The organism is Alteromonas sp. DY56-G5 (assembly GCF_041414725.1).
In the GTDB taxonomy this organism is placed as follows: domain Bacteria; phylum Pseudomonadota; class Gammaproteobacteria; order Enterobacterales; family Alteromonadaceae; genus Alteromonas; species Alteromonas macleodii.
Genome location: NZ_JANHZQ010000025.1, coordinates 1 through 57,671, shown reverse-complemented (window position 1 = coordinate 57,671; position 57,671 = coordinate 1). Strand labels below are relative to the sequence as shown.

At 44.5% G+C, this 57,671-nt stretch carries 54 protein-coding genes (1 of these 54 running past the window's edge); 25 read left to right on the top strand and 29 right to left on the bottom strand.

Features of this window, described 5'->3' with window-relative positions; translation table 11 throughout:
* A protein-coding gene (locus tag NO989_RS13190; RefSeq protein WP_371342699.1) for a general secretion pathway protein GspB crosses the window boundary here: on the top strand, positions 1-487 show its final stretch. 797 nt of this gene lie to the left of the window's left edge; the window shows 487 of its 1,284 coding nt (coding positions 798-1,284); the start codon falls outside the window, past its left edge; the stop codon is at positions 485-487.
* An 88-nt stretch (positions 488-575) separates the two neighbouring features.
* Here NO989_RS13190 and NO989_RS13185 read toward each other — a convergent pair whose 3' ends face one another.
* From NO989_RS13185 to mutS, 9 genes are all read right to left on the bottom strand, one after another.
* The gene (locus tag NO989_RS13185) at positions 576-1,772 is read right to left on the bottom strand and encodes an HD-GYP domain-containing protein (RefSeq protein ID WP_371342698.1); all 1,197 of its coding nucleotides are present in this window, start codon (positions 1,770-1,772) and stop codon (positions 576-578) included.
* A 346-nt stretch (positions 1,773-2,118) separates the two neighbouring features.
* Entirely contained in the window at positions 2,119-2,724 is a 606-nt protein-coding gene (leuD, locus tag NO989_RS13180; protein WP_014948483.1) for a 3-isopropylmalate dehydratase small subunit, read from the bottom strand.
* A gap of 3 nt (positions 2,725-2,727) precedes the next feature.
* Entirely contained in the window at positions 2,728-4,128 is a 1,401-nt protein-coding gene (leuC, locus tag NO989_RS13175) for a 3-isopropylmalate dehydratase large subunit (RefSeq protein WP_061094370.1), read from the bottom strand.
* Positions 4,129-4,137: 9 nt separating this feature from the next.
* Positions 4,138-5,235 (bottom strand): 3-isopropylmalate dehydrogenase, encoded by a 1,098-nt coding sequence (gene leuB, locus NO989_RS13170; RefSeq protein ID WP_061484939.1) that lies wholly within the window; start codon positions 5,233-5,235, stop codon positions 4,138-4,140.
* Entirely contained in the window at positions 5,236-6,795 is a 1,560-nt protein-coding gene (gene leuA / locus NO989_RS13165; protein WP_061484942.1) for a 2-isopropylmalate synthase, read from the bottom strand.
* 430 nt (positions 6,796-7,225) lie between these two features.
* Positions 7,226-7,978 carry a hypothetical protein gene (locus NO989_RS13160; RefSeq protein ID WP_061484944.1) on the bottom strand — a complete coding sequence of 251 codons (753 nt, stop codon included), beginning with the start codon at positions 7,976-7,978 and terminating at the stop codon, positions 7,226-7,228.
* A 147-nt stretch (positions 7,979-8,125) separates the two neighbouring features.
* Positions 8,126-9,418: a phosphopyruvate hydratase gene (eno, locus tag NO989_RS13155; protein ID WP_039230614.1), complete on the bottom strand. Its 1,293-nt coding sequence runs from the start codon at positions 9,416-9,418 to the stop codon at positions 8,126-8,128.
* Positions 9,419-9,477: 59 nt separating this feature from the next.
* Complete coding sequence (locus NO989_RS13150) at positions 9,478-11,109, bottom strand: CTP synthase (RefSeq protein WP_061094373.1); 1,632 nt, start codon at positions 11,107-11,109, stop codon at positions 9,478-9,480.
* A 156-nt stretch (positions 11,110-11,265) separates the two neighbouring features.
* Entirely contained in the window at positions 11,266-13,887 is a 2,622-nt protein-coding gene (mutS, locus tag NO989_RS13145) for a DNA mismatch repair protein MutS (RefSeq protein ID WP_156087316.1), read from the bottom strand.
* Positions 13,888-14,030: 143 nt separating this feature from the next.
* Between mutS and NO989_RS13140 the strand changes: the two genes are divergently transcribed.
* The 4 genes from NO989_RS13140 to NO989_RS13125 all read left to right on the top strand — a co-directional run bounded on the left by NO989_RS13140 (position 14,031) and on the right by NO989_RS13125 (position 18,056).
* Positions 14,031-14,570 carry a CinA family protein gene (locus tag NO989_RS13140; RefSeq protein ID WP_156086020.1) on the top strand — a complete coding sequence of 180 codons (540 nt, stop codon included), beginning with the start codon at positions 14,031-14,033 and terminating at the stop codon, positions 14,568-14,570.
* A 120-nt stretch (positions 14,571-14,690) separates the two neighbouring features.
* Positions 14,691-15,737, top strand: a complete 1,047-nt coding sequence (gene recA, locus NO989_RS13135; protein WP_014948506.1) for a recombinase RecA — start codon at positions 14,691-14,693, stop codon at positions 15,735-15,737.
* A 317-nt stretch (positions 15,738-16,054) separates the two neighbouring features.
* Positions 16,055-16,876 (top strand): ABC transporter ATP-binding protein, encoded by an 822-nt coding sequence (locus NO989_RS13130; protein ID WP_156086021.1) that lies wholly within the window; start codon positions 16,055-16,057, stop codon positions 16,874-16,876.
* On the top strand, positions 16,860-18,056 hold the full coding sequence (locus NO989_RS13125; protein ID WP_156086022.1) for an ABC transporter permease: 1,197 nt from the start codon (positions 16,860-16,862) through the stop codon (positions 18,054-18,056). Before NO989_RS13130 ends, NO989_RS13125 begins: the two co-directional genes overlap by 17 nt.
* A gap of 136 nt (positions 18,057-18,192) precedes the next feature.
* On the opposite strand, the gene NO989_RS13120 is transcribed toward NO989_RS13125, so the two are convergent.
* Both NO989_RS13120 and NO989_RS13115 read right to left on the bottom strand, forming a co-directional pair.
* On the bottom strand, positions 18,193-18,510 hold the full coding sequence (locus NO989_RS13120) for an EscU/YscU/HrcU family type III secretion system export apparatus switch protein (RefSeq protein ID WP_156086023.1): 318 nt from the start codon (positions 18,508-18,510) through the stop codon (positions 18,193-18,195).
* Between the two features lie 11 nt (positions 18,511-18,521).
* Positions 18,522-21,107, bottom strand: a complete 2,586-nt coding sequence (locus tag NO989_RS13115) for a flagellar hook-length control protein FliK (RefSeq protein ID WP_197044390.1) — start codon at positions 21,105-21,107, stop codon at positions 18,522-18,524.
* A 323-nt stretch (positions 21,108-21,430) separates the two neighbouring features.
* Here NO989_RS13115 and ccmA point away from each other — a divergent pair, with 323 nt between their 5' ends.
* From ccmA to NO989_RS13065, 10 genes are all read left to right on the top strand, one after another.
* Complete coding sequence (ccmA, locus tag NO989_RS13110; protein ID WP_043959982.1) at positions 21,431-22,054, top strand: cytochrome c biogenesis heme-transporting ATPase CcmA; 624 nt, start codon at positions 21,431-21,433, stop codon at positions 22,052-22,054.
* Positions 22,054-22,719, top strand: coding sequence for a heme exporter protein CcmB (ccmB, locus tag NO989_RS13105; protein ID WP_012517453.1), 666 nt, complete (start codon positions 22,054-22,056; stop codon positions 22,717-22,719). Before ccmA ends, ccmB begins: the two co-directional genes overlap by 1 nt.
* Positions 22,719-23,501, top strand: coding sequence for a heme ABC transporter permease (locus NO989_RS13100; protein ID WP_020742985.1), 783 nt, complete (start codon positions 22,719-22,721; stop codon positions 23,499-23,501). The genes ccmB and NO989_RS13100 overlap by 1 nt, the downstream gene beginning before the upstream one ends.
* Before the next feature lies 1 nt (position 23,502).
* A complete protein-coding gene (ccmD, locus tag NO989_RS13095; protein WP_020742986.1) occupies positions 23,503-23,712 on the top strand; it encodes a heme exporter protein CcmD in 210 nt (69 codons plus the stop codon).
* A 74-nt stretch (positions 23,713-23,786) separates the two neighbouring features.
* Positions 23,787-24,281, top strand: coding sequence for a cytochrome c maturation protein CcmE (ccmE, locus tag NO989_RS13090; RefSeq protein WP_156086026.1), 495 nt, complete (start codon positions 23,787-23,789; stop codon positions 24,279-24,281).
* Between the two features lie 3 nt (positions 24,282-24,284).
* A complete protein-coding gene (locus tag NO989_RS13085) occupies positions 24,285-26,342 on the top strand; it encodes a heme lyase CcmF/NrfE family subunit (protein ID WP_156086027.1) in 2,058 nt (685 codons plus the stop codon).
* A complete protein-coding gene (locus NO989_RS13080; protein ID WP_156086028.1) occupies positions 26,342-27,043 on the top strand; it encodes a redoxin family protein in 702 nt (233 codons plus the stop codon). The genes NO989_RS13085 and NO989_RS13080 overlap by 1 nt, the downstream gene beginning before the upstream one ends.
* A 2-nt stretch (positions 27,044-27,045) precedes the next feature.
* A complete protein-coding gene (locus NO989_RS13075; RefSeq protein WP_371342706.1) occupies positions 27,046-27,537 on the top strand; it encodes a cytochrome c-type biogenesis protein CcmH in 492 nt (163 codons plus the stop codon).
* Positions 27,534-28,823, top strand: a complete 1,290-nt coding sequence (ccmI, locus tag NO989_RS13070) for a c-type cytochrome biogenesis protein CcmI (protein ID WP_371342697.1) — start codon at positions 27,534-27,536, stop codon at positions 28,821-28,823. Before NO989_RS13075 ends, ccmI begins: the two co-directional genes overlap by 4 nt.
* A 2-nt stretch (positions 28,824-28,825) precedes the next feature.
* Positions 28,826-29,770: a VacJ family lipoprotein gene (locus NO989_RS13065; RefSeq protein WP_156086030.1), complete on the top strand. Its 945-nt coding sequence runs from the start codon at positions 28,826-28,828 to the stop codon at positions 29,768-29,770.
* 184 nt (positions 29,771-29,954) lie between these two features.
* Here NO989_RS13065 and galE read toward each other — a convergent pair whose 3' ends face one another.
* The 8 genes from galE to NO989_RS13025 form a co-directional block, all read right to left on the bottom strand.
* Positions 29,955-30,977 (bottom strand): UDP-glucose 4-epimerase GalE, encoded by a 1,023-nt coding sequence (gene galE, locus NO989_RS13060; protein WP_156086031.1) that lies wholly within the window; start codon positions 30,975-30,977, stop codon positions 29,955-29,957.
* The gene (locus tag NO989_RS13055; RefSeq protein ID WP_014997537.1) at positions 30,974-31,276 is read right to left on the bottom strand and encodes a DUF6170 family protein; all 303 of its coding nucleotides are present in this window, start codon (positions 31,274-31,276) and stop codon (positions 30,974-30,976) included. The genes galE and NO989_RS13055 overlap by 4 nt, the downstream gene beginning before the upstream one ends.
* A 99-nt stretch (positions 31,277-31,375) precedes the next feature.
* Complete coding sequence (locus NO989_RS13050; protein WP_156086032.1) at positions 31,376-32,896, bottom strand: peptide MFS transporter; 1,521 nt, start codon at positions 32,894-32,896, stop codon at positions 31,376-31,378.
* A gap of 216 nt (positions 32,897-33,112) precedes the next feature.
* Positions 33,113-34,231, bottom strand: coding sequence for a capsule biosynthesis protein (locus tag NO989_RS13045; RefSeq protein WP_044556744.1), 1,119 nt, complete (start codon positions 34,229-34,231; stop codon positions 33,113-33,115).
* Between the two features lie 12 nt (positions 34,232-34,243).
* Positions 34,244-34,918: an ABC transporter ATP-binding protein gene (locus tag NO989_RS13040; protein WP_014997540.1), complete on the bottom strand. Its 675-nt coding sequence runs from the start codon at positions 34,916-34,918 to the stop codon at positions 34,244-34,246.
* Complete coding sequence (locus NO989_RS13035) at positions 34,915-35,694, bottom strand: ABC transporter permease (RefSeq protein WP_014997541.1); 780 nt, start codon at positions 35,692-35,694, stop codon at positions 34,915-34,917. The genes NO989_RS13040 and NO989_RS13035 overlap by 4 nt, the downstream gene beginning before the upstream one ends.
* Before the next feature lie 2 nt (positions 35,695-35,696).
* A complete protein-coding gene (locus tag NO989_RS13030) occupies positions 35,697-37,529 on the bottom strand; it encodes a polysaccharide biosynthesis/export family protein (protein ID WP_156086034.1) in 1,833 nt (610 codons plus the stop codon).
* A gap of 4 nt (positions 37,530-37,533) precedes the next feature.
* Positions 37,534-37,932 carry a hypothetical protein gene (locus NO989_RS13025; protein ID WP_014948528.1) on the bottom strand — a complete coding sequence of 133 codons (399 nt, stop codon included), beginning with the start codon at positions 37,930-37,932 and terminating at the stop codon, positions 37,534-37,536.
* Between the two features lie 569 nt (positions 37,933-38,501).
* On the opposite strand from NO989_RS13025, the gene wecA reads away from it, so the two are divergent.
* The 4 genes from wecA to galU all read left to right on the top strand — a co-directional run bounded on the left by wecA (position 38,502) and on the right by galU (position 42,613).
* Positions 38,502-39,563: a UDP-N-acetylglucosamine--undecaprenyl-phosphate N-acetylglucosaminephosphotransferase gene (gene wecA / locus NO989_RS13020; RefSeq protein ID WP_156086035.1), complete on the top strand. Its 1,062-nt coding sequence runs from the start codon at positions 38,502-38,504 to the stop codon at positions 39,561-39,563.
* 114 nt (positions 39,564-39,677) lie between these two features.
* Positions 39,678-40,565 carry a glycosyltransferase gene (locus NO989_RS13015; RefSeq protein ID WP_371342696.1) on the top strand — a complete coding sequence of 296 codons (888 nt, stop codon included), beginning with the start codon at positions 39,678-39,680 and terminating at the stop codon, positions 40,563-40,565.
* The gene (locus NO989_RS13010) at positions 40,562-41,458 is read left to right on the top strand and encodes a glycosyltransferase family 2 protein (protein WP_371342695.1); all 897 of its coding nucleotides are present in this window, start codon (positions 40,562-40,564) and stop codon (positions 41,456-41,458) included. Before NO989_RS13015 ends, NO989_RS13010 begins: the two co-directional genes overlap by 4 nt.
* Positions 41,459-41,719: 261 nt before the next feature.
* Positions 41,720-42,613: a UTP--glucose-1-phosphate uridylyltransferase GalU gene (gene galU, locus NO989_RS13005; protein ID WP_014975843.1), complete on the top strand. Its 894-nt coding sequence runs from the start codon at positions 41,720-41,722 to the stop codon at positions 42,611-42,613.
* Between the two features lie 145 nt (positions 42,614-42,758).
* Here galU and NO989_RS13000 read toward each other — a convergent pair whose 3' ends face one another.
* The 7 genes from NO989_RS13000 to queF all read right to left on the bottom strand — a co-directional run bounded on the left by NO989_RS13000 (position 42,759) and on the right by queF (position 50,707).
* Complete coding sequence (locus NO989_RS13000) at positions 42,759-43,073, bottom strand: ComEA family DNA-binding protein (protein WP_156086037.1); 315 nt, start codon at positions 43,071-43,073, stop codon at positions 42,759-42,761.
* A 330-nt stretch (positions 43,074-43,403) separates the two neighbouring features.
* A complete protein-coding gene (locus tag NO989_RS12995; RefSeq protein WP_014948534.1) occupies positions 43,404-44,411 on the bottom strand; it encodes an isocitrate dehydrogenase in 1,008 nt (335 codons plus the stop codon).
* A 230-nt stretch (positions 44,412-44,641) separates the two neighbouring features.
* Positions 44,642-46,252, bottom strand: a complete 1,611-nt coding sequence (locus NO989_RS12990; protein WP_156086038.1) for a histidine kinase — start codon at positions 46,250-46,252, stop codon at positions 44,642-44,644.
* 11 nt (positions 46,253-46,263) lie between these two features.
* Positions 46,264-46,638, bottom strand: coding sequence for a DUF3192 domain-containing protein (locus tag NO989_RS12985; RefSeq protein WP_014948536.1), 375 nt, complete (start codon positions 46,636-46,638; stop codon positions 46,264-46,266).
* A gap of 191 nt (positions 46,639-46,829) precedes the next feature.
* Positions 46,830-48,206: a nucleotide 5'-monophosphate nucleosidase PpnN gene (gene ppnN, locus NO989_RS12980; protein WP_371342694.1), complete on the bottom strand. Its 1,377-nt coding sequence runs from the start codon at positions 48,204-48,206 to the stop codon at positions 46,830-46,832.
* Between the two features lie 11 nt (positions 48,207-48,217).
* Positions 48,218-49,774 carry a diguanylate cyclase gene (locus NO989_RS12975; protein ID WP_156086039.1) on the bottom strand — a complete coding sequence of 519 codons (1,557 nt, stop codon included), beginning with the start codon at positions 49,772-49,774 and terminating at the stop codon, positions 48,218-48,220.
* A 72-nt stretch (positions 49,775-49,846) separates the two neighbouring features.
* The gene (queF, locus tag NO989_RS12970) at positions 49,847-50,707 is read right to left on the bottom strand and encodes an NADPH-dependent 7-cyano-7-deazaguanine reductase QueF (RefSeq protein WP_283626523.1); all 861 of its coding nucleotides are present in this window, start codon (positions 50,705-50,707) and stop codon (positions 49,847-49,849) included.
* Between the two features lie 145 nt (positions 50,708-50,852).
* Between queF and syd the strand changes: the two genes are divergently transcribed.
* Positions 50,853-51,395 (top strand): SecY-interacting protein, encoded by a 543-nt coding sequence (gene syd / locus NO989_RS12965; RefSeq protein ID WP_101563636.1) that lies wholly within the window; start codon positions 50,853-50,855, stop codon positions 51,393-51,395.
* A 59-nt stretch (positions 51,396-51,454) separates the two neighbouring features.
* On the opposite strand, the gene NO989_RS12960 is transcribed toward syd, so the two are convergent.
* Complete coding sequence (locus tag NO989_RS12960) at positions 51,455-51,766, bottom strand: hypothetical protein (RefSeq protein ID WP_371342693.1); 312 nt, start codon at positions 51,764-51,766, stop codon at positions 51,455-51,457.
* A 298-nt stretch (positions 51,767-52,064) separates the two neighbouring features.
* On the opposite strand from NO989_RS12960, the gene NO989_RS12955 reads away from it, so the two are divergent.
* Both NO989_RS12955 and NO989_RS12950 read left to right on the top strand, forming a co-directional pair.
* Positions 52,065-52,430, top strand: coding sequence for a DUF3192 domain-containing protein (locus NO989_RS12955; protein WP_014948542.1), 366 nt, complete (start codon positions 52,065-52,067; stop codon positions 52,428-52,430).
* 220 nt (positions 52,431-52,650) lie between these two features.
* Positions 52,651-53,298: a GNAT family N-acetyltransferase gene (locus NO989_RS12950; protein ID WP_014948543.1), complete on the top strand. Its 648-nt coding sequence runs from the start codon at positions 52,651-52,653 to the stop codon at positions 53,296-53,298.
* Between the two features lie 996 nt (positions 53,299-54,294).
* Here the strand turns inward: NO989_RS12950 and NO989_RS12945 are convergent.
* Entirely contained in the window at positions 54,295-54,597 is a 303-nt protein-coding gene (locus NO989_RS12945) for a DUF3301 domain-containing protein (protein ID WP_049585979.1), read from the bottom strand.
* Positions 54,598-55,647, bottom strand: a complete 1,050-nt coding sequence (locus NO989_RS12940) for a DUF3549 family protein (RefSeq protein WP_371342692.1) — start codon at positions 55,645-55,647, stop codon at positions 54,598-54,600.
* Between the two features lie 210 nt (positions 55,648-55,857).
* Between NO989_RS12940 and NO989_RS12935 the strand changes: the two genes are divergently transcribed.
* The 3 genes from NO989_RS12935 (at position 55,858) to NO989_RS12925 (ending at position 57,550) form a co-directional block, all read left to right on the top strand.
* On the top strand, positions 55,858-56,202 hold the full coding sequence (locus NO989_RS12935; RefSeq protein WP_249922587.1) for a YqcC family protein: 345 nt from the start codon (positions 55,858-55,860) through the stop codon (positions 56,200-56,202).
* Entirely contained in the window at positions 56,195-57,034 is an 840-nt protein-coding gene (gene truC / locus NO989_RS12930; RefSeq protein ID WP_075176106.1) for a tRNA pseudouridine(65) synthase TruC, read from the top strand. The genes NO989_RS12935 and truC overlap by 8 nt, the downstream gene beginning before the upstream one ends.
* Before the next feature lie 66 nt (positions 57,035-57,100).
* Positions 57,101-57,550 (top strand): flavodoxin domain-containing protein, encoded by a 450-nt coding sequence (locus tag NO989_RS12925; RefSeq protein ID WP_069943864.1) that lies wholly within the window; start codon positions 57,101-57,103, stop codon positions 57,548-57,550.
* The last annotated feature ends 121 nt before the right edge of the window (positions 57,551-57,671 follow it).

Below are 57,671 nucleotides of genomic sequence, written 5' to 3'. Positions count from 1 at the left end.
CGATGTGTCCCAACGTTCTGGCGCCGAGCGAAGTAGTGGAAATGAGCGTGGCTCTTCAATGGATACAAGACAAACTGAGACTTCAGGGAATTATGAAGGGAAAGTATTAAATGAAGCTGCGTCTCAATCTGACGTATCCGTGTCACCAGAGCTCATGGCCCGTTTTAATGCTGCCGTTGAAGCGCTAGACTCAAAGGCACAAGATAATACACCCGCTGAAGAGCAAACAAGGGTGACGGTTAAAGACGAACTACCCCGTGTAGATCAGCTACCCGTTCGCTTGTTAACACGACTTCCTACCATGAACTTTAGCGCGCATATGTATGCGTCTCGTCCTGCCGATAGATGGGTGAGAGTCAATGGCCGTCAAATAGGTGAGGGCGACTGGATTGCCGATAGAGTGCAGATAGTCAATATTGAAGCGCAACGTGTGGTGCTTGCTTTCGAAGATGAGATTTTTACTATGGCGGCGTTAACCGATTGGTAATTGCTATCTGTTAGTTCCAAAAAACACTAACAAGAAATACAAAAAAGGCCCTTTGAAAAGGGCCTTTTCGCTGTTTAAACTGTGTTTTCTACAGCGGCATCTGATTGATGAAAACGTCTTTAAAGAATTTTGGTAAGTTCAAACTAAACTCTTCGGGGCGAACGCCTGACACAATCTCATCGTCGTACTGACTTAAATCAACGCGTTTCACTTCATTGAAATGCTGCGACGTAACGCTGTAAAAGGTCATAACGTGAGGGCTTACTGGGTCTTTAGGGTTGACTTTGCTAACAATACCTAATTTACCGCTCTTTAACCTCACTAAGGAGCCAACAGGGTGCACGCCAATACACTGGATAAATTGTTTTACCAATTCTTGGTCTAAGTTCTCTGTCGCAGTTAGTCGCTTTAGCGCCTGAGTAGGCGTGATACTGTTTTTGTGCGTACGATTAGATGTCATGGCATCGTATGCATCCACAATGGCAGCAATACGCGCGAACTCTGAGATTTCGTCACCAACCAATCCTCTCGGGTAGCCGCTTCCATCAACGCGCTCGTGGTGCTCTTCAATGATGCGTAGCGATAGGTCAGAAATATCGCCACACTGTTCAACTAGGTCTGCACCAATTTCAACGTGAGTTTTCATCACTTCCCAATCATCACTGGAAAATTCGCCTGTATTATTGCGAATTTCATCTGGCAGGGAAGACATGCCGATATCCATCAATAGGGCACCTAAACTCACTTGCTCTGTGGTATCTCTGTCATAGCCAAGAAACTCACAGAATATGCCGCTTAGTACACTGCAATTAATACTGTGCTCAAGAAGGTACTGGTCGGTATCCTTGATCATAGTCAGGCAGCTCAGCGCATCTTTATTATCAAATACACTTTCGATCAGGCTTTGCGACAGCGACTCCATGGGAGACAAATCTTTTACCGCCCCATTTTTAAGCGACTTTAAAAAGCTGCTTTGAATAGCAATTGCGCTGCTGTAAAGCTCGTTGGCTTCGTTAATTGAATCACGACCCACTGGCTTAACAACCGGTTTAGTCACTTCGGGCTCTTTTTCTTTAGCTGGCTCGGGTGGCACAGCTGGCTCGGGCAGCTTAGACTTCGCAAGATCTACTTCGACGCTTAAAATACCTTTCGATTTTAGACTATCAATAATGGCTTGGGTTTTCACAATGCCTTTAGAGCGCATTTTAAGTGAGCCTGTTTGTTCAAGTACTTGATTGACGTACATTCCTGGCTGCAAATCATCAATGGGTACCTGTTCTAGCATTATTTCTCCTGTGAGGCACAACGTTGCCATAGCCTTCAATTACAATAGAAATGAATAGTACGATATTCCAGTGAAAAAAGTGAGGAGTTTATTCGTCTTTAGTATAGCTAGAGTCAGCGAATATAAGATTAACGTATTCGTGAGAAAACGTGTGACGTGTAAATGTGTCGAGAAGTTGCTTATAGCTCAAATCAGGTGAACTGATATTCTCTATGCGGTTTGGTATTAGGCGTATTGATACGAAGTTAAGGTAAAGGCATGGAAGAGAGAAATAAACAGGGTGCCATCTCGCGACAGCACCCATGTGTCATGCTAGGGCCTTGTTAAGCGCTAAAGCCCCACGCTTTTACAACCATGCGGGCTGTTTATCTTCGAAGGCTTCTATAGCACTTGTGAGTTCTAGCGTTTGACCGATAGCATCTAAGCCTTTAATTAGGTTGTTTTTGTGATGCTCAGCAATATCGAAACTGAAGCTTGTATCGTTAAAACTTACCGTTTGCGCTGGAAGATCAACGGTGATCTTAGTTGCTGGGTCTGCCTTCACTGCAGCAAACAAAGCGTCCATTTGCTCGCTTGATAATGCCACAGGCACTAGCTGATTATTAATGCAGTTGCCGTAAAAAATATCAGCAAAGCTGGTGGCAATAACCGTTTTAAATCCAAAGTCGGCAAGTGCCCACGGCGCGTGTTCTCGGCTTGATCCACAACCAAAGTTTTCGCGAGCTAGCAACAGACTCGCACCTTTGTGCTCAGGCTTATTCAGCGCGAACGCTGGGTTTGGCTCTTTCTCTTCTAAATCCAAATAACGCCAGTCGTGAAACAAATGTTTGCCGTAGCCAGCACGCGTTACGCCAGTTAGAAACTGTTTTGGAATAATTTGGTCGGTATCGACATTGGCCTGATCAAGCGGCGCAGCAATGCCTGTGTGTTGTGTAAAACCTTGTTCAGACATAACTTACTCCTGATAATCTCTAACGTCAGCAAAGCGACCGGTAATTGCAGCTGCGGCAGCCATTGCTGGGCTTACTAAGTGAGTGCGCGCACCACGGCCTTGGCGGCCTTCAAAGTTACGGTTACTGGTAGAGGCACATCTATCGCCTGCCACTAGCTTGTCGTCATTCATACCAAGGCACATAGAGCAACCTGGCAAACGCCACTCAAAGCCAGCATCGATAAAGATTTTATCTAAGCCTTCTGCTTCAGCTTGGCGTTTAACATTACCTGACCCTGGTACAACAATCGCGGTTACTGAATCGGCGACTTTACCGCGCTTGGCAATTTGTGCCGCTGCACGCATATCTTCAATACGACCGTTGGTGCATGAACCGATAAATACGTGGTTTACTGCAACGTCGGCAAGCTTTTCACCGGGTTTCAAGCCCATATACTCAAGCGCTTTTACTGCGCTCTCTTTTTCAATCGGGTCACTGAAGTCTTCAGGGGCAGGTACCGGTGTGTTTACGCCAATAACCTGGCCTGGGTTAGTGCCCCACGTAACCTGAGGAGCGATATCCGCCGCTTCAAGTTCAACCACAGTGTCAAAGGTTGCCCCCTCTTCGGTATAAAGGGTTTTCCAGTAAGCGACAGCGTCTTCCCAGTCCTGGCCTTTGGGTGCGTATTCACGGCCTTCAAGGTAGGCGAAGGTTTTCTCGTCTGGTGCAACAAGGCCAGCTTTCGCACCAGCTTCAATACTCATGTTGCACACCGTCATGCGCTCTTCCATGCTTAAACCGCGGATAGCTTCACCCGCGTATTCAATGACATGGCCAGTAGCGCCGGCGTGGCCAATCTTTCCTATAATGGCAAGAATAATGTCTTTTGCGGTAATACCAACAGGAAGCTTGCCATTTACATTAATAAGCATGCTCTTAGCGCGGCTTTGTTTTAACGTTTGTGTTGCTAATACATGCTCTACCTGAGAGGTACCAATACCAAACGCTAGCGCACCAAATGCACCGTGGGTTGCAGTGTGTGAGTCACCACACACCACCGTCATACCAGGCTGAATTAAACCTAATTCAGGGCCCATAACGTGCACAATACCTTGCTTTTGGTGACCCACTGGAAATAGCTGAATGCCGTGTTCTTCACAGTTTTTTGCCAAGGTTTGTAGCTGAAGCGCATTGGCTGGTCCACAGGCATCAATTGCCAGTGAACGAGTCGAAATGCTGTGATCCATGGTGCCAACCGTGCGATCAGGGCGTCGTACTTTACGGCCTTTTTCATTAAGGCCAGCGAATGCCTGAGGTGACGTCACTTCGTGAATTAGGTGACGGTCGATATAAATTAAGCTGTCTTCACCGATTTGGTCAATAATGTGGGCTTGCCACACTTTGTCATATAAGGTCTTGGCCATGAGGTTGTTTTACTCCTGCGCCATTAATTGTTTAACGATTTCATCGCCCACTTGTGACGTGCTTGCCGCTTGGCTGCGTTTATCTGCAGGTAATAACTCGCCTGTAAGTACACCTGCTTCTAACGTTGCCACTACTGCCTTTTCAATTGCGTCGGCAACAACATTCAAATTCATGCTGAAACGCAGCATCATGGCGGCTGATAAAATTTGTGCGATAGGGTTAGCAATGCCTTGGCCTGCAATATCTGGGGCCGAACCGCCTGCTGGCTCATAAAGGCCAAAGCCTTCTTCGTTCATGCTTGCCGATGGCAACAAGCCCATAGAGCCAGTCATCATAGCGCATTCATCAGAAACGATATCGCCAAAAAGGTTTGAACACAGCATCACATCGAACTGCGCTGGGTTCTTCATTATTTGCATAGTGGCGTTGTCGATGTAGATGTGGTCTAGTTCTACATCTGGATAGTCTTTTGCGACTTCTTCAGCAATTTCACGCCATAAGCGGCTGGTTACCAGTACGTTGGCTTTGTCCACCGACGTCACTTTGCCGCGACGCTTCTGTGCTGCTTCAAACGCTGCAATCGCAATACGGCGAATTTCACGTTTGCTATAGCGCATGGTGTCATACGCGAACTCTTCTTCGCCTTCACCTTCTCGGCCCTTAGGCTGACCAAAGTAAATACCGCTGGTTAGCTCACGCACAACTAAAACGTCTACGCCTGATTTAGCAATGTCTTCACGAAGGGGAGACAGGCTTTCAAGGCCCGGATAAATGCGAGCCGGGCGTAAGTTACTGAACAAGTCGAAATGACTGCGAAGGGTAAGTAGTGCGGCACGCTCAGGACGTTGCTCTAACGGCAAGGTGTCCCACTTAGGGCCACCGATACTGCCAAACAAGATCGCATCGGCTTGCTCACAGCCCAAAAGCGTTTTTGAGGGTAGCGCTTCGCCTTCAGTATCAATGGCGTAGCCACCTACAGGATATGCAGTACGGTTCAGGGTGACGTTAAACTTCTTTTCAACAGCATCTAAAACCTTATTGGCTTCCTGCATAACTTCTGGGCCGATACCGTCTCCGGCTAATACGGCAATTGAATACTGGCTCATTTATACTCCTGCAACGCGTTCTTGTTGGTTTTTTTGCTGATCAATTTGATCGGCCAAATATGTGTTATTTAATACAAAGATAAGGGCTTTAACGCCGGCTTCCACAATATCTGTAGCCAAGCCGATTCCATGGAAACGACGGCCTTTATATGTAGCGATAACGCTCACTTGCGCCAAAGCGTCGGCACCTTCACCTTTTGAATCTAATTTAAAGTCGACAACTTCTAAATCTTCGTGACCTAGTATAGACATGATGGCCTTATAAGCCGCATCTACCGGGCCGTTTCCAATACTAGACTGGGTAATCTCTTCAGTGCCCACTTTCATTTTAACGGTGGCGCTTGGAATGATTTCACGCCCTGAATTAGCTTGAAGATAAAGCAACTGGAAGTGTGCTTGGTCGTGCTTTTGCTTATCGAAGAACAACAAGGCTTCAAGGTCGTAATCGTATACTTGGCCTTTTTTATCCGCTAACTTTAAGAAGGCGTCATACACCGCTTCTAAGTCATAGTCTTCGGTTTTATAGCCAAGTTCGGTTAAGCGATGTTTAATCACATGACGGCCAGAGCGTGACGTTAAGTTTAGGTTGTTCTTATTAATGCCCACACTTTCTGGGGTCATAATTTCATAGGTATTTTGCGCTTTTAAGACACCGTCTTGGTGAATACCAGATGAATGGCTAAACGCATTTGCGCCAACAATGGCCTTGTTTGATTGAACTGGCATATTACAAAGCTGGCTGACTAGCTTAGATGTGCGCGATATTTCGGTAGAATTAATGTTAGTTTCAAAGCCCAACATGTTCTTACGGGTTTGTAAGATCATGGCAATTTCTTCAAGTGAAGCGTTACCAGCACGCTCGCCAATACCGTTTATCGTACATTCAACCTGTCTGGCACCTTGCTCAACAGCTGCTAATGAATTTGCTACCGCTAAGCCCAAGTCGTTGTGACAATGTACTGAAATGGTTGCTTTATCGATATTTGGAACGCGATTGAACAATTGCTGAATAATACCGCCAAACTCTGTAGGTGTTGTGTAGCCTACGGTGTCCGGAATATTTACCGTCGTTGCGCCAGCGTTAATAGCAGCTTCAACCATTCGGCATAGGTAATCAATATGGGTACGCCCCGCATCTTCACAGGAAAACTCTACATCGTCAGTATACTTACGTGCATGTTTCACTGCGGCTACAGCCATATCTACAATTTCATCTTGTGACTTGCGAAGCTTGGCACCTACGTGAATCTCTGACGTTGCGATGAAGGTGTGAATTCTGAATTGCTCAGCAACGCTTAATGCTTGTCCGCATGCATCAATGTCACCCGGCAATGCGCGAGATAGGCCACAAACGATAGAGTTCTTAACTTCTTTTGCAATCATTTGTACAGAGCGAAAATCGCCTGGAGAAGAGACAGGAAAGCCAGCTTCGATAATGTCTACGCCTAACCGTTCGAGCGCCAGTGCGATCTGCAATTTCTCTTTGGCACTTAGGCTTGCAGGTAAGGCCTGCTCACCGTCTCGCAATGTGGTATCAAAGATCTTCACTTGATTTGTCATGACGCTCTCTCAGTTGAATAGTTAAAAAAAAACCCGTGCTTGGCACGGGTTTTTGTGAAATTAAATCGCTGGTCGCAATCTACCCGTGCAGTCTGGCTGCCATAAGGAGTAGAGATAGAAGAAGGAAACGAATACGCATGAGCTGTTGTTTCTTTGCTGACCAAGTAGATAGCGACAATGTACCCATGTGGCATGAAGAGGTCAACCATTGTTTACGATAATGAGTATATTTTTCGTGTATAAATGCTTTCTTTTAATTATTTAGGATGCGCATCCTAACGGTGTTCGTTATCAGTAAGCATGGCTAGCAATATCTGTCATTTCAAAGGGCTTTAAGTTTTAACTGCAGGGTTGATTAGGATGTTCGTACTAATTTTATCTATAGAGGTGAAATGCGAATCTTGGCTATTTATGCTTTTTAAGTGGGTTTTTATTCTATACAAGCCTTGTTATTTCTAAGTAACGTAAAGTTCTTCCAATTGATTTGAGTAGATAAGCGCATTTCGCGAAGGGATAAGGCACGGGGTGAACGCTTGGATTTAAAGCTCCATGTGTGGCCACAGCATGCAGCGGTCACTATCGCCTTTGAAGGCCGCAATAGTATTTTGTTTTGAACTGAAAGTGCCGTAGCCGCTTCCAATTCATCGCGTAGTGTTGTTGAGTGAATGCATTCACCCGAGTTAGCAAACCATCCATTTTTGTTCAGATGGAGCTGGGTATTGTCTTGATTTACCATATCAATGGAATCAAGCTCAATGTGAGAACCTTCCATATTTAAAATTAAAACAGGTACAACAAGACCATACCTAGCGTTTTTTCTATACCACGCTTCTCGCTTTTCTACATCGTCTAAATGATTAATGCCGGGGCACTTTGCAGATTGCTTGGCATACCAACTCCCATTATGGGTATCTGTTTTTAGCGGGGATGGATTGTTTGCGATGCCATTACTAATCATATATCGAGCAATAGCTTTCACGTGATAGGGAAGCCCGCCCATTCGACGCTTAAGCAGCGATAGGTTTTTTATCTCGCTATGAGCTAGAGAGACGATTTCTCTTTCATACAGAGCAGTACATATTTCATTGAATTGAGGGTGGCTTCCACCGAGTTCACCAGCTTCACTGAAAAAGCCAACTTGGGCGTTGGGTAAAGAGTGGGAAAGTTTGTCGCCTGAAGCCATCGGGATTATCAAATACCTGTCTAAAGTTATTTAACCCTAGCAAGATTAAGCGCTTGTTGCTACACGGTTTCATTAAACAATGCGAAAAAATAGACACAAAAAAAGCCGCTATAGAAAGCGGCTTTTCATCATATTCTCAGGCGTCAATTATTGGCCTTTGATTTCGCTACGGCCTTTGTAAGTTGCAGCGTCACCTAGTGCTTCTTCAATACGAAGTAATTGGTTGTACTTAGCAACACGGTCAGAACGGCATAGTGAACCCGTCTTGATTTGGCCCGCCGCTGTACCTACTGCAAGGTCAGCAATTGTGGCGTCTTCAGTTTCACCAGAGCGGTGAGAGATAACCGCTGTAAAGCCCGCATCTTTCGCCATCTTAATAGCGTTAAGGGTTTCAGTCAGTGAACCGATTTGGTTGAACTTGATAAGGATTGAGTTACCAATACCGTTATCAATACCGCGCTTAAGAATTTTAGTGTTAGTTACAAACAAGTCGTCACCAACTAGCTGTACTTTGTCACCAATCTTCTTAGTTAGGCTTGCCCAGCCGTCCCAGTCGCTTTCGTCCAGGCCGTCTTCAATAGATACAATTGGGTATTGTGAAGAAAGGTCAGCAAGGTAGTCGCCAAACGCTTCTGAATCGAAGCTCTTATCTTCGCCAGATAGTACGTATTTGCCATCTTTATAGAATTCAGACGCCGCGCAGTCTAGTGCAAGGGTAATGTCTTCATTCATTTTGTAGCCAGCGTTTTCAACGGCTTCTACGATTACTGCAAGCGCTTCAGCGTTTGAGCTAAGGTTAGGGGCAAAACCACCTTCATCACCAACCGCTGTGTTAAGGCCTTTAGCAGACAGTACTTTCTTAAGAGCGTGGAAGATTTCAGCACCCATACGTAGCGCTTCTTTGAAGCTCTTCGCGCCAACTGGCTGTACCATGAACTCTTGAATGTCTACGTTGTTATCAGCGTGCTCACCACCGTTGATGATGTTCATCATTGGTACTGGCATAGAGAATTGACCAGATGTACCGTTTAGGTCTGCAATGTGCTCGTAAAGTGCTACGCCTTTCTCTGCTGCCGCTGCTTTCGCTACTGCAAGTGAAACCGCTAGGATTGCGTTCGCGCCAAGGGTTTCTTTGTTTTCAGTGCCATCAAGGTCAATCATGATGCCGTCGATATCAGCTTGCGCTAGTGCATCTTTACCGATAAGTGCTGGCGCGATGGTATCGTTAACTGCTGCAACTGCCTTTGTTACACCTTTACCTAGGTAACGAGACTTGTCGCCGTCGCGTAGCTCTAGTGCTTCGCGGCTACCAGTAGATGCACCAGATGGTGCTGCAGCACGGCCCATTACGCCTGATTCTAAGTATACATCTGCTTCTACGGTAGGGTTTCCACGTGAATCTAAGATTTCGCGTCCGATAATGCGACTAATTTTCGCCATGTTTTTTCCTCAACAATTGAATGGGGTGCAACGGGAGAGAGCACCCCTTTTATTAGAAATTAGTGATTTTCTTTCTGGTATTTTCCTGCCGCAGCAACGAAACCAGTGAATAATGGGTGTCCATCCCGAGGAGTTGATGTGAACTCAGGGTGGAATTGGCCCGCAATGAACCAAGGATGATCAGGGATTTCCACCACTTCTACAAGTCGCTTGTCAGTGGACAAACCACTTACCTTTAATCCAGCGGCTTCGATTTGGTCACGCAGGTTGTTGTTCACTTCGTAACGGTGACGGTGACGCTCATAAATTTCGGCATTACCATACATCTCATGAACTTTTGTACCTTCAATAAGGTGACATAGCTGACTACCTAGACGCATGGTACCGCCAAGATCTGAGTTTTCTGTGCGAGTTTCAGTTGTTCCTGCAGCATCTAACCACTCAGTGATTAGGCCCACAACAGGATAAGGCGTTTCAGGGTCGAACTCTGTGCTGTTCGCATTTTCCATACCTGCAACATTGCGCGCGTACTCGATAAGCGCTACCTGCATACCTAAGCAAATGCCAAGGTAAGGGACTTTGTTTTCACGGGCATAACGAGCAGCAGCAATTTTACCTTCTATACCGCGTTCGCCAAAGCCGCCAGGCACCAAGATAGCATCTAGTTTTTCTAGAATTTGGGTACCTTTGCTTTCCACGTCTTGCGAGTCGATGTGGTGAATATTCACGGTCAGACGATTTTTAAGGCCAGCGTGCTTAAGCGCTTCGTTTACAGACTTATAAGCGTCAGGTAGCTCAACATACTTGCCTACCATACCAATATTAACTTCAGCAGTAGGGTTAGACTCAGCGTAAAGTACTTGTTCCCATTCAGATAAGTCGGCTTCTTCACACTCAAGACCGAAACGGTCAACTACCAGCTGATCCATGCCTTGTGCTTTAAGTGCAGCAGGAATGCGGTAAATGCTGTCTACGTCTTTCAAAGAAATAACGGCTTTGTCGGCAACGTTTGTGAATAGGGCGATTTTCGAGCGCTCACTGGCCGGCAGTGCACCTACCGAACGACAAACTAGAATATCTGGCTGAATACCAATCGAGCGAAGCTCTTTTACCGAATGCTGCGTAGGCTTAGTTTTTACTTCACCTGATGCTGGCATATAAGGTACAAGCGTTAGGTGCATGAACATAGCGCGTTCACGGCCTACTTCGGTACCAAGCTGACGAATAGCTTCTAAGAAAGGTTGTGACTCGATATCACCAACCGTTCCACCTACTTCAACAATAGCTACATCATGACCTTCAGCACCTTCAATTACGCGGCGCTTAATTTCATTGGTGATATGAGGAATAACCTGAATGGTTGCGCCAAGGTAATCACCGCGACGCTCGCGCTTTAACACTTCTTCATATACACGGCCGGTAGTGAAGTTGTTGCGCTTAGTCATGCGGGTGCGAATAAAACGCTCATAGTGACCAAGATCAAGGTCGGTCTCAGCGCCGTCATCGGTAACAAATACTTCACCATGCTGGATAGGGCTCATAGTGCCCGGGTCGACATTGATGTAAGGGTCGAGTTTTAACATGGTTACGGTGAGACCGCGAGCTTCCAGAATTGCGGCTAACGATGCTGCAGCAATACCTTTACCTAGCGATGAAACTACACCACCGGTGACGAAAATATAATTTGTCATGCGAAACCTAGAACGTTTGGGTTGTATGGTAAATATAGGCTGAGTTTAGAACAAAACCAGCTACACTTTGGACGGGGCGATAGTATACGCAAATTCATGTGGGCAGACAATCAATTTGCCCACATGATGCGCAATTTATACGCGCTTAAGCTTGGTTTAAGATTGGCTCAGGCGCTTAAGTGTGTAGATAAGGTCTAGCGCTTGGCGCGGTGATAACTCATCGGGTGATAAGTTTTCAAGGGCTTCTACAACCGGGTGCTGCTTATCAGGGAATAGCATTTCAGCTTGGCCTTTAGTATTTGATGTGACTTTAACTGATGCGCTTGTTTTATTTACACCTTTTACCGAGCTCTTCGCTACAAAAGACTCATCGTTGGCTTTCTCTGATCCGTCTTCCGTGCTGGTCATAAGGTGTGATGATTCCAACACCGCGAGTTTTTGTTGCGCTGCTTTTATTACCGCCTTCGGTACGCCTGCAAGTTGGGCGACTTGTAAACCAAAGCTTTTGCTCGCCGCACCTTCTGATACGGTATGCATGAAGCGTATGGTATCTTCAAACTCCATCGCGTCTAAGTGCACATTCACTACGCCGCTTTGCGTTTCTGGAAGTTCAGTAAGTTCGAAATAATGAGTGGCAAAAAGCGTATAAGCATTTAGCTGTTTTGCCAAATAACTCGCGCATGCCCACGCCAGAGACAATCCATCATAGGTACTGGTACCACGGCCTATTTCATCCATTAATACCAGAGAGTTTTCTGTGGCATTGTTTAGAATGTTCGCCGTTTCTGTCATCTCAACCATGAAGGTAGAACGACCTGAGGCTAAGTCATCTGATGCGCCTATACGGGTAAAAATACGATCTAGCTTTCCTATGTGGGCATTTTCTGCAGGTACAAAACTGCCAATACAGGCCAACAGGGCAATCAGCGCAGTTTGGCGCATATAGGTCGACTTACCGCCCATGTTCGGACCGGTAATAATTAGCATGCGGCGCTCGGTATCTAGCTGAAGCGGGTTGGCAATGAAGGGGTCTTTCATCACGTTCTCAACCACAGGGTGGCGGCCGGCATCATAAGTAAGCGCACATTCTTGACTCAAATGAGGTCGATACCAATCAAGGGAGACTGCGCGTTCGGCAAAACAGCATAGCACGTCTAATTTGGCTAGCGCCGCAGCGGTTTCAATTAAGTTGTTTAAGTGCGGCGCAAAGTTGTCAAACAAGGCTTCATAAAGCTGCTTTTCAAGAGCAAGCGCAGCGCCCTGACTGCTTAGCACTTTATCTTCGTGCTCTTTAAGTTCTGGCGTTATATAACGTTCAGTGTTTTTAAGGGTTTGTCTTCGAATATATTCAGCAGGCGCTAATGCACTGTTCGCCCGGCTAATTTCAATAAAGAACCCGTGAACTTTGTTATAGCCCACTTTTAGCGTAGAAATGCCGGTGCGCTCGCGCTCACGTTGTTCCATAGCGTCTAAGTAGTCGGTAGCACCTTGTGATAGCTTGCGCAATTCATCAAGTTCGGCGTTGTAACCCTCGGCAATTACGCCGCCATCGCGTATTACCACTGGTGGGTTATCGATAATGGCATCATTTAACAGAGCTTGAAGCTCAGGGTAAGTGCCAATGGTTTCGCTAATACTTCGGATTTGCCCTGTGTCGAACCGAGCTAGAGCATCTTGTAAATCAGGCAGGGCGTTAAAGGCATTTTTTAGGCGAGCGAAGTCGCGTGGCCTCGCTGAACGAAGGGCTAAGCGCGCCATAATACGCTCAATGTCACCAATGTGTTTGAGCGCTGCGCGAATATCTTCAGGGTCGTCATTAATGAAAGTTTCAACAGCATCTAAGCGGCTGTGCAGTTCATGCTGGTCGGTTAAAGGCGAATGAATAACACGCTGTAGCATACGACTACCCATGGCCGTAGTGGTGGTATCCATCACGCTGAACAGCGTATTTTCCTGTCCGCCCGACAAATTATGGGTAAGTTCTAGGTTTCTGCGGGTGGCAGCATCAAGCTGCACGCGGCTGTCTTGCTGTTCGGTCTGAATGCGGCGAATGTGAGGCAGAGCAGTACGCTGGGTATCCTTTACATATTGTAAAACGCAGCCCGCTGCGCCTAAGCCTTTAGTGACGCCTTTTATTCCAAAGCCATCTAATGTTTTGGTTTCAAACTGCGCGTTTAATTGCTCTGAGGCGGTATCAATGTCGAATTCCCATTCAGGACGGCGTCTAAGTCCTTTGCGGTTTTCAACCAATGCTAAGCTTTCAAATCCTTCAGGATAGAGCAGTTCAGCTGGGTTAATGCGCTGAATTTCAGCAAGTAGGCTTTCATCGCTGTCACATTCAAACACAACAAAACGACCGCTCGTAACATCTAGGGTTGCCAGCCCATAGTGCATACTGTGACCACAAACGGCGGCCAGAATATTGTCGCGACGTTCTTCTAACAGCGCTTCGTCGGTGACTGTACCGGGCGTAACAATGCGTTGTACTGCGCGTTCAACAGGGCCTTTACTGGTGGCTGGGTCGCCTACCTGTTCACAAATGGCTACTGACTCGCCCATTTTCACTAAGCGTGACAGATAACTTTCTACCGCATGATAAGGCACACCAGCCATAGGAATAGGTTCACCACCAGATTTTCCTCTGGCTGTTAATGAAATATCCAGTAATTCAGCAGCTTTTTTGGCATCGTCGTAAAACAACTCATAAAAGTCGCCCATGCGATAAAACAGTAAAATATTCGGATGCTGCGCCTTAATAGTCAGATATTGGCGCATCATAGGAGTATGTGATTCCAAAAAATGCCTCTGCGAATTTGTTGCTGGGTTTAATGCCTGTTGAGGGGAATAAATGATAAACTCACGCCCATTAAGATCAAGCGAAGATCTGATAAAGCACAACAGGTGTAATTAGGTATATCCAAATGAGCACAACATTTTCAACTGATTCGACAGCAAACGCCACCCCTTTAACACTTGATAGCGCATTATCTGCGCAAGTCCATGTGTTGGGTGACGCACTCAGGAGCAAAGGTTGGACCGTATCGAGCGCCGAGTCGTGTACGGGCGGAGGAGTTGCTTTTGCTTTTACCAGTGTGGCTGGCAGTTCTGATTGGTTTAACCAATCCTGGGTGACGTACTCTAATGACGCAAAGCGAAGCGTTCTGGGCGTAACAGAACAGACGCTAAAAGAGTACGGCGCGGTGTCGAAGCAAACGGTGAAAGAAATGGCTGAAGGCGTGCGCCGTAACAGCGGAGCGCAACTTGTTGTAACGGTTAGCGGCATTGCCGGCCCTGGCGGTGGCAGCGACGCAAAACCGGTGGGCACTGTGTGGTTTGGCTTTTTATGTGGGCAGCACGAAGCGCAAATCAAACAGGTTTTCAGCGGCAATCGCGACGAAGTACGTCAACATGCTATTAGCTTTGCCATTACTCAGTTAATTAAAATGTTGAGTGAAAATTAAAAACACTGGTTGAAACTGTATGCTTGTACAGTATAGAATGTGATCATTATTTGGTAATTTCATAAAAAATATGGAAAACACCAATACAGAATTTAACCGCAAATCCTAGAGGATACATACGTGGACGATAACAAATCAAAAGCTTTAACCGCCGCAGTTGGCCAAATTGAAAAGCAATTTGGTAAAGGCGCTATCATGCGCTTAGGCGATAACCAAGCCATGGATATCGAAGCGATTTCTACTGGCTCACTTACCATTGATATCGCTCTAGGTATAGGCGGTTTGCCATGTGGACGTGTTGTTGAAATCTACGGACCTGAATCATCAGGTAAAACCACGCTAACACTTCAAGTTATTGCTGAAGCCCAGCGCAAGGGTAAAACCTGTGCTTTCGTTGATGCTGAACACGCCCTAGACCCGGTATATGCTGAGAAACTTGGCGTAAACATCGACGAACTATTGGTATCTCAGCCTGATACTGGTGAGCAAGCGCTGGAAATTTGCGACATGCTTGTACGTTCAGGTGCAGTAGATGTTGTTATTGTTGACTCGGTAGCGGCGCTTACACCTAAAGCAGAAATTGAAGGTGACATGGGTGATTCTCACGTTGGTCTTCAGGCGCGTCTAATGTCGCAAGCGTTGCGTAAGCTTACTGCAAACATCAAGCGTTCAAATACACTGTGTATCTTCATTAACCAAATTCGTATGAAGATTGGTGTTATGTTTGGTAACCCGGAAACCACTACTGGTGGTAACGCGCTTAAGTTCTATTCTTCTGTTCGTCTAGATATTCGCCGTATTGGAGCAGTGAAAGAAGGCGATGAGGTAGTAGGTAACGAAACTCGCGTTAAAGTAGTGAAGAACAAAGTTGCACCTCCGTTTAAGCAAGCTGAATTTATGATCCGCTACGGCGAAGGTATCAGCAAAGAAGCTGAGCTTATTGACCTTGGTGTTAAGCAAAAGCTAGTTGATAAAGCGGGTGCTTGGTACAGCTACAAGGGTGACCGCATTGGTCAAGGTAAAGCGAACGTGATGAAGTTCTTAAAAGAGAACCCTGAGATTGCAAACGAGATTGAAACTAAGATCCGCCAAGAACTTTTGCTTTCTAAAACAATGAAAGCAGAGGAAGCGGTACCTCAGCAAGAAGACGATGTGCTTCCTGAGTAAAATTAGCGCTTAACCGCATATTAAGAACCCACCGTTAGGTGGGTTTTTTTATGGCTTCATCAAAGAGTATATTAAGAAATATTTACTAACACTTAATGCAAGGCTGAAACTTGTACAACAAATAAAAACAAGGAATGCTGTAATAAATATTTGTAAGTACAGACTACTAGGATGAAATAGCTATCGCAGCCTAAGCTGGTTAAGTACGCTAAAACAATTTTAAACAAATAGAACGGCATAATTTGCGGCTACAGCAAAGCAAGCCTACAACAATAATGAACGGTGCTACTGTTCACACGTGAGAAGAGGGAAGGGAAATGATTGAAATATCAGGCCTTGCTAAGCGTTTTGAGGTGGAGAACCCAAAAAAGCTTAGCGAACAGGAAAAAAAGGACCCGCGATTAAAAGGGCGCTATTTCCAGTCGGTAAGGGATGTGTCGTTTACTTGCGAAAAAGGACAAGTACTTGGTTTATTAGGGCCAAATGGAGCAGGTAAAACAACTACACTTCGCATGCTTTCAACAGCACTCAAACCTGATAGCGGAAAAGTTATTATTGGTGGTGAGGATGTGCTTACTAACCCTAATATTGCCCGTAAAAAAATTGGCTTTTTATCTAGCTCAACGGGCCTTTATGGTCGTTTAAGTGGCCGAGAGAATATTAGCTACTTCGGTGAGTTGCACGGTATTCCAAAAAATGTGATTAACGCGCGTATTGAAGAGTTAGCTGATTTACTCGATATGCAAACCTTCCTTGATAGACGAGCCGAGAATTTCTCATCAGGGATGAAGCAAAAAGTTTCTATTGCTCGCGCTGTTATACACGAGCCTGAACTAGTGGTGCTTGATGAACCCACAACCGGACTTGATATTATGGCAACGAGTACCGTGATGGAATTTATTCAGCGCCTTAAAGATAAAGGTACCCCGGTTATTTTCTCTACTCACCACCTTGATGAGGTGCAAACCCTTTGCGACAAGGTGACCGTGATTAACCAAGGTGAAACGGTATTTAACGATTCGCTAGCCGCCTTTAGCGCATTGTCTGGTAATGACGGGGCTGGCGGGCAAATGCATAAGAGCTTCCTAAAAACACTATCAATGGATTCTGAGGAGATGGGTCATGTGGTTAATCTTTAAAAAGGAATTCAAAGAACTATTACGGGATAAGAAAACCATCATATTCATGATTGGTTTACCGCTTTTATTATTCCCAGCTATTTTCGGTGTCGCGTTCTTTTTCATGAGTTCAGCGGCGGATAAAGCGGAAAATAAAGTACTGAAATACGCGATAGTTGGTGAAGCGTATGCGCCAGCAATTGTTCAGTCTTTTAACGACGCATCAGATAAATTCGAATCGGTTGCGATTGGCGATGAGGCTGACTACGCTAAACTCATCAAAAACGAAACACTAGATTTTGTTTTGGTTATTCCCGAAACCTTTGATAGCGATGTTTTGCGTTCAGGTCAGCATAAAATTGAGCTTTATCTCAACGATGCTGGTCTAAATAAGGTGATGGGGCGCGTATCCGACATCATTGATGAATATACCGATGCATTCCAACAAACAGCTTTTGCGCAGCTTAATCTAGATGAAACTCAGCAAGAGGCCTTGCTAAAGCCAATCAAGATAGAAAAGCAAAATGTCGCCGACGATCGCGAAGTGTGGGGTGAACGCTTAGGCGGTATGCTGCCATATTTCATCTTCATCTTGTGCCTTCAAGGCGCTATGGCCCCAGCGGCTGACTTAGGTGCCGGTGAGAAAGAGCGAGGTACATTAGAAACACTACTTATATCGCCGATAGACCGTCATAAGCTGGTACTGGGTAAATTCTTTACTATCGCTACTGCGGGTATAATTACTGCGCTTATTACCGTTTCTTCCATGGCTATATGGGGACTGGTGTTATCGCAAGGCATGGCCGTTGAGTTTGTGGTTAAGATCATGTCGATGATTGGTCTTGTGGACTTCCTGCTGATCTTTCTAATGTTGGTGCCAGTGGTGGCAGTTTTCGCCGCTATTCTACTATCACTTTCAATTTATGCTCGCTCGTTTAAAGAGGCGCAAAGCTACATGGGGTCACTGATTATGGTGGTTATTTTCCCTGTAATTATAGCCATGATGCCGGGTGTAGAGCTTAAAGGCGGCTGGGTTTGGGTACCGCTGACTAACGTTGCTTTGGCGATGAAAGAACTGTTCAAAGGCACCATGGACTACTTTGCGCTGTTTGGCATATTTACGTCTACCGCAGTGATTGCAACCGGATTGATTTTCTTCTGTATCCATTGGTTTAACAAGGAAAAGGTCCTGTTTAGATAACAAAACTGCTTACCTAGCATTCTTGTAACAAGCCCGCTAAACGCGGGCTTATTCTTTATTGAAGCAAGGTTTTTTTATGTGGTGGACAAAATTGATACTCGAAGTGCAGGTTCAATACGTTTTAGTTTTGTGTTTACTACACTTCAAAGTCGATACACTTGATAATTCCCTCCCAACCGGGAGGGATTTTTCCTTGAAGTACATAAGAGTAGGCCAGCAATTCGGCGATCACATAATAAAGCGATTCAGGGATATCTTGCCCCACATCAAGGGTAGCGAGGACTTCGCTTAAGTAAGGGTCTTCGTGAATTAATATCCCGGTTTCTTCAGCCATGGCAATGATGGCTTCTGCCAAATCTCCATAGCCTTTGGCAACCACTTTCGGCGCATTTTTTTTATCGCCTCCGTCATATTTTAGGCCAATAGCGCGCTTTGTTTTTTGTGAATCAGTCATAAATTCCTCATCTACACCCTGGTTTCAAAGATCTGATGAGGGCGTGAGCTTAATGACTCTGGTATGTGTCCCCGTTGGTAACTGGTGTTTTCTACAACTAATCCGAGGGAAGTAAGACGATTATGTAAATAGGGTAGGGTATCGCCAATGCGCCTAAGTACTTCATCGTTGGATGCATATAAGTCTAAAGTAATGGTGCTTTTATCAATTTTTGATTTTGCCAAAACTTGTCCGCTATCACCAATGTCCAGCTTCATCGTGATATTCCAAAGAGAACGCTCGCCTGTTTGTGCGTGCTTTTTGTTCTGCCCACCTTGCTCTCGTTTTATCAAGAGCTCTGGCGGACTGTGCTGCTGTGAAAGCGATGGCAAAATGTAATAAAAACTGTCTTGTCCTTGAATACGGCTGTCCACATTAGCAATTTTGTTTTGCTGGTGGCTACTTAACAGTGTCTTAAGTTGAGAAAGCAGCTGTTGTCGGCTGTCTAGCTGGTGCATGTCTTGGCTAACGCGACTTGGTTGAGCCGTTACCCCCATATTCGCCAACGTTTTTGAAACAATAGAGTCGGGCGCATCTATTTGCGCCTTTAAACCAGGTTGACGCTGCATGGCGCGACCCGCTAGTGCCAATTGAACTAAGGCAACCAATCCTTGAACAAAGCTGGAAGCGTTTACGGGAGAGGTTAAGTTTATTGGTGTGGTAACTAGCGCCTGTGTGGATATCAGCTGCTGCAGGCGTTGCGACAATCCTTGTTCATTCATATCTAGCGCTAGTTTCTTTGTTCCGCTTTTTACCACCTCGATAGCACTTTCATTCTCGCCAGCTACGCTCTCATTTGATTTTGAACCCGCTATAGTGGCGTGACTATCTGAAACCACTGGCGCTATTTCTGCCCCTTTACCTTGTGTAGCCGCCAGTTGTGCAGCGATATTGCTCAGTAAACTATTTGATAAGCCTTTGGCCTGTGAGCTTAACGCTTGTGCGAGAGAGGCAAGTGATACAAGCGAGGGTTTACGCCCACTGTCTTTTCCTTGCAGGCCATTATTCTCTGCTGAAGCGGCATCTTTCCCTTCAGTTAATATAGCTTTTGCCGATGCTAGCAGTTGTTCCTTGGGTGGCTTTGGAGGGCCGATAAATTCCCCATTGGATACCTTGGCTTGAGAAGCCTTCGCGTTGAGCGCATCAAGGCCTTTAAGTTGCTGCAAAATTTTATCAAAATGCTGAGCTTCATGTGCTTTAGGCATACCCTGGCTGGGCGGTAATCTTTCATTCTCCACAATAGCTATGAGTTGGTTTAGTGCTTGGTTTGTACTGCCTGTTTGGCTCAGTAATACTCGAGAAAGTGCAGTGATGGCATTGTGAACATCGGTGCCTTTAAGCGATGTGGGAGCCGCTGCCTTTAGGTTTGTAATGGATGAAGAGTCTTCAAGCGAGCTATTTCCCGTGACTGCTTCGAGCCCTTTCGCTGTCGCTTTTGGTAATTGCGAAAGGTTAAGTTTATTTACCTGCTCCTGCGTCAGAGTCGGGGCCGAGAGGGAAGACCCCTTGCTCTGAGGTACAACAATTTGTAATACCGCATTTTGTTGTGATGTACGAATCGAGAGCTTGTTGTCAGTTAAGGTCAACGCAGAAAGCACTTTTAACGCGTTAGTGTCGGCACCAGAACCTTTTAAAAGCGCGTTAAGTCGAGGCGGGTTACTCAAGTTATGCTCAACAGCTACGCCACCTTGCTTAAGTGCGCTGGAAATGAACTGTTGTTGTAAGTTGGTACTTACATTTTTATGAGTCATGGCAGCGAAATTATTGTCGTTGGTTGTTGGGCGAGCGCTTTCATTGGACAAACCTTGAGAGATTTGCAGCGCGATTCCACCGTTGCTAGCTCGGCTTAGTCCTATGACGACCTGTTGTCCAACTAGCTTTTGAAGCGCTGCTTTAGCCGTGCTATCAAGCTTTTCAGTATTAATGTCCGATAGGGGAATAACCTCATTTTTAGCGGTGGTGAGCATGAGTTGCCCAAAATTTTCACTCTTTGTAGAAATAGAAAGTTGACCTTTAAGCGTAACGGCGGCGTTATTTGCAGCAAGAGCTTGTGCCACGGCTTTCAGTAATTCAGCTTTTTCGGGCGCAGACAATGACACGCCTTGTTGAGACAAGCGTGTAGAAAGCAGCACTGCAGACTGAGTGTTTACCTGACTTTGAGAAGTATTTTGAGCACTTTTCGCTTCTGGGCCTGAGATATGATCAGGGGAGGTAGGCAAAAGTGCAAGCTGCGCATTATTAATTGCTTGGTTAGAAAGCTTAGCGCTGACTTCTGCGGGTAAGGCAACGTTGAGTACTTGAGCTGCTGACGATACATTTTTTGGTGTCACCGTTATCGATAGCACTCGTTCAGGTAAGCGTTCAACTATTACTTTCGCGGCATTATCTAAGGTGGCTGCCTGCGACAGCGCAGCGTTGGCAATAGCGGGAGAAGTACTTCGACTCGCCCCTTGAGTAGCGGCATCAACATTTACCTGTGACGGTAAAGATGTAGGGGAAGTCGTGCCCGTTGACTGATTCAGAGTCGCTGCCAATAGTGATGATAATGGTGTTGTCATAATTAAGATATCGGCACAGTCGCGCTTTTCCTTACTTATTTGAGTATAGCAAATTTGACTATAGCAAAGTGCTTTGAGGCTGTTTCATCATTAATAAGTGCTCATCGATAACGTACAGCGAAACCATTCGTTCTTAAGGCAGATGAACAATTTATTTTTGCGCAGAAAGACAACTCACCCTTGTTCTACTGGCTCTGTGGAAAAATGCCTTTGTCTTTGAAGTAAATCATATTTAATTGGAATTCGCGACTGCGAAAAAGCGTTCATGTGGTAGACTAGCGCCATTTTTTAAAACCTCTTTTTTAGGTTGGAGTAGCCAAGTAGTGTTAGAGGCGTGCGGATTAACGTGCAGCAAACGAGATAGAACCCTTTTTGAGGGGCTTTCACTGGTTGTTAATACTGGTGAGTTGCTGTACTTGCGCGGCCCTAACGGTGCAGGAAAAACCAGCTTACTTCGCATATTAACTGGGTTGAGTGCACCTGAGTCGGGCGCCGTTTTATATAACGGTGTAAACATTTCCGAAGACAAGACCGGCTATTATCGCGATCTTTTCTATTTAGGACATAAGAGCGGTACTAACGGCAGCCTTTCAGCCTTGGATAACTTATCATTTTGGTTAGCCCAACACAGTATATCGGTACAAGAAAATACGCTGTATGACGTCTTGGCAAAAGTAGGGTTAGTTGGGCTTGAAGATGTGCCTGTTAGGTATTTGTCGGCAGGTCAACAGCGTCGTGTGGCGCTATCAAGACTATGGCTTAAGCCAGCAAAGGTGTGGATATTAGACGAACCGTTTACAGCGCTTGATGTAAAAGGGGTTCACTTACTTGAAACAAGTATGAAAGAGCACGTTAGACGCGGTGGTCTTATTATTACCACTTCGCATCAAACACTGTCAGAAAATGCTGGGGAACACCGCGTATTTGACCTGGAGTACCGCTTTTAATGTCACTTTACCAAGGTATTTTTAAACGCGACATGCACATTGCGTTCAATCAAAAAGCGGAATTGGTGCAACCACTGATGTTTTTACTCATGGTGGTAACCTTATTCCCTTTAGGTGTAAGCCCTTCTCCTGATACCCTTCAGCGCATTGGACCGGGGGTAATTTGGATTGCGGCAATTTTGTCATCACTTATGGCAATGGAAAGACTGTTTCGCGATGACTTCCAAGACGGTTCGCTAGAACAGTATATGCTCTCTGGTCTGGCATTGCCGGCGGTGAGCGCGGTGAAGGTAGCTGCCCATTGGCTGGTCAGTTTTGTGCCTTTATTATTGCTTTCTCCACTGCTAGCGATGTTTTTGAATCTAACGGTCGATATGTATATCGCCCTCGTTTTAACATTGTTGCTGGGAACGCCATTACTTTCTTTAATTGGCGCCATTGCGGTAGGACTTACCGTTGGATTGCAAAAAGGTGGGGTGCTGTTGGCATTGCTACTTATCCCTGTCTTTATTCCGTTACTGATATTTGCCACGTCGGCTGTGGATTCTGCCGCACTGCAATTACCTTATCATGCGCAACTTGCTATTATTGCCGCCATGCTTTTATTGGCTGCGGCATTGGCACCGTTTGCCATCGCGTATTCTTTAAAAGTGAGTCAAAACTAATGTGGAAGTGGTTACACCCCTACGCGAAGACAGAGCGCGCGTATCAGCTCTGCCTAACTTTACAGCCTTGGTTTTGGGTTGGTGCTTTAGTGTGTCTGAGCATTGGCACTGTATGGGGGCTGGCATTTGCGCCTCAAGATTATCAGCAAGGTGATTCGTTTAGAATTATCTATATCCATGTACCTAGTGCAATCTTGTCTATGGGTACTTATGTCGCCATGGCAATTGCAGCCTTGGTGGGTATGGTGTGGCAGTGGCGCACTGCCTATATGAGCATGATTGCTATGGCGCCTATCGGCGCAGTAATGACGTTTATCGCTCTATTCACGGGCGCCGCCTGGGGCAAGCCAATGTGGGGCGCTTGGTGGGTGTGGGATGCACGCCTAACTTCAGAGCTTATTCTGCTTTTCTTGTACGTAGGCGTGATTGCGCTTTACGGTGCTTTTGAAGACAAACAGCAGGCAGGTAAAGCCGCAGGCGTGATGGCGCTGGTGGGTGTAGTAAATATCCCCATTATTCACTACTCGGTAGAGTGGTGGAACACGTTGCATCAAGGGGCGACCATTAGTAAGTTCGATAATCCTTCGATTGCTCCTGAAATGCTGTGGCCACTGTTAATTAATTTGCTGGGTTTCGCGTTTTTTATTGGCGCGGTAACTACAGTGCGTTTACGTAATGAGATTGTGCTTAGAGAGTTGCACAGACCTTGGGTGCAAGCCTTGGCTATCAGTCAGTTAGCTTCTAAACAGCAAGTTAACCACAGCGTGAAAGGGGGCAACTAATATGCAGTTTGAATCGTTGGCCGACTTTATCAACATGGGGGGCTATGCATTTTATGTATGGCTGTCGTTTGGTGTGACATTTGCGGCCATGGCTATCATCGCCATCCAAAGTTTTATTAAACACCGTAACCTTTTAAGACAGGTTGTGGTGGAACAAGAGCGCAAAGCGCGGATTAAACAAGCGCGACAGCAACAGCAAGACAGCATGTAGTATTAATGCGAAAAGTGAACTTAGTATTCATTTGCGTTTTTATTGTTTATTAGTTTTTTCGAAGAGAGAGTTGCATGAACCCGAGACGAAAGCAGCGACTAGCCGTAGTGGGAATTATCGGTTTTTTAATAGTAAGTGCAATTGGATTGATGCTTTACGCCCTAAACGACAGTATTGACCTTTTTTATACGCCAAGTGAAATTATTGAAGGTAAAAACGGCCAGAAACCGCAGGTTGGCCAGCGTCTTCGTATAGGCGGTATGGTGGTACCTGGCAGTGTAAAAAGGGATCAAGAAAGCTTAGCGGTGAGCTTTGACCTTATCGATACTGGCCCAACAGTCACTGTGACTTACACCGGCATCCTTCCTGATTTATTCCGTGAAGGCCAGGGCATTGTAGCAACGGGTGTACTCACTGGCGCGAGCAACATAAAAGCGCAGGAAGTGCTAGCTAAGCATGACGAAGAGTACATGCCGCCAGAACTTGCTGAAAAAATGAAAGGCATTAAGCATGTAAAACCTGAAAATATGCCAACGTATGAGTCGTCAAACGGCGCCGGGAGCAAATAATCTATGGTACCTGAAATTGGAAATATTGCGCTGACGCTTGCGCTAGTGCTCTCTATATTATTGGCCGTTTATCCGCTATGGGGGGCTCACCGTCAGCACGAAGCGTTAATGGCAACCGCCAAACCACTGGCAATCGGCTTATTTACCTTCACGCTTATCGCCTATGTATGCTTAACCTACGCCTTTGTGACTGACGATTTCAGTGTGGCGTATGTTGCCCAGCATTCAAATAGTCGACTTCCTATTTATTATAAAATTACCGCCGTGTGGGGCGGCCACGAAGGCTCATTTCTTCTGTGGGTGTTGATGCTTTCCATATGGACAGTAGCAGTGGCGATATTCAGCAAGGGTATTCCTCTTGCTATGGTTGCAAGGGTGCTGTCGGTGTTGGGAATGGTGGGCATCGGTTTTTACTTATTCATGCTGCTTACCTCAAACCCGTTTAACAGCATGCTGCCGTTTTTCCCGGTAGATGGACGAGATCTTAATCCACTGCTGCAAGATTTTGGCATGATCATTCACCCGCCTATGCTTTATATGGGCTATGTTGGCTTTTCTGTCGCGTTTGCTTTTGCAATTTCAGCACTAATTTCAGGTCAGCTAGACTCAACCTGGGCACGCTGGTCAAGGCCCTGGGTCATTTCTGCTTGGGCGTTTCTCACCGTGGGCATTGCGCTAGGTAGCTGGTGGGCGTATTACGAACTTGGCTGGGGTGGCTGGTGGTTCTGGGACCCAGTAGAGAACGCCTCTTTCATGCCTTGGCTGGTCGGTACTGCGCTAATGCACTCGCTAGCCGTAACCGAAAAGCGAAAGGCGTTTAAGTCGTGGACCGTACTGCTTGCAATTGCCGCATTTAGTTTGAGTTTACTTGGCACCTTCTTAGTACGTTCTGGAGTGATTGTTTCGGTACACTCGTTTGCAAGCGATCCTACCCGAGGCTTATTTATACTGGGAATATTGATTGTACTTAGTGGCTTTGGCTTGCTGCTTTACGCTATGCGAGCAGCTTCACTTAAAAGCCCAGGCCGCTATCAAGCGTTTTCCCGTGAAGTGTTGTTAATGGGTAATAACGTCTTTTTGTGCGCAGCAACACTAGTTGTATTGTTGGGTACACTACTGCCACTTGTACATAAAGAGTTAGGCCTAGGCAGTATTTCTGTAGGCGCTCCGTTCTTCAATCAAATGTTCACCTTATTGATTGTGCCATTCGTACTAATGCTAGGTCTTGGCCCGCTCACGCGCTGGAAACAGCAAAAAGCCAGTGAATTACAAAAACAGCTATCAATCGCTGGCGGTATTGCACTAAGTGCAGGTGTGTTAGTGAACTTTGCCTATGATGAACCAACCTATATGGGCGTTTTAGGCATGGTGCTGGTGTTTTGGATTTTAGTCACTACAGTGCAAGAGGTGTTGCAGCGTCTATCGGCAATGCCATCAAGTAACAGTGACAATGCATCGGTGCTATCTAAACTTCGCAAGCTTACGCCAAGCCACTGGGGAATGGTGCTGGGCCATGTGGGTTTTGCTATCTGCATTATCGGCATTACGCTGGTTTCAAACTATGAAATGGAGCGCGATGTGCGCATGGACATCGGCGATACCGTTTCTCTTGGCGGTTATGACTTTAGCTTTAGAGATGTCGTCAAAGTCCAAGGTCCGAACTTTGAGGCGGACAAAGGCGTATTCGACGTTTATCAAGACGGTGAATTAATCGCGCATCTAGAGCCTGAGAAGCGTTTGTATATAGTACAGCGTATGCCGATGACTGAAGCCGCTATTCACTCAAATCCTATAAGAGATTTATTTATCGCTATGGGCGAGCCTTTAGACAATGGCGCATGGGCCATCCGTATTTATATTAAGCCATTTGTTATCTGGCTATGGGCGGGCGCAGTGGTTATGGCTATAGGCGGTATCTTCTCTATTAGCGACAAACGTTACCGTATGGCTAAAGTAAAAAAGATCAAACGTGTATTTGGTGGGAAAGGTAAAAACGACGCTGAGCAATCTCATGGTCAAGTATCCACTCCATCAAATGCGTCAGTGAAAGGAGGCGCATAATGAAAAAAGCACCACTCGTTGCTATTCCGTTAGTGTTGTTTTCTTTGCTGGTCATTTTTCTGTTTAAGGGGCTTTTTTCTGACCCCAGAGAGTTAGATTCTCAGGTTCAGGATAAGACGTTACCTGCATTCTCACTGCCAGACCTGATGAAGCCAGAGGTGACCTATACGCCTGAAGATTTAAAGGGCAAGGTCACCATATTAAATGTATGGGGTGTATGGTGCGTGACCTGCGCTGTTGAGATGCCGTATCTCACTCAGCTAAAGAACGAACAAAACGTTCACATTGTGGGTTTGTATTTTGATCAGGACTTAGACCCAGACTTTGGCACAAAAACACTGAGCCGTGTTCAGCAAGAAGTTACCGACATGCTCAGCCGTTACGGTAACCCTTACGCGTATAATATTTTTGATGTCTATCGCGATACGTCGCTCGACCTTGGAGTAACAGGAGCGCCTGAGCACTTTGTTATCGACGCTGAAGGAATTATTCGCATGCACCACATAGGCGATATTAACGAGCGTGTTTGGAACACCAAAGTTGGCCCGCTATACAACAAGCTGGTGGCAGAAGCTTCTGGCAAAACAGGCAATGACAAAAAGGTAGATGTGGATGCAGTGATGGTCTCAGAGCCTAACTTGTCGAACACGCTTAATGAAAAAAATAACCAGAGCACCACAAGTGCACAGGGAGGGGAATAATGATGTTATCGAAAACTTCCTCTCACAGTCTCGCGAGTTTGAAAGCCATTGCCCTAAACGTTTTAGCACTGCTGTTTGTGCTTAGTGCTTTTTCGGTAAGTGCGGTTGAAGATAAGTTTTCTTTCGACACGCCAGCTCAGCGTGAAAGCTTTTTAAAGCTTACCGCCGAATTACGTTGCCCTATGTGTCAAAACCAGAATATTGCTGATAGCGACGCCATGATTGCCCATGACATGCGCCGAAAAGTTTACGCGCTATTAAAACAAGGCAAAACAGAGCAGGAGGTGATTGATTTTATGAAGTCGCGCTATGGCGATTTTGTGCACTATCAACCGCCGGTTACGGCTGCGACCTTGTGGCTTTGGGCCGCTCCAGTCTTGTTTATTTTCATTGCCTTAATTGTGGTGGTTCGCCGCAAATCGGTAACACCACCAGAAGATATGGCTGCTAAGTTAGCTAAAGCAGATGAAATGTTGGAGCGAGAGAAAGAATGAGTTGGTCTGAGTTTTATATCATTGTTTCAGGCTTAATTACGCTTGTTCTATTAATTGTTGCTTTCCCATGGCTGCGTAATAAAAACCACGCAAAACAAGACAGTTTGAGCAATACGCAAATTGTTAAGCAGCGCCTTGCTGAACTTGACCGTGAAGTACAAGAAGGCCTCATCAGCGAGCACGATAAGCGCCAAGCCGTTGATGAACTAAAACTAGCGCTGGTAGATGAAAGCGCATTTCAATCTCATAAAACGGGTAATGCAAAACTTCCGCTCGCGATTGGCGCCGTGCTTGCGATAGCCTGTGGAGTGATTGTATATGCGCAGGTAAACCAAATGGGTCGTGTTACCCAGGCAAGCCAAGCTATTGAAGCGTTGCCCGAGTTGAGTCAACAGCTTGCCAGCGGTAATGCGAATAACCTCACCCAACAAGACATTGCTAGCCTTGCTCTTGCTATACGCCAGCGTTTGAGAGAAGAGCCAGAAGATGACACCGGGTGGATGTATTTTGGCAGATTGATGTTGAGTATTGGCCAAGAAGTGCAGGCCATTGAAGCTATTGATAAAGCGGTGAGTTTGGCGCCGTCTAATACAGCTAATCGCATTACGCTTGCTCAAGCCTTGATGACCACAGGGGATGTAAATAATCTGGAACGTGCGCAATCTATCTTGTTGGGCTTGCTAAACGACAATCCAGAGAATGATAATCTTGCGCTGATGATGGCGGTGGTCTCTGCTCAACTTGGCGATCTTGAAAATACTCAGCGTTTTTATCAACAAGTAGAAGGTAAGTTGCCAGCTGATAGCGATATGGCGCAGCGTTTAGTTGCGCGTATAAAAGAGCTAAAAGGGAATACAAATGAAATGGCAGCGCTACAAAATACGGGAATTGAGCCTGCGAATGTGTCAACAGCTCAAAGTGATAGCAGCGAAGCACAAACCGGCTTTAATATTACGGTGAGGCTGTCTGACGACGCTAATACAAAAGCGCCTAAAGAGGGTTTTCTGATAGTTTTCGCTCAAGACGCAAACTCTGACAACAAAATGCCCGCTGCTGTAGTTAAACTGCCCATAGAAGACTTCCCTGTTTCCGTTACTCTAACCACAGAGAACGCAATGATGCCACAATTCACGCTAGCAACACTGTCTGATGTGGTGGTTACCGCAAGGCTATCTAAAGATGGTAATGTGGCAGTTGCAAAAGGCGAATGGCAAGGCAGTGTGAGCGCAAGCGTTACTGCCAACGAAATATCTTCACTAAGCGTTATTATTGATAAGGAATTATAAGTATGGAACTGTCTAAATCACTCGCCACTGGGTTGATTATTGCCGCAAGTCTTTTAGGTGGCTGTGCGAGTAACCATACTCAAGATCAGGCTCAAGCGTATTCTCAAGACACTGGGGCGAGCGCGGCTGTAGTGGATACTTCAGACCCCCGCGACCCGTTCGAGCCGGTTAACCGTGAAATCTGGGATTTTAACTGGGATGTGTTGGATGCCTATATCTTACGCCCAATAACGGTTACCTACGTGACGGTAATGCCTCAGCCTGCGCGAACTGGTTTGGTGAACATCACGGACAACCTACAAGAGCCTGCTAACTTTTTGAATAATATGTTTCAAGGTAAGGTTGATGATGGCTTAGATAGCATGGCACGTTTTTTAATTAACACCACGGTAGGGTTAGTTGGCACGTTTGATGTTGCGTCTAAAATTGGTATTGAGCGTAAACGTGAGCAGTTTGGTGAGACTCTGGCTGTGTGGGGATTAGATACCGGGCCTTTCTTAATGCTGCCGTTTTTAGGCCCAAGCGATCCGCGAAGCTTTACCGGTGATTATGTCGACGGTTTTGCCTTTCCAATGTCGTTACTTGAAGGTTCTGTAAACTTAGCGCGTATTGGTATTTCGGTACTTGAAACAAGAGCCCAATTACTTGATCAAGAAGCGCAGCTAGAGCAGTCTGTTGATGACTATGCTTTTGTGAAAAATGCTTATTTTGAGAATCTAGAATTTCGCGTTACTGACGGTAAAAGCGGCGATAAAGCCATTGATGATGAGCAGCTAGACGACTTTGCTGATTTTGAAGCGATGTTGGAAGGCAATGACTTTGATAGCTATGAAGAAGCGTCAGAAGAAGCAGTCGAAGAGTCTATAGATTCAGAAGATGCGTCAGCTGATGACAGTGAGAAAACTAAGCTAAAAGAAAAAGACGCCAAGTCGGAAGATGGCAAATAGAGAAAGAGTAATAAATAAAACGATGTTGGATAAAGTTCGGGGCAGGGTTTAGTTATTATTATCTAATCTCACCTTCAACGTCACTCCAGCCATATATGCGCCGCATAAAAAAGCCATGCTCAACAGCATGGCTTTTTAGTTCTGGAAAGTTGAACAGACCTATCGGCAGCGTTCAAATGCAAAACTAGTCCTTTGGATAGCCCATTGGGTTTTGCGACTGCCAATTCCATGTGTCTGCACACATGTCTTCTAAGCCTTTTTCAGCATGCCAATTGAGTTCTGTGGCTGCCTTAGTAGGATCGGCGTAACAGGCTGCCACATCACCGCTTCTACGCGGAGCAATTTTATAAGGTACAGTTTTACCCGAGCCTTTTTCGAAAGCTTTGATCATTTCGATTACTGAATAGCCCTGACCTGTTCCAAGGTTGTACTTATCTAAGCCCATATTGAGGTTCAAGCGATCAAGTGCTTTCAAGTGACCGTTGGCTAGATCGACAACATGGATATAGTCTCGAACACCTGTGCCATCAATTGTATCGTAGTCGTCACCAAACACGCTTAGTTGCTCTAGCTTACCGGTAGCAACCTGAGAGATATAAGGCATTAAGTTGTTCGGAATACCGTTGGGATCTTCACCGATTTGGCCAGACTCGTGTGCGCCCACCGGGTTGAAGTAGCGAAGTAATACAATGTTCCAGTCATTATCGGACACATAGAGATCACTAAGCATATGTTCAACCATAAGCTTCGACATACCGTAAGGGTTTGTCGGGTGGCCTGTCGCCATATCTTCACGTAGGGGTAGTGAAGCAGGATCGCCGTAAACCGTAGCAGAAGAACTAAACACAATGTTCTTTACGTTGTGCTTTTGCATGGCTTTACATAACGTTAGTGTGCCATAAACATTATTTTCATAGTAAGAAAGCGGCTTTTGCACAGACTCGCCAACGGCTTTTAAGCCCGCAAAGTGAATAACGGCATAAATGTTATGCTCGCTGAATATGTCATCTAACACGGCGGTATCGCGAATGTCACCTTGAACAAACGTAACCGTCTTGCCTGTTAATGCTTCTACGCGACGAAGTGATTCAGCACTTGCGTTTGCAAGGTTATCCAATACTACAACACCGTAGTTTTGTTCAAGTAACTGTAAAACTGTGTGACTACCTATATAGCCTGCACCACCAGTGACTAAGATGGTCTTCATGCATTCTCCTTGCTAGACGGTTGCGCAATGTATTTAGCGCAGATGGAATATTGAATAGGTTTTACAACCAATGGATAAACTAAAAATACCACAAAAGCCCACAGTAACGAGGTCCAATTTGACGCGGTTTGAAGAATAAGTGCGAATACGGGGACAATGACGAGTAATTTTAGAACATTCAGTAAGGTTTTCTCTGGTACAGAAAGGCGCTTTGCGGCCTGGTCGAGCAATTTAACGCGCTCTGTCAATGGAAGACCTTGTAAGGCAGGAATGTCTCTTGTAGAAAAATAAAACTTCATAGGTTTATGAAAAGCCCTTAATAAAAAACCGCCGGAACGTTACGTTGCGGCGGTTATTGTAGGGTAATTGGTCAGCACTTAAAACATGCTAACAATAAATTACGCTTTTTGTTCAATGCCTGCTTTTTCCCAGAAGCGAGATTTAAAGCTCATTAAACCAATCACGATAGCAATGGCAATGCTAAATAGGGCAATTTGAAGATACAGGTCTGGCATTTGCTCTACGTTCTCAGGGTCGAAGTTACCTGAAAGTAAACCAGCAATGATGTTACCAATAGAGTAAGTCAGTACGAATACCCCCATCATTTGCCCTGCGAAACGCTTAGGCGATAGCTTACTTACTGCACTTAGTGCAACCGGGCTCAGGCACAGCTCACCAACAGTGTGTAAGAAGTAAGTGGTAACAAGCCACATAGGCGCAACTTTAAGGCCTTGTGCAGCATATTGAGACGCCATAAACATTACCAAGAAGCCCGACGCCATAATAACGATACCAATGGCACACTTAATTGTGTACGACGGGTCGATCATTCGTTTCGCAAGGTTAATCCAAAGAGCAGCGAAGAAAGGCGACAAAATAATGATAAATAGCGAGTTTGAAAGCTGGAACCATACCGTTGGGATAGCGTCCATCCCAAACCAAGAGGTAAGTAGCGAGCCGCTTTCAAGTACGCGGTCGGTGTAGTTCTGAGCGAATAAGTTGAGTGAAGAGCCAGCTTGTTCGAAACCAGACCAGAAACACGCTGAAGCAACACACACTAAAAACAGCGCCCACATGCGCTTCTTCTCGTTGTCGCTTAGCTGACCTTTGAAATAAATAAAACCAAAGTAAGCGAAGAAAATAATGGTAAATACAACGGCAACTTGTTGAGCAAGAGCTACAGGCTCAATAACGATAGTGCCCATGTGCGCAAGCACAATTACCACAACAGCAAGTGCAACCACAGCCCATACGCCCATCCATGCGCGCTGTTTAGCTGCACCTTGATATGGATTTGCAGGAGCAACAGAATCAGCCGATAACGAACGGTTGCTGAAGTAATACTGAATTAGGCCGATTGCCATACCAATGGCAGCTGCTCCAAATGCGTAGTGCCAGCCCCAATTTTCCTGTAAATAACCGGTAACTAAATAGGCAATAAGTGAACCGATATTTATGCCCATGTAGTACAGTGCATAACCACTGTCACGACGGCCATCGTCGTCACCATATTGCTGGCCAACCATTGCTGAAATGTTAGGTTTAAGTAAGCCAGTACCTGAAGCAACAAGGATAAGGCCGACAAAGAAAAGGTTTTGCAAGTCTATGGCGAGTACCACGTGGCCTGCGAAGATAATAATACCTCCGTACCATACGGCGTTCTTACCACCAATTAAGCGGTCCGCTAACCAGCCGCCCGGTAAACCTAGGAAATATACCGCACCTGTGTATAGGCCGTAGATAGCGCCAGCGGTTGCAACAGTAAAACCTAAGCCTTGTGTCTGTAAGCTCGCGGTCATGAAAAGAACGAGTAGCGCGCGCATTCCGTAATAACTCATGCGCTCCCACATTTCTGTAAAGAATAGCGTTCTTAGGCCCCCTGGATGGCCGAAAAAGCTAGTATCGTTAGATGGTTTCATAATTATATTTTAATTCCATATTGCTTATGGTTGTTATTGTAGAGCACTTATAGGATAGGCTCTTTGATAGTAGTCCGTAAGGCGGATAGCTTCTTATACTAGAGCTTGCTTAAAGACACAAGATTTGGGCGACAAACTTCATTAAAGCTGTGTCAATCGGCTAAGTCTTGTACGACTTAGCCGATTGAATAATGATTTGCTAAAGAGATGGAAGCACTAAAGCTCGCGGATAGTAGCTACTATAATTCGCACTATTCCATAGATAAGCAACAATGAAACACCAAACAGTACAAGGTTGTAAATTACGGTGGGGTAAGCATTGTCATCTGGAAGGGTAGGCGATTCTACTGTTACCAAATGTTGTAGTTTTTGATATGCCTCTACTCGCGCATTTTCTAAAGTAATCAGCGATGAAGAGTACGCTTGAATGGCCAATTGAAGCTGAACCTGAAGGTTACTGTATAGCGCCATAAGCTCACTTACAGACAGTGCCTCACTTTCTCCTTCAGCAGTACTAATTCGCTCCTTCTGCTTTTCTACTTCTTTTTGTAGTGCAGCTATTTCACGCTTAATGTTAATCACTTCTGGCGCGACGTTAGACATCATGGTCGACATAGTGCTCAGCTCAGCTTTTTTCTGGGCGAGGGTTGCCTCTAATGAAAAAGCGATTTGCTGAAACGCTGCACCTTCGGCAGTAGGGTCGAGCACGTTGTATTTGGATTGAAAGGCTAAAATTTCAGTTTTTGCTTGTTGAAGCTTTTGTTCAACAATCTCATGTTCACCTTTCGCAAAAGTAAGCTTTGATTTCGCTAAGTTGTTATTGATGTTATTAATAAACTCTTCCGCTTTATCAACAATAGCTTGGTTTATTATTTGCGCATATTCAGCGTCGAAAGCGCGAGTTCGCAAACTAATGACAGAAGACGCCGAATCCACGCTAACGTCAATATGGTCTAGATAGAACTGGTAAAAGTCTTCTTGCTTATGTGAAGACGACAAACCGCTAAACATATCAGCTTTGTCCGACATGTAGTGCTCACGAAGCCCTATGGTTTTATCGAGATACTTAATCATGTCGGCAGATTGAATGTAAGCTTCAACAAGCTGACTTTCTGTACCACCTGACGCGCCTGAAACACCGGCTGCCATAAGCAGGGATGAAGGGTCGAAGCTGCTGCCGCCGTCACTTGACTTAACAATAAGTTGGCTTTTACTTTCGTACTGTGGCGCAGCCCATAGAACAAGGTATACGGCGTAAAGTACCCATGGAAGTACAAGCAAGAGCATCTTGTGCTTGCTGAGAAGGGCATTGAGCTGTGTAAGAGATTTTTCCACTGTGATTTGAACCTATTTAAGTGATTTCTTATTGTCTGCATCCTGCGTATAAACGTCGATGCCTTCTTCGAGATCGTGATAATAAGTAAGTTTGCCTTCATCTATGATAACGGCAGACGTACAGAACTCGCGGATTTGGTCGAGTTCATGGCTAACCATAATAACGCCCGCTTGTTCACTTTTTTCTTTTAGCGACAAACGTGCTTTTTTTCTGAATAGCGGATCGCCCACCGAGGTTGCTTCATCGATAAGGTAAATATCAAAATTGATATTCATACAGCACGCGAACACGAGTTTGGCGCGCATACCCGAAGAGTAGGTTCGAACAGGAAGGTCGAAACGCGCCCCGAGTTCGGCGAACTCTTGCACTCTCTCTTCGTATTCCGGTAGCGATTTAACGTTATTGATTCGGCCAACGAATCGCGTATTTTCGCGCCCCGTCATTTGTGGGTGAACACCTGTTTGAAGCGCTACAGGCCAAGACATAGATTTGTTGGTTAAAACGCGCCCTTTGTCAGGGTATTCACTTTTCGCTAGCATTCGGAAAAGGGTGGATTTACCTGCACCGTTTTTACCTAAAATTGCGACATTATTTTCCGTTGGGAAATCAAAATTCAAATTTTTGAAAATATATTGGGGGCCCATTTTACTGGGGTAGCTCTTAGTTAAATTCTCAATTCTTATCATCGTGACAACACCTTCTTCCATGTGATGTGATACATCGAAAGACTTAGAAAGAGAAAAATAATGGTAATCTCAATTACAAAACCTAATGAAACACCATTAGTGCCATAGGATTCGAAACAAGCGTAACGAGCTAGTTCATTAAAATGAACAAGAGGGTTCCAAGTTAAGTACGGCCAATATTCTTCGGGTAAGTCTTGAAGGCTGAAAAAAACGCATGAAATAAACATTAGTGGGCGGGTAAGCATTGATTTTATCTTATCCACTTCCGGCACGAATGCGGCAGCGATAGCAAAAATCATCCCTATGGATATTGAAAATACCCACAAAAGAAGAAACAGAGATATCAGCAGCAACGGGTCATTTACCGTAAAGGTCTCGCCCATCAGGTAAAGCGCAAGACATAGTAATGCGACAACCACTACCTTTACTGAAAACTCGAGGAAGCCCGCTGTGAGTATCGCTGAAATAGGTTGAACCTGTCTGAACGCATAGAGCGGCTTATTTCTGCGCACAGAAGTTGATACTGACTGGAGGCATGTAGTTAAAGACTGCAGCCCGACCATTCCGATCATCATAAACAGAAAAAGAGGAATAGAGTGGATATCATCGCCGCTGATCAGTCCACGAAGGTATGACAGCGCGAAGATAAAGGCAAAGGGCTCTAAAAATGCCCATCCCAAACCAAATTTATCGTTAAATTTACTTTGAAGCTCGCGCAGGAAAAGCGCGAATATCACGCCTCTCCATGCGTAGAGCTGGTCTTTAAACGTTACCATGTTTAATTAGTAGCTACGTTGGCTGCAATAGCAATTTGATAAACAATTTGAGTAATGTCTTTAACTGCTTGCAGTAGCTTGGTATCGATAGCAGGCAATACGATGATCTGATCGCCTGGTTCTAACTTACTATCGTTGCTTGCTAGGAATGAGCTGTTGATGCTAGTAAAGGTAACATTACCATTCTTACGAACAATAAGGATTCGTTCGTCTTCAGCACGTTCAGTGAAACCGCCCGCCCAAGCAACATAATCTTCAGTCGTGGCTTCTGGGTTAAAGACTACTGACTGAGGAAGTAACACTTCACCACCTACGTGCACTAAGTCAGTTACCTCTGGGATGACAATGGTGTCATTCGGTTCTAGCAGAATGTTTGCGATATCACCATTTTCAGAAACTACGACTCTGCCTTGAGGCTCAATTTGGCGAGCACGTGCGATAAAGTCAGCGACAAGCTGAGCTTCTTGGGCACGGATGGCTCCTTCACCCGTAGAGCTAATGGGAGCGGTATACATGCTCCGCTCAAGACGCTGAAGACCTTCTTCGATGATTTCTTTTTGCTTTACAGCAACGCTTTCTCTTAACAGATAAATGTTCTGGGTATCAGAAAGGGCTGTATCTGATTCGATGTGATCTAGTACATCGATAAGGCGTGTGCCTTTATCAACCATAATCTGAGAGGCACCAGCAAATGCGCCAGCCACATTAATGCGATAGATTTGGGGCTCGTGGTCAGCAAGGTATTCAACCGTGTCGCCTGCACTTAGTTCAAGTGAAGCAAATTCATCCAAACTCAAGTAGCGAGCAAACTGTTTGTTATTTCGAATACCAGATACCGAAGCATGGGAGGAAAACTCACCTGGTCGCGCAAAGTAATTCACCACGCCGCCGTTCAATTCTTCGTTAAGAAACTCAAAGGTGAAGCTATTTCGAGCGCCTGTTTCAACGACAATAGTGTTGCCAATTGGGTGCACTAATATGGTATCGCCATCTTTAAACGACATCTGAGGCAACTTACCATTTCTGAAAAATGCATATAAATCGGCAGTAGCAACGACATTACCATTGCGCACTACGTCTATCTGTCTAAAACTTCCGCGCTGAAAATCAATACCACCGGCGCGTTTTAGGTAATACAGCACGCTATCTGAGGCGAGGCCTGCATATTGACCTGGTCTTAGCACCGGGCCAGAAACAAAAATTGACACGGGCGTTGACGTAAGGAGGTTTACGTAAACATTTACATCGTTTGTATAAACCTGTCTGATTTTTGCAGTAACGGTTTGATTTACACTGCCAGCAGGTGTATTTGCAACACGGATAGGACCAATGTTAGGAATAAAAATATTGCCTTGATTATCAACAGTTACTACATCTGAAAAGTTAACTGCGCCCCATAGCCAAATTGAAATTTTATCGCCCGGTGCGACCAGATAGTTGTCATTAAGGCCTGAGCTACGCTCTGATTCAAAACCACCAATAAATAAATTGGCTGCGAACGGAGGATTCTCCATAGGCGCTTGCGCAGGGAAAACGGTATCTATTGTCGGTTCGCCAGGCAAGTTCACACCATTGCGGGGTTGGGTTGAAAATTGACCCATGGTGTTCGCAGAACTGCTAGCGCCTGGAAGCGTTCGCTGGGTTGAAATACTCAGTGGCGATACGGACTGATTAGCAATGCCGCTACTCTGGCTCTGCTGAGCTCTTTCTCTTAATTGCTGCAATTGTTCCACGCTTTGCGCGCTTGCAGTGCCAACATAAGCGAAAAGAAGTGACGTTGCACAAGCCGCTAGCGTCAGGCGCTTTAAAGTTTTTTTGATGCTGGTTGACTGCATTTATCTATTCACCTTGCACTGTTGCCGAAGCTACTAAGGGAGTAATTACTCGCCATTGACCGTTTCGCTGACATGTCGTCATTTTACGCTGAATATCAGAAGACGCTGTTTCACCGTCTTGTAAAGAAAATCGGATACATTTATTGCCTGTAGCGGATATATAGTGCTTCAAGGACTCGTATTGGTGGCCATTGAAGCGTATTGAAAATGATTCCTGCGTATCATGATAAATGTTGGCTTTTGGAATATTTATTGCAAGCTCTTTGTCCGGTGCAAGGGAATAAGCAAGAGAAGAATGCACCAAAGGAATGTCAGCCTTAGTGGCGGTAGGAGTGTTAGAACACCCAGCTACGCCTACCGTAACTACGATAGGTAAAATTAGACGAGATAATTGTTTGAACATTAGCTTTCATATCCATATAGCAATTTCGCGCTAGGATAACATAAGTTTTAAAAAAAGCATGTTCGCTATCGCAGTTGCTGAATTGTCTGAGTCTTCACCAAGACCGCAATATAGAAGACAAGTTCATATCAATAGTGTAACTCGATATGTTTTTGGCATTGCAAAGATTGGAAACTGGAAATAGACGAGTAAGTTAACAGGTTAAAGGAATAAAGAAGTTATTCAATCGTTACAACAGAAGCTGAGATAGTTCGAGAGAGGCGGCGAGAAGACGCACAACAGGTTCTCTTTTTAGCGGTGATTGAGGTTATTCTCGCAACAAATGAGTTTTTGACACGTTTTGATACGTTATTTATGCATGAAGGGTGGTTACTTAGACAAATGTTTTATATTATATCGAAGTTTTCTATCCGCATACTCATAACAAGATGCCCTCATCGCGCTGGAAGAAATGGAAGTTGTAAATAAATGGAAGCAACATTTAGTTTTTTATCAAAATTTGCATGTGTATTGACAGAAACTACTACAAATAGCTGTGTTTTTGTCGGTAACGCGAGGTTGTGTGTTTTATGCTAGCTTATTTGCAGTTTGTCCCGCTTTTTACTGCATTTTTCGTCGCCCTTATTCTCTTGGTGGTCATGACGCCTTTAGCGCATCAATTTGGTTTGGTTGACCAGCCATCAGCGCGAAAACGTCACGCCGGAATTGTACCTCTAACAGGTGGTGTGGCTATTTTTATGGCCGTGCTTGTTGCCAGCGTCGCGACAGATGTGTGGATGAAAAACAATCCTCTGTTTTTCACCGCATCAGCATTTGTTGTGTTACTTGGTATGCTAGACGACCGTTTTGACCTGAGTGCCAAAGGTCGCCTTATGTGCCAATTTGGTGTTGCAGCAATCATGGCATGGAGCGCGCAAAACTATATTACATCTTTGGGTAATATCTTCGGAACAGGTGAGGTATTTCTCGACCTAGGTGGGTATTTCTTTACGATCATTTGTGTGGTCGGTGTCATAAATGCGTTTAACATGATAGACGGTATTGATGGATTAGCCGGCGGTATGAGCCTTGTTATTCTGTTAACAGTTGCGGGCTTTTTGATCTTTACTGGTAACGGAGCCTCCATCATGGAGCCGCTTATCATCGTTGCAGCTATTGTTCCGTTTCTTGCTTTTAATTTGAGTTGGAAAGGGTTTAAAGGCAATAAGATATTTATGGGTGATGCTGGCAGTATGTTCGTTGGGCTCACTATCGTTTGGTTGCTTGTTGATCACACTCAAGGTGAATCTGCCGCATTTAGACCCATTACTGCGGTGTGGTTAGTCGGACTTCCATTAATGGACATGGCCGCGATCATGTATCGCCGTGCACGGAAGGGGCAATCAATGCTCAAACCTGACCGTCAGCACCTTCACAATATCTTTATGCGTGCAGGGCTTAGCAGTAGAAAGTCACTTGTTGCTATCCTTTTGCTCGGAGCATGTTATTGCTTAATCGGTATATTAGGAGAAGTCTATCAGGTAGCTGAAGCCGTCATGTTCTGGGGCTTTATTGGACTACTCGTCGTGTACAGTCTTGTTATCCAACATATTTGGAGTGTACTGCGCTTTGTGAAGCGATTAACCGCATAGTTTGAGTAAAATCGTGGCAGGCTTAGTAAAATCTCTGTAACATGCCAACAAATAAAAGCGCACAATTAAGGCGCTTTTATTTTCTTTGTTACTTTTTTACGTTGGTAAAATTTCTTGATAAATCAATTCTCTATTCTTCAAAATAACAATAAAAAACAGCATGTCGAATCGATAATTGCTATGGCGGTTTACCAAGCTGACAATGCGAAGTGGCTTCGCGAAGCCATTGAAAGCATGATTGAGCAGTCTTACACAGATTTTCTTTTCGTTATTGTCGTCGATGGACCTGTACCTCAAAAAATAATTCGCGTACTAGAGGATGTAGCAAGTAAAGACGATAGGGTAATAATAGCGTCGAATAGTCACAATGTGGGGCTAGCGAGTAGCATGAACTCAGTTGCTGAGTTCGGTATGCAGTTTAACCCATCGTTTTTCATAAGAATGGATGCGGATGATATTTCTGAAGAAAACCGCCTTCTACGTCAAATCACCTACCTTAAAAAGCACAACAATATTTCTGTACTAGGATCAGCGCTAACAGAAGTTAACGAAAGTGGTGTTAAAGTTGGCGCACGAGTAATGCCCGCTTCGCACAGACAGATCGTTCGTATCTTGCCGAGACGATGCTCGCTAAACCATCCAACAGTAGTGATTCGTTACAATGTATTTAATGATGGGCATCGTTACGACAGTGACTTGTTAAACACACAAGACTATTTTTTCTGGATAACCTTAGCGTCTAAGGGGTATATCTTTAGGAACTTAAAAGATCGACTTTTGAAGTTCAGACGGGTTAATAACTTTTATAAACGTCGAGGCTTAAGTAAGTCGCTCAACGAGTTCAGAGCACGTTTATATGCCATACGTAAATTAAAGCAACTTTCACCCTATAACTTTTTTTACGCTTGTGGTGTTTTAGCATTGAGGTTAATGCCTGGAAAAGTGGTTAAACTTGCCTATAAACTTGATAGACATTTACTGGAAAGGTTTGGTAAACATTGAGCGTCGGCGTTGTTGTTATACTATTTAATCCTAATGTTGAGCACGTGCGTAGTCTCATCGATGCTTTTTGTGCCCCTGACTGGAACGTCATCTTAGTTGATAATTCTCCAAGTCCTCAACAGGCTCTTTTAACAACTGATGTTACTTATCTTCATTACCCCTCAAATATTGGTATCGCCCACGCTCAGAATGTCGGCTTGAAAGTGCTCTTTAATGAGGGAAGCGACTACGCCTTTTTGCTTGATCAAGATAGTTTGTTTTCTCCCGATATTGCTGTTGAGTTAGTGAGGCAATTCCAAGACCTTGAGCAACGTTCCCCAATTGCAGCCATAGGCCCTTCTATCTATTGCCAATTTTCAGAGTGTGTCGATCAGGGTGTTCTACAAAAAGGGAAGCAGGTTTCCGAAAAGTTAAAAACAGTAAAGCAAATCATTGCCTCAGGCATGTTAATTTCCAAACGTGCGTTTGAACGCGTGGGTGAAAAAGAAAATGAGCTCTTCATCGATGGCGTTGATCACGAATGGTGCTGGCGTGCACGAGCCAAGGGCATGGTTATCTATCAGTCGCTCAGTGCATGTATGCCTCATCGACAAGGCGATGATAGAGTGAAAATTTGCGGTGTGACATTCAAGCAGGGCGCACCGATAAGGCTCTATTATCAGTTTCGTAACGTACTCATTTTAGCGCGTCGCCATTACGTACCTCTTTATTGGAAACTTCGTCATGTTTGTGCAATACCTCTGAGGTATCTTGTAAACAGATATTGCTTTGAGCAAGGCAAAACGCGAGGCGCTTTCATGTGGGCAGGACTCAAAGACGGATTAAAACGCAAAACCGGCCCCATAGAGCATGCACTAATTCCAAAGAGTAGTGTGAAAAAAAGCGACACTTGATGTGTAGGAAAGGAAAGACAAACCATAAAGGCTTTCACTATTATGGTGCATTAGATATTATTTATCCCTAATTTTGTGCTTTTATCGGTGGTTTTGAGCTGTTTTGCCCATTTTCAATACACAGACGCTCTAAAAAGGTAATTGGAACATCGATTGCATTAGTCTTGCGAACAACAGTGAATATATCTCAGCTTAAGGAATAACAAACGGCTGAAAGTCGACTTAGGCGTGTATTTAGGATTTTAAAAAAGGATATTAACTATGAGTCAGGTTAAAAAAGCGGTAATCCCTGTAGCGGGCCTTGGGACGAGAATGCTCCCAGCAACGAAAGCTATTCCAAAAGAGATGTTGCCAGTGGTTGATAAGCCATTGATCCAATACGTGGTAAGCGAATGTGTTGCTGCAGGACTAAAAGAAATTATCCTAGTAACGCACGCGAGTAAAAACAGTATTGAAAACCACTTTGATACCTCTTTTGAGCTAGAAGCCACACTAGAAAAGCGTGTAAAACGCCAACTGTTAGAAGAAGTTCAGTCAATCTGTCCAAAAGATGTAACTATCATGCATATTCGCCAAGGCGTTGCGAATGGACTTGGTCACGCAGTACTTTGTGCTCGACCTCTGATTGGCGATGCGCCATTTGCGGTAGTACTACCTGACGTTATTATTGATGATGCAGCAAGTAATCCTAAAAAGGATAACCTTGCAGACATGGTTGCCAAATTTAACACCAGCCGAGTAAGTCAGGTTATGGTTGAGCAGGTACCAGACGAAGATATCTCTAAATTTGGTATCGCAGACTTAGACGGCGCGGCAATTGCGCCAGGTGAGTCAGCGAAGATTCACAAAATGGTAGAGAAGCCGCCTCGCGACGAAGCACCTTCTGACCTTGCCGTTGTAGGCCGATACGTTCTGTCAGAAAAAATCTGGGATCTGTTAGAGTTCACGCCTCCAGGCGCAGGTGGTGAAGTTCAGCTTACTGATGCTATTGATGCATTGATGAAACTTGAACAAGTTGATGCCTACTACATGAAAGGTAAGAGTCACGATTGCGGTAGTAAGTTGGGTTACATGAAAGCTAACGTTGAATATGCGTTACGTCATCCATCGTTAGGCGACGAATTTAAAGAATACTTAGCTTCTGTTGTTAAATAGTCTTACTAGGGCTTGTTGACCTTTAGTGTAGATGAAAGGACAGCAGGCCTAAGGCAATTAAATAGCTTTAAACGATTAAAAATGCGCCCTTGCGGCGCATTTTTTGTGTGTGGAGCCAGCGTACCGCCTATTCGCTTTAGTCCTTCTATCTTACCTGTACATAGCCTTCAATTTTATTAAGCATCTTTTCACCGATACCTTTCACTTGAGTTAATTGTGCGACCTCAAGAAACGGGCCTACTTCTTCACGATATTTAATAATAGCTTTCGCTTTAGATTGTCCAACGCCGGGTAGGGTAATTAATTGCTCTACGGTCGCCGAGTTTAAATCGATACGTTGTTGTTGGCTTGTACCTTCATTAGCTTGCGAATTTTCTCTATCCGCTGGTTGAGCGTGAACCGCTGGCGTTTGAATGGCTAGTGCAGATAGTACGAGTAAACCTGAGATTAATTTTTTCATCATCTTTCCTTGTATGTTGCTAAGCGCGCCATAAAGCGTTATCGGCGCAATATTTAAGTAAATGGGTTTAAGTCATGTACCAAAGCGCGCTGACTTTTGTAACCTAGATGCAAGCGGAGCAGGCCTCTTTAAAAATTTCCTGTCTTCTGTTGTGACCAAGTTACAAAGCTCAGCACACTTCAACGTGTACAAAGGAAATAATAAAGGTGAACGAGAAAAGCGGTAGTCCAGTTTTAGTACAGTTTAAAGCAGGGGAGTGATTAATAGAGGCATAAAAAAACGGGCTATTAAGCCCGTTTTGAAATAATTGAAAAGTGTAAGCTCAAACGCTTATAGGCGGTCAAGAAGCGCCTGAGTGAACTCGGTTGTACCTGCTTCACCACCAAGGTCACGTGTTGTGCGATCGCCAGACTCGATAACGTCTTTTAGTGCTGCGCGAATTTTCTCTGCTTTATCGCCCATGTTTAAGTACTCAAGCATTTGCGCTGCTGCCAAGATTACTGACGTCGGGTTAGCTAAGTTCTTACCAGCAATGTCTGGTGCAGAACCGTGAACGGCTTCGAAGATTGCACAATCTTCACCGATGTTTGCACCTGGTGCCATACCAAGACCACCAACTAGACCAGCACATAGGTCAGATAGAATGTCACCGAAAAGGTTAGTCGTAACGATAACGTCAAACTGATGCGGGTTCATCACAAGCTGCATACAGCAGTTATCAACGATCATTTCAGCTGACTCGATGTCAGGATAGCGCTCACCAACTTCACGGGCTACTTTAAGGAAAAGACCTGATGTTGACTTAAGGATGTTAGCTTTGTGAACAGCTGTTACTTTCTTACGACCTTCACGGCGCGCTAATTCATAAGCAAAAACAACGATTTTTTCAGCGCCGTCACGAGTGATCTTACTCATTGCTTCAGCTTCGTTACCGTCTTCTGATACAACTTGGCCAAGACCAGAGTACATACCTTGCGTGTTTTCACGAACGGTAATGATATCGATGTCTTCGTAACGTGCTTTTGTACCTTTGAATGACATCACAGGACGAAGGTTTGCGTACAGTTTGAACTGCTTGCGAAGACTAACGTTGATTGAAGTAAAACCTTCACCAACGGGGGTCGTTAAAGGACCTTTAAGCGCAACTTTGTTTTTTGCGATTAGGTCTAAAGTTTCTTGAGGTAGAAGCTCGCCATGTTCTTCCAGTGCGACTAGGCCAGCATCGGCATAGTCATAGGCAAAGTCACAGCCAACCTTATCTAAAATTTTTGTGGTTGCATCGATAATGTCCGGGCCAATGCCGTCACCGCGAATGACTGTAATACGTTGCTGAGTCATGTGGAGGGATCCTCTGGTAATTCTGTTGTCAAAATCGTTAGGTTTATTCAATTTGTAGCTTGGCGTTTATGAGCCAATTTCTGCCTGCTTACTTATTATAATGGAAAATGTAGGGAAAAAGGGTTAAGCACTGCAAAAGTTGCCGTATTTTATACGATACCTGGCGCAAGTTATAGCCATTCGTAAAGATTAATTAAATAGCCGAGTACGATGTTTAGGAGTAAATGGCGTTACTGCGCGAGCGGACAGAACAAAAGTGACCCATTAGCGTCTAGCGCGTTTACCACATCATCTCGTCGAATACCTAGGATATTTAAAAGTGTTTTGATACTGATATCCTGAAGTAATGAATAAATATCCTGATTAAATAAGCACGCTTTGGCGAGAGCGAAGCTCAACACCAGAATTGCTTGTTCCTTTTGAACTGATCTAGGAACGTCCGTACTTACTTTACTACATTGGTGTATAACGGCACGCCACGTCGAGCTTTGATGCCAACTTCCAGCAAGTTCAGAAGCGATTGCTAGCCAAGGCGTGTCAGGTTTGACCTTGAATGCGCTATTAATGGACACAGCTTTGCTGAGGTCGACGGGTAATGCTCGTGACACTTTAAACCCTGGTAGCGTGAACAAGGGAGTACAAACAAAGGTCATAGTCAATGCGGCAGATTGCGGCGAAAACTTCGAATCGGCGAGTTGTGCGAAATAGCTTGCAAATGAACAAGCCAATAAAGTTAATTGCTTGCACATGCCCATCAGTGGAAATTGGTTTTGCGTTAGCCGTTCTAACAGCGCAAATTGAATAAGCATGTCACCCACACGTTCAATGCCGTAGGTCAAAACCGCCTGTTTAATGCTTTTAACCGGAAGCTGAAGACGGTTGTCCTGACTCGCAGTGTGCATCAAAAAGTGATTAAACGTGGGCACGCTTTCAATTTTTTTGCAAAGTTGTTCAATATCTACATCGCGCTTTTGCAGCTCATCGATAATAGTTATAAGAGCTTTAGGGGGATGCTGAATTGCGAATGTAGAAGGTAAAAATGGTGTGCCGCCATGATTTACTCTCACAGTGGCGGTATCAGTGTAATGAGCAACAAAGTGCTCAAACGGCATTGATAGTGAAATGGGAGAGCGTATTGACGATAGAGGAAGCCACTTTCCATCTTCATCGCCTTGGCTAAGCATAAATACGTAGCCGTGATTTTGCTGAATGTCGACTAGCGCGCCCGGTACGCCGTTTGCGTAAACCTTTGCGCCAGGTAGCACACCATTAAATAGGTTGATAAGTGGTGCAATAGGGGGACGATGATGTGCTGGAAGGCGTAAAACGATCTGAGTGAAAACCTCACGATAATCTGCTTTTTTTGTTTTAGTAGCGAAAACATTTGCTAGGAGACAAAGCCTTTGAACCATATTAAGCCGAATGTCTGCAACGTAGTTTATGGGCTTGTCTGACCGAAATGCTTTTTGAAGTTTAATGATATCCAGCCAAATCGAGAGATTGTGTTTACGCAAAAAGCGAATGATATTGGCCGTTTGGTCGCTTGGTGTTCCTTTACTTGAAAGCCAGAGGGATGCGAGTAAAGACGCAAGCACATGTTGTAAATAGTGGTCGTTTAATCGGCAAAGCTTGCCAAACAGCGCCAATAATAAAAGATGTTGAGTATCTTTGGGAAGGTCATTATCGATGTGTAACGTTGCTGCAGCAAGCGCTGGATTGGCGTTTACTAAAGTCAGGATCCGTTTAGCGATTTTCAACCAATGGTTTATACGCTGCTCGACAGAAAGTTCAGTGTTACCTAACTGAACCAGGCGTTTAAGCGTGGAAATGATGTCGCTCACTCCCCATCCTTCTAACTTTTTTGGTAACTGGAGTAAGCCCCTTCACCCCATGCAATAAGTTTGTCGTTTTCAAAAAGCAACGGTGTACATTCATCTTGCGTGGTTAAGCCGTCAGCGCGCACATGTTGTGTCCTAAAAAACATAACTTGAATAGCTGTGGCACCCTGTCGCTTGGCTTCTGTAATGTCAGGTGAGCCTAGTAACGCCAAAACTTCTTCTCTTGTACTGCCTAACTTTAACTTGGTTATTTGGACACGGTTATATTCTTCACGGTCTTTCCAATCCATATTCTCAGGCTTATCGGGATAGAACGCGATAACCATAAAAACAAACACCGCATAAAGGGCGATGCCAGCTAAAATTAGACGAATAACCTTGGTATTCATGACCGTTACTTCTCGTTTTTCTTTACTTGAATGCTACTGCAAGCCAAAGCCCGACATTGTTCGGGAGCCACGCATAGGCTAAATGTGCACTACATTCATTCGTTAAACAATACTCTCTAATAGTGTACCGCAAAACGACTACTAAACATAAGTAGTAAACGTAAGCAAATGCGTCTTGCCACGGTCTCGTGTTATTCGCTGTTTCTCTTATCGTTCTTTACAACGTAACATGGTTCGTACGCGCTACCAGGCAGTTTCATTCTATGCTGTTTTACAAACGACTCGAGTAGCGTATCAACCTTCTCCATCAGTGTACTATCACCGGTGAGCTCAAACGGACCATGTTTTTTGATCTGAGCAATGCCTTCTGCTTTTACGTTACCCGCAACAATGCCTGAAAACGCTTTGCGCAAATTGGCCGCTAGATCACTTTTACTTTGATCTAAGTGCAGTTGAAGGTCGGCCATACTCTCATGCGTTGGAATAAAGGGCTGTTGAAAGTCTTGTTCAATTTTTAATGACCAATTAAAGCTGAATGCGTCACCCATCGCACCTCTGAACTTCGTCACTTTTTCAAGGTGTTTATTCATGGTGCGTGCTACTTCTTCTGGGTCATCCACAATGATTTGATATTTTGACTGTGCTTCTGGACCCAGTGTTGCACCAACAAAGGCGTCTATGGCTTCAAAGTATTCTTCGCTACCAGCTGGCCCTGTTAGAATGAAAGGAAAAGGTTGCTGCGCATTGCGTTCATTCATCAAAATGCCAAGCAGATAAAGTAATTCTTCGGCAGTGCCTACACCGCCTGGAAACACGATAATGCCATGTCCGAGTCTAACAAACGCTTCTAAACGCTTTTCAATATCAGGCATGATAATGAGCTCGTTGACAATGGCGTTGGGCGGCTCGGCGGCAATAATACTCGGCTCAGAGATGCCAATGTAACGGCCTGTCTTGTGGCGTTGCTTTGCATGGCCGATGGTGGCGCCCTTCATTGGACCCTTCATCGCTCCAGGCCCACATCCTGTGCAAATATTCATGTCGCGCAAGCCGAGCTGATAGCCCACTTCTTTCGTGTATTTGTACTCAACTTGATTAATGGAATGGCCGCCCCAGCAGACAATTGTGTTTACGCCATCGTTCCCTTCAAGCGCTTTAGCGTGGCGTAGCATGTCAAACACCATGTCTGTGATGTCGTTACCTTCAGCCGGTGCGGTTTGATGAAGAAATGCGTACTTGTTACCCATGTAAAGCAGGTCGCGAAGGACCGCAAATAGATGTTCGTGTACACCACGAACGAGTTTTTCGTCAACGAAAGCCACTTCAGGAGGGTTCACGAGTTCTATTTTTACGCCCCGTTCACGACGAATGAGTTTTATTTCAAAATTTTCATAAGGAGCAAAAAGTGCTTCGAAATTGTCTTCGTCAACGCCGCTGTTCAATACTGCTAGGCAACAGTTTCTGAACATAGCAAAGAGCTCGCTGTTGGTGGCGTCTTGAAGACGAGAAACTTCTACTTGTGATAGCTGGCTCATCCAGCCAACAGGGTTAAGCTGCACTTTCTTCATATTTTTACTTCCTATAAGTCAGTGCTTAAATCAGTGACTACGAGGTTGCGGCCGTTTCGTTTTGCTTTATAGAGGTACTCATCGGCGCGTTCAAACACAGTTTCAGTAGTATCATTGTCATTGAAACAGGTTGCGCCAAAAGATGCGGTGATTTTTACTTTTTCTTGCTTGAATTTAAACGGCATTGCAGCAAGTTTAGTTCTAACTTCATTAAGCTTTTTATCTATATCTGCCATCTGCGCCTGAGGCAGTAGCATTACAAACTCTTCTCCTCCCCACCTGGCAATAAAATCATTTTCGGACAAGCTTTGTTTTAAGAATTTACTCACTACCTGAAGGGTTTTATCGCCTGCTGCGTGCCCGAATCTATCGTTGATTGACTTAAAATGATCAATATCCACAACGGCGACCGCAAGCAAGTCACCATTTTCTTTAAATTTAGTGAAAGCAGCTTCTAGTCTCTCATTATACGCCTGCCTGTTTGGAAGCCGAGTGAGGGGGTCGGTGCGGCTTTGCATTGCTTGTTCGGCCAGCTTCTTTTTATAGACGCTGGTTTGCTGCTGAAGTGTATCTATTCGCGATTGCATAGAGGAGAGCAGTGCCATTAGCGCTTCTTGACCTTGCTGATCGTTGCTTTGTTGCTCGCTTAACGTAGTCACAAGCTTTTCTACGCGAAACTGTGTCTGCTCCTTAAGTGCTTCTAGAGAACTGCTTTCCGATACGGCTTCTTCGATGTGAATAATGTCACGTTTAAGTTGCTCATTACCAGCTTGGCGCTGCTCGAACTGGGCTTGGCTGCCTTGGATCGTATTGCTGACGTCGCTACTCACTTCACCTAATGAACGGTGCAGACTCTGAATCACTTTTCCTGTTAAGCTCGCCTCTGACATAGCGTCTTGAACGATCATGCGCAAAATTACAACGCAGCTTTTAAGCAGCTGGTCTTCATCCATGCCTTCATCAAGACGTTGCTTTATATCATTGAGTTGCTGATCGTTAGGTTTTTTTTGCGCATAAGAAGCAATAAGGTGATTAAGCTCAACCAAAATAGAACGGTAGTGAGGGTTATCATCTTTAATCGAACGAGCCGATGTGCTTTCATTGTTGGTGGACTTAGTTTCTGTGTTTTCAGATGGCTCAAGTCCAACCATTTTCTTGTTAAGCGCAATGCGGTGAAGCGCAATGGCTTTTGAGTAAAGTTTATAAATACTGAAGATATCACCTACAGGTTGATTTAGCTTAATCAATTCCTGCGTGGTTAACCCTTTTAATTCAGTATCTTCAAATACAATTTTCTGTAGTTGTTTCATTGCATCTTCTAGCGATGAAACAGTATCAACACTGTATTTTCTAAGCGTTATTTCTTGATGCTGAAGTGATTTGTTGAGTTTCTCTATGCTCACAGCGGCAAGACTAAAATTAGGTGTGCCTGAAAGGTGGCCTCGTAACACCTTAAGTTCAGTATCGATCTTATCCGAGAAGCCCTCATAAAATGCTGAGAGTTTCACAATAAACTGACAAAGAAGCGCGTTATTTTGTTTTAGGGTTTGTAGTTGTTTTGCTTCCATAATCTCGTCTTTGTTCTAATTCGCTATTACTGCCGCGGCTTAGGTAGCGTTGGTAGGTACTTCACCGTTATATTACTGACGTGCTTGACGATGATTAGCATAAGGCGCTTCGTAATTTGAACGGAAAGGATTGATATCTAAACCTCCTCGTCGTGTGTAACGCGCACAAACGGTTAACTTATCTGGCTGACAATGCTGCATGATGTCGTTGTAAATGCGCTCAACGCATTGCTCATGAAACTCGTTGTGTTGCCTAAAGCTAATTAGATATTTCAAAAGCCCTTCGTGTTCAATAGCTTTTCCTTCATACCTTATTTGAATACTAGCCCAATCTGGCTGACTTGTGATTAAACAATTAGATTTAAGTAAATGAGAAACAAGCGTCTCTTGAATACCTGTTTCATTTTTCGCAACAGTCAAATATTGAGTATTAGGGGAATATTGATCGATTTCTACATCCAGACTATCTAACAAGGTTCCGGTAAATTCTTGGAATTGTAGCGAAGAAAACTGCTCTGGAAGAATTAGTTTTACCTCGACAGGCTCCCCTGCGCACGCTGACAAATCCGCTTGAAGCACTTGTCGTACGTCCTCTGCTGAAGCGAATTTTGTTTGGTTGAAGCTATTCAAATATAGCTTAAATGATTTTGATTCGATTAGGTTCTTTGAGGTAATAGGAACGTGGCATTCTAAAATTGCCACATTAGGTTTACCCTTTAAATTAAGCCAAGAAAGTTCGTATCCTGTCCAAGTGTCGATACCATCAAAAGGTAAACCTGAGCCGGCCAAGTTCAACGTATCACGACTTAGACTGCGCGGCACGCCTTGCAACAAGTCAGGATTATATTCAAATTCATAGTCAACCTGTTTACCTAAGGAGAGGTCATCAGGTGCAGAGATAGTAATTTTTTGAGGTGAGTTGTCCGTCGACATAAGAACCTTTTATGTATCTACGCGGGATTTAAATTGTTGAACTGCACAGCGACACACAGTCTTACGGCGCAGTAGAATTAACCCCAGTATTGACTTAACTGTTTAGTTGTATAGTGTACCCCAAAAATACGCAGGTAACGTCATAATGGCTCTAACAATTTCAGCACAATTAGATAAATTTGTATCATCTTATGTCGAACAGGCCGAGGGCGAGGGACTCAAGATAGCATTTGATAGCGAGTGGCCCTCGCCGTGCTATGAGACGACGGCGCAAGACGGTAAGCTTGTTAGATGGTCTCCTACGCTTCAATCGCCTGTGCAGTCTTTCAGTAATGTTGAAGAGGCATTATCGCTAAAGCTAAATCCTGACTACTGCGAGTATTTTACTCGTTACTACAGCGATAATTTAAAGGCTAACGCCCCGCAAGGTCGCTGTGAATTGCTTCAAGTTTTCAATACCGAAGATTTTGAAAGATTACAGCAAAACTTGATTGGGCATTTGTTGATGAAGCAAAGACTTAGGCAAGCGCCAACATTGTTTTTTGGTTTAACTGACGAAGAAGATTTTATTTTAACCGTTGTCAACGAAAGTGGCGAAGTGGCACTTGAGCAGGTTGGCAGAGAGCCTGCCAAAATTCTTGCGCCATCTCTTGCGGTGTTTATTGAGCAACTTACACCTGCTATATGACGTTAATGCTTTGACTGACGTCAATCAGACCTAAAATTACCGGCCTGCAAGACTAAAAGCTATTGGGCGTTAATAATTTGATGTAGCGCCCGCTTTAACTCCGCCACTTCTTTTTCTAACGTCTCTACCCGTGCATGCAAATTGCCCGGCTCATCAGTTGTGGCAACAGGATTATGTTGTGCTACGTTTTCGTCCTTAGATACCTCTAACTTAGGTTTGTGTGTGTTAAATCGCTTAATCGCTTCAATAGCTTCGGTTACCGATACCTTAAAGGGAGCTTTTGCACGTAAAATGCCTACGGACGGTGTTTTTCCTTCTTTATGCATTTGAAGGCACAAAACGTGAAGTTGCTGCAGGTTAGCGTTACTCATAATACGAAAATGGTTGAAAGTCATGAATATTAGCAGTGTAGCCTGTCTACGTAGTCAATTTCACTAATAAGTTACTGATTTCACTATTTTTCAAAGCCTTCGTAGATTGGTGTTATTAAGATTGGTATAAAAATCAATGATTTAATTTTTGGCCTTAATCTTGTTTACCAACCATAACTTACATTATCACGCATAAACGCAGTGGTTCTTACGTTAGCGCATTTATGTCTATTCAGTGTCGGTTCACAAAGTAGGCGTAGTATCGAATAAAAACAACACACATAATTAAGGAATTCACATGAAAACGGTTCTTCTTTCAGTAGCTTTGGCATCTTCAGTTTTGCTTTCAGGTTGTGTCGTATCAGTAGGTGGCGGTTCAGATAGTCACTATGGTGCTGATTGGGAAGACAGAGAGTTTAACAATCGTAAACACATCGCGAATCTTGAAACAGGGACAACTTACGAAAGTGTATTGAGAAAAATGGGCGTTGCGGATTTCAATGAACTGTTCGAAAAGCAAGACGGCACATATCGCGTACTTTACTACCGAACTCAAAAAACGATGGGCGATGGTATCACCACAAAAGACGAGTGTACGCCGTTGGTTTTCAGAAATGGAAACTTAGTTGGCTGGGGTGACAGTGCTTATAGCTTAATGCACTAATAATCGTTAGTTGGTAATTGATTACGAAAGTAGGCATTACTAACTGTTTTTAAATGTTAATAAAAAGTTAACATGCAGGGGTTTTTCGCGTAGGCTAAAGTTTAATCAGTTTAAGTGGGTGGTTGGCGCAATGATAAAAGTTGTGCGGTAGTGTCCACTTCTCTCATTTTGTTTAAATGGGTAAAAGCAGCTGTATAACTTTGCGTACAAGGAGCCCCTGATGAATACTGATGCTATTAATAATGCAATAGCCCCCTTGCAAGACACGGTTAAAGCCATCTATCTATCTGTAGATGATCTCAAAGTTGCCGCCTCTATTCTTTACAATGCGTATGTAGATGACCCATTGTTCATTGACATTTTCCAAGCAGAAAAAGAAGGTTATGAAAGCCGTCTACGGTCAGCTATCCGTGAAGAGCTCAATGCATTTTGGGTTGCAGAGCAGCCGATGATTGGCCTGTTCGATGATGAGCGGCTTATTGCCGTTGCATGCTTGACCGCGCCCGATGCAGCATTTGGTTCAGGACGTTACTGGCACTGGAGATTGCGGATGCTTTTAACGGCAGGTTTGTTCGGTACAAAGCAAATGCTAGAGAAAGAAGAAAAAGTGCGAGCATTAGTTCCCGCCGATAACTTCCACATGCTGAGTTTCATCGCAGTGCATCCAGATTATCAACATCATGGGCTTGGGCATATTTTACTTGGCGCTATTGATAGCGTGGTAGAGGAAGATGAAAAAAGTGAGGGTGTTTCGGTATTCGTGACTATAGAAAAACATCGCGCTTTCTTTAACGATGACAATTATCAGGTTGTAGGACAACTAAGCCTTTCTCATGTGAACGGTGAGGTGATGTTCAGGCTAAAATGATGCTTTTTTATTCGATTTGATACTCCTACCAAAGCCTCACCAGTTGCAATTCTTATCTTTACACCAAATTTACGACAGCGTTTGTAAGACATTTCCTACAAACGCTGTGAGTGATCTTACCTAAATGATGAAAGATTAATTTATACTAAAGTATAAGGTCATTGATTGTATTGAAGTTTTTAAAAATTAGTCAAAAGTCGTACAAGAATCTTTCTTAAATCTCTGTAATTCAATATGGCGGTAATAATTGGAAGGGATACTATGAACATGTCACAAGGAAACACGACGAGTCACGGATTGAGTCAAGGATCTTCAACGGAATAAGTTAGGACAACTTAAGGATGAGACTCCCACAAGGCAGTGGGGAAAGGGAAAGGAAAGCAGATAGGACACTGCATTTACAGGATGTTAGAAACGGATTTTAAAGGATATAAAGGAATTCAGGGACGTAAAGTGTGAAAGGACTTCGCATACAGGATGTAGCAGGGAAAAATGGACGAGAGCTAGCAAGGAGCTAGAGGCAAGGAGCCAACGGCAGGAGAGCCATCAAGGAATTTCTAGTTTGCATGGACGAGCAAACCAAGGATGAAAGAAGGACATGCTAAAGGATTAGCAAAGCTGTAGCAGGATGTGCAGCGAAAAATGGAACGAAGGAAGGGATCGTCAGCGGAGCCTGACAAGGACAGCCTCAGGATGAGGAACACTGCATGTAGGATGTGCAGTAATTTAGGAAAAAAGGAAAGGGACCTACGCATGGAAGTGTAGCTCGCACAGGAAGGCGCGAGAGTAGATGGAAAGGGGCGTATACGGATTTTAATCGGGAAGATTTTAGTCGCAAAGGATCGCGGAGAAGGATACTCAAAATTCCAGGAAAAAGGGGAGCCGCTAGGTTCCCCTTTTTTTTGCGTTGTTTATTACCAATCCGTATGCATTTGTTATGTAAAACCTGACCTGAATGGTGAATTAAGAACCGCTCACGCTTTTTGACATAGAAGCTTAAACTCTATGCGGCGGCACCTCTGTTCGCATAACCCTTACACCTATCAATTCAACTTCCCCAGTATATCGATCCTCACCATTACTCGAAAACTCAAAGTTGAATACACTGTGCCAGTCAGGCTTTCCATATTTGAATGAAAATCGTGTTTTAGCTCTTGCCACACTCAGCAATTGTAAACCGTGTTTATCGCAGTATTGCTTTAGGTAAGTGTTTGTTTGCTCAGAAATGGCTCGAATGCGCCAAAACTGATAGCCAGTAAACCCAATAACCATCCACACCACTAACTCAAGTAACGTCATTTACTTTCTCGCTTGTGCAAACAATTGTTGAAATGCATTGCTGAGAATCTGAGGGTTGGCTTTGGAATGCAGGAGTGTTAGCACTTGTCTGCGTAACTTCGGGACTTGTACTAAATCTGAAAAGAAGCCTGCGAATAAGGCGCCCTTATGACCCTCTTTTTCATCAACGTTTGCCGCCTGCTCTAAAAAGGCACTAAGCAGTAGTGGTTCCATTTGCTCGAAATGACGTGCTGCAATAACGCTTAAAATATCAAGTCTCTGCGACTTTTCGCTTTTTAATAGTTCGAGTAGTTTGTTGTTAATGGTCGGGTTAAAGGTACCCTCTGACGTGCCTCTTAACGCCGCTAAATTGATTTCGTCACTTTTATCTATCTCATCCAAATACGCCGCTAATAAATTTTCAGGCAGAGAAACGCTTTCACTCATTTCCATCAATGTGTTAAGAAAAACCTGTGAGTAGAGTGAAGTGTTGGTTTCAATTGCTTGCGTTAATTTGTCTTGTTTGGGGTGTTGGCTTAGGCTTTGTACAAAGTCGGCCACGCTCTGCATGGATATCTGCTGCCAGTCAACCAGTTGTGGGGTTTGAATGTAGGCCTCAACTTTCTGCGCCTCTTCACTTAAAGGTTGGTTTAGGGTGCGTTTAACTAGTGCGTTAAATTGAGCGAGCTGCGATTGATTGGGAACAAACGAATAAGGATTATCAGGCAGAGTTTGCGCGTTTTCAGTATCTTCAGCAACAGACTGACCTAGTGCATCAACAATAATCTCTAGAAAATGATTTCTTGCTGCGGCAACCACTAAGCCTTGCTCATCAAGCGGCAGTTTCACAAACCAAATATAGTGTTGCGTGGAGGCATTTTTATTCCAAAAGACGATGCCGAACCACGCATGCTGCTGACGAGGGTAGGGCGCGTAAGCACTGCCGTTTTCTATTTCTAGAAAGGTTTGACTATCGGTGGGTTCAAGGCGACGACCTAAATCAAAAACCTGATATTCAGTGCCTGCATGTAACAAAAACTCGCTGATAGAATTAATACCGTTAGCGCTCATAACTCGTTCCAAAATACTGCTTTAATCAAAATTTGCCAGGCTGTCACATCTATTCAAAGGGGCACGTCGATGAGATACCGCCGACAAAGACGGGTAATGGTATCACAGCAGAAGAAATTCAACGATAAGACACGTGGACTTATGTTGACCTTTAGCCCCTGATATACTGCGCGCTTCGAAATAGAAGCGTTTTTGAGTTGCGGAGAGGATGTGATTAAAACGAATAGCACTCATCACATAGCATTAAGTAAAGCATTGATACAATTAGAAACAGACATGTATCAGGATGGTATTTGGCCAAATGAAGAGCCTGCGGAACAAGACCTAAAAAATGCCACGGAAAGCTCAGTTCCTTTTGCGGTCGACTGTTTAGCGTTTGAGAGTTGGTTGGCTTTTATTTTTATTCCCAAAATGCGCATTTTGTTGAAACAGGAAATGCCTTTACCACCCATGCAAATTACGCCTGCAGCAGAAATATATCTGTCATCGGCGCATCAGCGCACTCTGTCCCAGCTTCAAGTTATTGATAATATTGCCAATGGAGACATTGGGTGAGCAAACACAACGCACTATGCAGAACGATTTAAAAGGCCAATTAACTGTGCATTCAGATGAGCAAACAATAGGAAAGGTAGACGTTGGTGAGGAAGATAGCGTTAATGCTCTTCATTTACCTGTGCTGTACCAAGATGAACATATCATCGCGATTGAGAAGCCGCCTGGCCTACTAGTACATAGAAGCCCGATTGATAGACACGAAACTGTGTTTGCGGTGCAGACACTCAGAGATCAAATAGGCCAGCACGTCTATCCTGCTCATCGTTTAGACCGACCCACTTCAGGTGTGCTGGTGTTTAGCTTTAGCTCAGAAATTGCAGCAAAGCTTGGACAGCAGATGATGGACAAGCAGGTAGTAAAAACGTATCACGCTATAGTTCGCGGTTTTGTGCATCACACAGGGTATATCGATTACGCCCTAAAATACCGCTACGACAAAATTGCAGACAAGCATAAGCGCCCGCAGCAGCCGCCACAACCTGCATCAACTATGTATCAGTCAGTGGCAAAATTCGAAGTGCCTGAGCCTGTGGGCAAATACCAAAGTGCACGATATTCGCTAGTTAAGCTTTCTCCTAGTACCGGTCGCAAACATCAGCTTCGTCGGCACATGGTTCATATTCGTCACCCCATTATCGGCGACACGACCCACGGGGACGGCAAACAAAACAAATTCGCCAAGCAGCACTTTAATTTTAACAATTTGGCCTTAAGTTGTACTCAAATGGGCTTTTCTCATCCTATCACTGGAAAGTGGGTAACGATTAATTCACAGATGCACAGTGAAATGCGACTATGGCTCGAAAAATTAGCGCCGTTTTGCGTTTAGGTTGATAAAATAGTAAGAATTTCCGCCTGTCGACAAAGGCGACGATCATTGGTTTAAGAGGTAAAAATGGCAACATTGAAAATTATTGCGGGTACAGTTTACGGCAATGCGCAACACGTAGCTGAGCAGGTGGAAGAGAACTTAGCTGAACAGGGCGTGGATTGCTCACTAGAAAGCGACCCGTCGGTTGCAGATTTTACTGATGCTGACGCACTTTTGATCATTACCTCTACAACAGGGCAGGGCGATGTACCACCAAACCTTGAGTTTGTGTTTTCAGATCTGAAAGACGAATCGCCTATGCTAACCGGCAAGCCATTCGCGGTAGCAGCGCTAGGCGATAGCAGCTATGGCGATAGTTTCTGTGGTGCGGGTAAACAGTTTCATGCGTTACTGACCGAGCTACAAGGTAACGCAGTTGCCGATATGTTAGAAGTTGACGCGATTGAAACCCTAGAGCCCGAAAAAGACGTAGTAGAGTGGGTTAACACCATTAAAGATAAGCTGTTGGCTTAAGTCTTAGGAGTGTCCTGATTACGAAAAGAAAGAGGCGCATAAGCGCCTCAGACTGTTGAAAAAGCCCTAGACGAAAGTCTGGGGCTTTGATCTAATAGGCATAGTGAAATTCGGAGTGTTC

Excerpts from the sequence above, each read along its gene's own strand:
- NO989_RS12995 (WP_014948534.1), bottom strand. The coding sequence starts at position 44,411 with ATGACTCAGCAACGTATTACAGTCATTCGCGGTGACGGCATTGGCCCG.
- NO989_RS13085 (WP_156086027.1), top strand. The coding sequence starts at position 24,285 with ATGGTACCTGAAATTGGAAATATTGCGCTGACGCTTGCGCTAGTGCTC.
- NO989_RS12955 (WP_014948542.1), top strand. The coding sequence starts at position 52,065 with ATGAAAACGGTTCTTCTTTCAGTAGCTTTGGCATCTTCAGTTTTGCTT.
- NO989_RS13030 (WP_156086034.1), bottom strand. The coding sequence starts at position 37,529 with ATGCAGTCAACCAGCATCAAAAAAACTTTAAAGCGCCTGACGCTAGCG.
- NO989_RS13140 (WP_156086020.1), top strand. The coding sequence starts at position 14,031 with ATGAGCACAACATTTTCAACTGATTCGACAGCAAACGCCACCCCTTTA.
- NO989_RS13000 (WP_156086037.1), bottom strand. The coding sequence starts at position 43,073 with ATGAAAAAATTAATCTCAGGTTTACTCGTACTATCTGCACTAGCCATT.
- NO989_RS13125 (WP_156086022.1), top strand. The coding sequence starts at position 16,860 with ATGTGGTTAATCTTTAAAAAGGAATTCAAAGAACTATTACGGGATAAG.
- leuB (WP_061484939.1), bottom strand. The coding sequence starts at position 5,235 with ATGAGCCAGTATTCAATTGCCGTATTAGCCGGAGACGGTATCGGCCCA.
- NO989_RS13185 (WP_371342698.1), bottom strand. The coding sequence starts at position 1,772 with ATGCTAGAACAGGTACCCATTGATGATTTGCAGCCAGGAATGTACGTC.
- NO989_RS13150 (WP_061094373.1), bottom strand. The coding sequence starts at position 11,109 with ATGACAAATTATATTTTCGTCACCGGTGGTGTAGTTTCATCGCTAGGT.
- NO989_RS13120 (WP_156086023.1), bottom strand. The coding sequence starts at position 18,510 with ATGACTGATTCACAAAAAACAAAGCGCGCTATTGGCCTAAAATATGAC.
- NO989_RS13160 (WP_061484944.1), bottom strand. The coding sequence starts at position 7,978 with ATGGCTTCAGGCGACAAACTTTCCCACTCTTTACCCAACGCCCAAGTT.
- galU (WP_014975843.1), top strand. The coding sequence starts at position 41,720 with ATGAGTCAGGTTAAAAAAGCGGTAATCCCTGTAGCGGGCCTTGGGACG.
- NO989_RS13055 (WP_014997537.1), bottom strand. The coding sequence starts at position 31,276 with ATGAAGTTTTATTTTTCTACAAGAGACATTCCTGCCTTACAAGGTCTT.
- NO989_RS13115 (WP_197044390.1), bottom strand. The coding sequence starts at position 21,107 with ATGACAACACCATTATCATCACTATTGGCAGCGACTCTGAATCAGTCA.
- mutS (WP_156087316.1), bottom strand. The coding sequence starts at position 13,887 with ATGATGCGCCAATATCTGACTATTAAGGCGCAGCATCCGAATATTTTA.
- NO989_RS12950 (WP_014948543.1), top strand. The coding sequence starts at position 52,651 with ATGAATACTGATGCTATTAATAATGCAATAGCCCCCTTGCAAGACACG.
- ccmI (WP_371342697.1), top strand. The coding sequence starts at position 27,534 with ATGAGTTGGTCTGAGTTTTATATCATTGTTTCAGGCTTAATTACGCTT.
- NO989_RS13080 (WP_156086028.1), top strand. The coding sequence starts at position 26,342 with ATGAAAAAAGCACCACTCGTTGCTATTCCGTTAGTGTTGTTTTCTTTG.
- NO989_RS12925 (WP_069943864.1), top strand. The coding sequence starts at position 57,101 with ATGGCAACATTGAAAATTATTGCGGGTACAGTTTACGGCAATGCGCAA.
- eno (WP_039230614.1), bottom strand. The coding sequence starts at position 9,418 with ATGGCGAAAATTAGTCGCATTATCGGACGCGAAATCTTAGATTCACGT.
- NO989_RS13050 (WP_156086032.1), bottom strand. The coding sequence starts at position 32,896 with ATGAAACCATCTAACGATACTAGCTTTTTCGGCCATCCAGGGGGCCTA.
- ccmD (WP_020742986.1), top strand. The coding sequence starts at position 23,503 with ATGCAGTTTGAATCGTTGGCCGACTTTATCAACATGGGGGGCTATGCA.
- syd (WP_101563636.1), top strand. The coding sequence starts at position 50,853 with ATGGCTCTAACAATTTCAGCACAATTAGATAAATTTGTATCATCTTAT.
- ccmE (WP_156086026.1), top strand. The coding sequence starts at position 23,787 with ATGAACCCGAGACGAAAGCAGCGACTAGCCGTAGTGGGAATTATCGGT.
- NO989_RS12940 (WP_371342692.1), bottom strand. The coding sequence starts at position 55,647 with ATGAGCGCTAACGGTATTAATTCTATCAGCGAGTTTTTGTTACATGCA.
- NO989_RS12945 (WP_049585979.1), bottom strand. The coding sequence starts at position 54,597 with ATGACGTTACTTGAGTTAGTGGTGTGGATGGTTATTGGGTTTACTGGC.
- NO989_RS12975 (WP_156086039.1), bottom strand. The coding sequence starts at position 49,774 with ATGGAAGCAAAACAACTACAAACCCTAAAACAAAATAACGCGCTTCTT.
- NO989_RS13075 (WP_371342706.1), top strand. The coding sequence starts at position 27,046 with ATGTTATCGAAAACTTCCTCTCACAGTCTCGCGAGTTTGAAAGCCATT.
- leuA (WP_061484942.1), bottom strand. The coding sequence starts at position 6,795 with ATGACAAATCAAGTGAAGATCTTTGATACCACATTGCGAGACGGTGAG.
- NO989_RS13025 (WP_014948528.1), bottom strand. The coding sequence starts at position 37,932 with ATGTTCAAACAATTATCTCGTCTAATTTTACCTATCGTAGTTACGGTA.
- ccmB (WP_012517453.1), top strand. The coding sequence starts at position 22,054 with ATGTCACTTTACCAAGGTATTTTTAAACGCGACATGCACATTGCGTTC.
- NO989_RS13100 (WP_020742985.1), top strand. The coding sequence starts at position 22,719 with ATGTGGAAGTGGTTACACCCCTACGCGAAGACAGAGCGCGCGTATCAG.
- NO989_RS13130 (WP_156086021.1), top strand. The coding sequence starts at position 16,055 with ATGATTGAAATATCAGGCCTTGCTAAGCGTTTTGAGGTGGAGAACCCA.
- wecA (WP_156086035.1), top strand. The coding sequence starts at position 38,502 with ATGCTAGCTTATTTGCAGTTTGTCCCGCTTTTTACTGCATTTTTCGTC.
- leuD (WP_014948483.1), bottom strand. The coding sequence starts at position 2,724 with ATGTCTGAACAAGGTTTTACACAACACACAGGCATTGCTGCGCCGCTT.
- NO989_RS13035 (WP_014997541.1), bottom strand. The coding sequence starts at position 35,694 with ATGGTAACGTTTAAAGACCAGCTCTACGCATGGAGAGGCGTGATATTC.
- NO989_RS12985 (WP_014948536.1), bottom strand. The coding sequence starts at position 46,638 with ATGAATACCAAGGTTATTCGTCTAATTTTAGCTGGCATCGCCCTTTAT.
- queF (WP_283626523.1), bottom strand. The coding sequence starts at position 50,707 with ATGTCGACGGACAACTCACCTCAAAAAATTACTATCTCTGCACCTGAT.
- ppnN (WP_371342694.1), bottom strand. The coding sequence starts at position 48,206 with ATGAAGAAAGTGCAGCTTAACCCTGTTGGCTGGATGAGCCAGCTATCA.
- NO989_RS13040 (WP_014997540.1), bottom strand. The coding sequence starts at position 34,918 with ATGATAAGAATTGAGAATTTAACTAAGAGCTACCCCAGTAAAATGGGC.
- NO989_RS13065 (WP_156086030.1), top strand. The coding sequence starts at position 28,826 with ATGGAACTGTCTAAATCACTCGCCACTGGGTTGATTATTGCCGCAAGT.
- NO989_RS12960 (WP_371342693.1), bottom strand. The coding sequence starts at position 51,766 with ATGAGTAACGCTAACCTGCAGCAACTTCACGTTTTGTGCCTTCAAATG.
- galE (WP_156086031.1), bottom strand. The coding sequence starts at position 30,977 with ATGAAGACCATCTTAGTCACTGGTGGTGCAGGCTATATAGGTAGTCAC.
- leuC (WP_061094370.1), bottom strand. The coding sequence starts at position 4,128 with ATGGCCAAGACCTTATATGACAAAGTGTGGCAAGCCCACATTATTGAC.